The 57354-nt window shown below is 59.8% G+C and carries 52 protein-coding genes (2 of these 52 only partly in view); 23 read left to right on the top strand and 29 right to left on the bottom strand.

What is annotated here, in order from left to right; all coding sequences use genetic code 11:
- The 3 genes from ACP15V_RS12910 to ACP15V_RS12900 form a co-directional block, all read right to left on the bottom strand.
- Positions 1-921, bottom strand: partial view of a dicarboxylate/amino acid:cation symporter gene (locus ACP15V_RS12910; protein WP_424944114.1) — the 5' portion only. Its footprint begins 378 nt before the window's first position; only the first 921 of its 1299 coding nucleotides appear in the window; the start codon lies at positions 919-921; its stop codon lies beyond the left edge, outside the window.
- Positions 922-1058: 137 nt separating this feature from the next.
- Complete coding sequence (locus ACP15V_RS12905; RefSeq protein ID WP_424944113.1) at positions 1059-2513, bottom strand: aspartate/glutamate racemase family protein; 1455 nt, start codon at positions 2511-2513, stop codon at positions 1059-1061.
- Positions 2506-3906 (bottom strand): aspartate ammonia-lyase, encoded by a 1401-nt coding sequence (locus ACP15V_RS12900; protein WP_424944112.1) that lies wholly within the window; start codon positions 3904-3906, stop codon positions 2506-2508. Before ACP15V_RS12900 ends, ACP15V_RS12905 begins: the two co-directional genes overlap by 8 nt.
- Positions 3907-4079: 173 nt before the next feature.
- Between ACP15V_RS12900 and ACP15V_RS12895 the strand changes: the two genes are divergently transcribed.
- A complete protein-coding gene (locus tag ACP15V_RS12895) occupies positions 4080-4976 on the top strand; it encodes a LysR family transcriptional regulator (RefSeq protein WP_424944111.1) in 897 nt (298 codons plus the stop codon).
- An 11-nt stretch (positions 4977-4987) separates the two neighbouring features.
- On the opposite strand, the gene ACP15V_RS12890 is transcribed toward ACP15V_RS12895, so the two are convergent.
- A complete protein-coding gene (locus ACP15V_RS12890) occupies positions 4988-5896 on the bottom strand; it encodes a LysR substrate-binding domain-containing protein (protein WP_424944110.1) in 909 nt (302 codons plus the stop codon).
- A gap of 197 nt (positions 5897-6093) precedes the next feature.
- Between ACP15V_RS12890 and ACP15V_RS12885 the strand changes: the two genes are divergently transcribed.
- The 4 genes from ACP15V_RS12885 (at position 6094) to ACP15V_RS12870 (ending at position 9406) form a co-directional block, all read left to right on the top strand.
- The gene (locus ACP15V_RS12885; RefSeq protein WP_424944109.1) at positions 6094-6927 is read left to right on the top strand and encodes a transporter substrate-binding domain-containing protein; all 834 of its coding nucleotides are present in this window, start codon (positions 6094-6096) and stop codon (positions 6925-6927) included.
- A gap of 71 nt (positions 6928-6998) precedes the next feature.
- Positions 6999-7754, top strand: a complete 756-nt coding sequence (locus ACP15V_RS12880; RefSeq protein ID WP_424944108.1) for an amino acid ABC transporter permease — start codon at positions 6999-7001, stop codon at positions 7752-7754.
- Between the two features lie 10 nt (positions 7755-7764).
- Positions 7765-8637, top strand: a complete 873-nt coding sequence (locus tag ACP15V_RS12875) for an amino acid ABC transporter permease (RefSeq protein ID WP_424944107.1) — start codon at positions 7765-7767, stop codon at positions 8635-8637.
- Between the two features lie 10 nt (positions 8638-8647).
- Positions 8648-9406, top strand: coding sequence for an amino acid ABC transporter ATP-binding protein (locus ACP15V_RS12870; protein ID WP_424944106.1), 759 nt, complete (start codon positions 8648-8650; stop codon positions 9404-9406).
- On the opposite strand, the gene ACP15V_RS12865 is transcribed toward ACP15V_RS12870, so the two are convergent.
- The 3 genes from ACP15V_RS12865 to ACP15V_RS12855 form a co-directional block, all read right to left on the bottom strand.
- Positions 9394-9588 carry a hypothetical protein gene (locus tag ACP15V_RS12865; protein WP_424944105.1) on the bottom strand — a complete coding sequence of 65 codons (195 nt, stop codon included), beginning with the start codon at positions 9586-9588 and terminating at the stop codon, positions 9394-9396. The two genes, ACP15V_RS12870 and ACP15V_RS12865, sit on opposite strands and share 13 nt — an antisense overlap.
- Positions 9585-10196: a hypothetical protein gene (locus ACP15V_RS12860; RefSeq protein WP_424944104.1), complete on the bottom strand. Its 612-nt coding sequence runs from the start codon at positions 10194-10196 to the stop codon at positions 9585-9587. Before ACP15V_RS12860 ends, ACP15V_RS12865 begins: the two co-directional genes overlap by 4 nt.
- 139 nt (positions 10197-10335) lie before the next feature.
- A complete protein-coding gene (locus tag ACP15V_RS12855; protein ID WP_424944103.1) occupies positions 10336-12591 on the bottom strand; it encodes an adenosylcobalamin-dependent ribonucleoside-diphosphate reductase in 2256 nt (751 codons plus the stop codon).
- A gap of 194 nt (positions 12592-12785) precedes the next feature.
- Between ACP15V_RS12855 and ACP15V_RS12850 the strand changes: the two genes are divergently transcribed.
- From ACP15V_RS12850 to ACP15V_RS12790, 13 genes are all read left to right on the top strand, one after another.
- On the top strand, positions 12786-13214 hold the full coding sequence (locus ACP15V_RS12850) for a DUF1489 family protein (protein WP_424944102.1): 429 nt from the start codon (positions 12786-12788) through the stop codon (positions 13212-13214).
- Between the two features lie 464 nt (positions 13215-13678).
- Complete coding sequence (locus ACP15V_RS12845) at positions 13679-14554, top strand: branched-chain amino acid aminotransferase (protein ID WP_424944101.1); 876 nt, start codon at positions 13679-13681, stop codon at positions 14552-14554.
- A 158-nt stretch (positions 14555-14712) separates the two neighbouring features.
- Entirely contained in the window at positions 14713-15168 is a 456-nt protein-coding gene (locus ACP15V_RS12840) for a universal stress protein (RefSeq protein ID WP_424944100.1), read from the top strand.
- A gap of 398 nt (positions 15169-15566) precedes the next feature.
- Positions 15567-16130, top strand: a complete 564-nt coding sequence (locus tag ACP15V_RS12835; protein ID WP_424944099.1) for a NifU family protein — start codon at positions 15567-15569, stop codon at positions 16128-16130.
- A complete protein-coding gene (tsaB, locus tag ACP15V_RS12830; protein ID WP_424944098.1) occupies positions 16120-16722 on the top strand; it encodes a tRNA (adenosine(37)-N6)-threonylcarbamoyltransferase complex dimerization subunit type 1 TsaB in 603 nt (200 codons plus the stop codon). The genes ACP15V_RS12835 and tsaB overlap by 11 nt, the downstream gene beginning before the upstream one ends.
- A 2-nt stretch (positions 16723-16724) precedes the next feature.
- A complete protein-coding gene (locus ACP15V_RS12825; protein WP_424944097.1) occupies positions 16725-17147 on the top strand; it encodes a GNAT family N-acetyltransferase in 423 nt (140 codons plus the stop codon).
- 182 nt (positions 17148-17329) lie between these two features.
- Positions 17330-18337 (top strand): BMP family lipoprotein, encoded by a 1008-nt coding sequence (locus ACP15V_RS12820; RefSeq protein WP_424944096.1) that lies wholly within the window; start codon positions 17330-17332, stop codon positions 18335-18337.
- A gap of 2 nt (positions 18338-18339) precedes the next feature.
- Complete coding sequence (locus ACP15V_RS12815; protein WP_424944095.1) at positions 18340-19968, top strand: ABC transporter ATP-binding protein; 1629 nt, start codon at positions 18340-18342, stop codon at positions 19966-19968.
- Between the two features lie 3 nt (positions 19969-19971).
- Positions 19972-21096: an ABC transporter permease gene (locus ACP15V_RS12810; protein ID WP_424944094.1), complete on the top strand. Its 1125-nt coding sequence runs from the start codon at positions 19972-19974 to the stop codon at positions 21094-21096.
- Between the two features lie 3 nt (positions 21097-21099).
- Positions 21100-22065 (top strand): ABC transporter permease, encoded by a 966-nt coding sequence (locus ACP15V_RS12805; protein WP_424944093.1) that lies wholly within the window; start codon positions 21100-21102, stop codon positions 22063-22065.
- On the top strand, positions 22049-22873 hold the full coding sequence (locus ACP15V_RS12800) for a purine-nucleoside phosphorylase (protein WP_424944092.1): 825 nt from the start codon (positions 22049-22051) through the stop codon (positions 22871-22873). Before ACP15V_RS12805 ends, ACP15V_RS12800 begins: the two co-directional genes overlap by 17 nt.
- Positions 22874-22912: 39 nt before the next feature.
- Complete coding sequence (locus ACP15V_RS12795; protein ID WP_424944091.1) at positions 22913-23830, top strand: sulfite exporter TauE/SafE family protein; 918 nt, start codon at positions 22913-22915, stop codon at positions 23828-23830.
- Positions 23830-24597, top strand: a complete 768-nt coding sequence (locus ACP15V_RS12790; protein ID WP_424944090.1) for a TIGR02186 family protein — start codon at positions 23830-23832, stop codon at positions 24595-24597. The genes ACP15V_RS12795 and ACP15V_RS12790 overlap by 1 nt, the downstream gene beginning before the upstream one ends.
- Positions 24598-24823: 226 nt before the next feature.
- Here ACP15V_RS12790 and ACP15V_RS12785 read toward each other — a convergent pair whose 3' ends face one another.
- The 7 genes from ACP15V_RS12785 to ACP15V_RS12755 form a co-directional block, all read right to left on the bottom strand.
- Complete coding sequence (locus ACP15V_RS12785; RefSeq protein ID WP_424944089.1) at positions 24824-25552, bottom strand: SDR family oxidoreductase; 729 nt, start codon at positions 25550-25552, stop codon at positions 24824-24826.
- Entirely contained in the window at positions 25545-27083 is a 1539-nt protein-coding gene (locus tag ACP15V_RS12780; protein WP_424944088.1) for an ATP-dependent DNA helicase, read from the bottom strand. The genes ACP15V_RS12785 and ACP15V_RS12780 overlap by 8 nt, the downstream gene beginning before the upstream one ends.
- Before the next feature lie 215 nt (positions 27084-27298).
- A complete protein-coding gene (locus ACP15V_RS12775; protein ID WP_424944087.1) occupies positions 27299-27949 on the bottom strand; it encodes an acyl-homoserine-lactone synthase in 651 nt (216 codons plus the stop codon).
- A gap of 98 nt (positions 27950-28047) precedes the next feature.
- Complete coding sequence (locus ACP15V_RS12770; protein WP_424944086.1) at positions 28048-28761, bottom strand: helix-turn-helix transcriptional regulator; 714 nt, start codon at positions 28759-28761, stop codon at positions 28048-28050.
- Positions 28706-28945, bottom strand: a complete 240-nt coding sequence (locus ACP15V_RS12765; RefSeq protein WP_424944085.1) for a hypothetical protein — start codon at positions 28943-28945, stop codon at positions 28706-28708. The genes ACP15V_RS12770 and ACP15V_RS12765 overlap by 56 nt, the downstream gene beginning before the upstream one ends.
- A 261-nt stretch (positions 28946-29206) precedes the next feature.
- The gene (gene ccrA / locus ACP15V_RS12760; RefSeq protein WP_424944084.1) at positions 29207-30493 is read right to left on the bottom strand and encodes a crotonyl-CoA carboxylase/reductase; all 1287 of its coding nucleotides are present in this window, start codon (positions 30491-30493) and stop codon (positions 29207-29209) included.
- A gap of 196 nt (positions 30494-30689) precedes the next feature.
- Positions 30690-32117 carry a 1-acyl-sn-glycerol-3-phosphate acyltransferase gene (locus ACP15V_RS12755; protein ID WP_424944083.1) on the bottom strand — a complete coding sequence of 476 codons (1428 nt, stop codon included), beginning with the start codon at positions 32115-32117 and terminating at the stop codon, positions 30690-30692.
- A 264-nt stretch (positions 32118-32381) separates the two neighbouring features.
- On the opposite strand from ACP15V_RS12755, the gene ACP15V_RS12750 reads away from it, so the two are divergent.
- On the top strand, positions 32382-34355 hold the full coding sequence (locus ACP15V_RS12750) for a protein meaA (RefSeq protein ID WP_424944082.1): 1974 nt from the start codon (positions 32382-32384) through the stop codon (positions 34353-34355).
- A 202-nt stretch (positions 34356-34557) separates the two neighbouring features.
- On the opposite strand, the gene ACP15V_RS12745 is transcribed toward ACP15V_RS12750, so the two are convergent.
- Positions 34558-35112: a DUF4329 domain-containing protein gene (locus ACP15V_RS12745; protein WP_424944081.1), complete on the bottom strand. Its 555-nt coding sequence runs from the start codon at positions 35110-35112 to the stop codon at positions 34558-34560.
- A 192-nt stretch (positions 35113-35304) separates the two neighbouring features.
- Here ACP15V_RS12745 and deoD point away from each other — a divergent pair, with 192 nt between their 5' ends.
- On the top strand, positions 35305-36009 hold the full coding sequence (gene deoD, locus ACP15V_RS12740; protein WP_424944080.1) for a purine-nucleoside phosphorylase: 705 nt from the start codon (positions 35305-35307) through the stop codon (positions 36007-36009).
- A gap of 209 nt (positions 36010-36218) precedes the next feature.
- Here deoD and ACP15V_RS12735 read toward each other — a convergent pair whose 3' ends face one another.
- Complete coding sequence (locus ACP15V_RS12735; RefSeq protein WP_424944079.1) at positions 36219-37085, bottom strand: urea carboxylase-associated family protein; 867 nt, start codon at positions 37083-37085, stop codon at positions 36219-36221.
- Positions 37086-37207: 122 nt separating this feature from the next.
- Between ACP15V_RS12735 and ACP15V_RS12730 the strand changes: the two genes are divergently transcribed.
- Positions 37208-37717, top strand: coding sequence for a DUF2478 domain-containing protein (locus ACP15V_RS12730; protein WP_424944078.1), 510 nt, complete (start codon positions 37208-37210; stop codon positions 37715-37717).
- A 31-nt stretch (positions 37718-37748) separates the two neighbouring features.
- Here ACP15V_RS12730 and ACP15V_RS12725 read toward each other — a convergent pair whose 3' ends face one another.
- The 6 genes from ACP15V_RS12725 to ACP15V_RS12700 all read right to left on the bottom strand — a co-directional run bounded on the left by ACP15V_RS12725 (position 37749) and on the right by ACP15V_RS12700 (position 47035).
- A complete protein-coding gene (locus ACP15V_RS12725; RefSeq protein ID WP_424944077.1) occupies positions 37749-40964 on the bottom strand; it encodes an efflux RND transporter permease subunit in 3216 nt (1071 codons plus the stop codon).
- Positions 40957-41958 (bottom strand): efflux RND transporter periplasmic adaptor subunit, encoded by a 1002-nt coding sequence (locus ACP15V_RS12720; RefSeq protein ID WP_424944076.1) that lies wholly within the window; start codon positions 41956-41958, stop codon positions 40957-40959. The genes ACP15V_RS12725 and ACP15V_RS12720 overlap by 8 nt, the downstream gene beginning before the upstream one ends.
- Before the next feature lie 146 nt (positions 41959-42104).
- Positions 42105-42980, bottom strand: a complete 876-nt coding sequence (locus ACP15V_RS12715; RefSeq protein WP_424944075.1) for a 3-hydroxybutyryl-CoA dehydrogenase — start codon at positions 42978-42980, stop codon at positions 42105-42107.
- Positions 42981-42984: 4 nt separating this feature from the next.
- Positions 42985-44430 (bottom strand): aldehyde dehydrogenase family protein, encoded by a 1446-nt coding sequence (locus tag ACP15V_RS12710; RefSeq protein WP_424944074.1) that lies wholly within the window; start codon positions 44428-44430, stop codon positions 42985-42987.
- 159 nt (positions 44431-44589) lie between these two features.
- The gene (locus ACP15V_RS12705) at positions 44590-45804 is read right to left on the bottom strand and encodes an acyl-CoA dehydrogenase (RefSeq protein WP_424944073.1); all 1215 of its coding nucleotides are present in this window, start codon (positions 45802-45804) and stop codon (positions 44590-44592) included.
- A gap of 25 nt (positions 45805-45829) precedes the next feature.
- The gene (locus ACP15V_RS12700; RefSeq protein ID WP_424944072.1) at positions 45830-47035 is read right to left on the bottom strand and encodes a pyridoxal phosphate-dependent aminotransferase; all 1206 of its coding nucleotides are present in this window, start codon (positions 47033-47035) and stop codon (positions 45830-45832) included.
- A 199-nt stretch (positions 47036-47234) separates the two neighbouring features.
- Here ACP15V_RS12700 and ACP15V_RS12695 point away from each other — a divergent pair, with 199 nt between their 5' ends.
- Positions 47235-48143: a LysR substrate-binding domain-containing protein gene (locus tag ACP15V_RS12695; RefSeq protein WP_424944141.1), complete on the top strand. Its 909-nt coding sequence runs from the start codon at positions 47235-47237 to the stop codon at positions 48141-48143.
- On the opposite strand, the gene ACP15V_RS12690 is transcribed toward ACP15V_RS12695, so the two are convergent.
- The 3 genes from ACP15V_RS12690 to ACP15V_RS12680 all read right to left on the bottom strand — a co-directional run bounded on the left by ACP15V_RS12690 (position 48140) and on the right by ACP15V_RS12680 (position 52038).
- A complete protein-coding gene (locus ACP15V_RS12690) occupies positions 48140-49141 on the bottom strand; it encodes a GlxA family transcriptional regulator (RefSeq protein WP_424944071.1) in 1002 nt (333 codons plus the stop codon). The genes ACP15V_RS12695 and ACP15V_RS12690 overlap by 4 nt on opposite strands.
- Before the next feature lie 127 nt (positions 49142-49268).
- A complete protein-coding gene (locus tag ACP15V_RS12685; RefSeq protein WP_424944070.1) occupies positions 49269-50546 on the bottom strand; it encodes an NAD(P)/FAD-dependent oxidoreductase in 1278 nt (425 codons plus the stop codon).
- On the bottom strand, positions 50536-52038 hold the full coding sequence (locus tag ACP15V_RS12680; protein WP_424944069.1) for an aldehyde dehydrogenase family protein: 1503 nt from the start codon (positions 52036-52038) through the stop codon (positions 50536-50538). Before ACP15V_RS12680 ends, ACP15V_RS12685 begins: the two co-directional genes overlap by 11 nt.
- Before the next feature lie 110 nt (positions 52039-52148).
- On the opposite strand from ACP15V_RS12680, the gene ACP15V_RS12675 reads away from it, so the two are divergent.
- Positions 52149-53048: a LysR family transcriptional regulator gene (locus ACP15V_RS12675; protein ID WP_424944068.1), complete on the top strand. Its 900-nt coding sequence runs from the start codon at positions 52149-52151 to the stop codon at positions 53046-53048.
- Positions 53049-53143: 95 nt separating this feature from the next.
- Here ACP15V_RS12675 and adh read toward each other — a convergent pair whose 3' ends face one another.
- The 4 genes from adh to uvrB form a co-directional block, all read right to left on the bottom strand.
- Entirely contained in the window at positions 53144-54664 is a 1521-nt protein-coding gene (adh, locus tag ACP15V_RS12670) for an aldehyde dehydrogenase (protein ID WP_424944067.1), read from the bottom strand.
- Between the two features lie 136 nt (positions 54665-54800).
- A complete protein-coding gene (locus ACP15V_RS12665; RefSeq protein WP_424944066.1) occupies positions 54801-55760 on the bottom strand; it encodes a GAF domain-containing protein in 960 nt (319 codons plus the stop codon).
- Between the two features lie 121 nt (positions 55761-55881).
- Positions 55882-56721, bottom strand: coding sequence for a fumarylacetoacetate hydrolase family protein (locus tag ACP15V_RS12660; RefSeq protein WP_424944065.1), 840 nt, complete (start codon positions 56719-56721; stop codon positions 55882-55884).
- On the bottom strand, positions 56718-57354 hold the 3' end of the coding sequence (uvrB, locus tag ACP15V_RS12655; RefSeq protein ID WP_424944064.1) for an excinuclease ABC subunit UvrB. The gene runs 1547 nt beyond the window's last position; 637 of the gene's 2184 nt are visible here — the last part of the coding sequence; its start codon lies beyond the right edge, outside the window; the stop codon is at positions 56718-56720. Before uvrB ends, ACP15V_RS12660 begins: the two co-directional genes overlap by 4 nt.

The raw sequence follows: 57354 nt of genomic DNA, 5'->3' as shown, positions 1-57354 counted from the left end.
CGCGCCCAAGGGCAGTGTAAAGCTGGCCACCGAGCGGTTCACACCCAAGTTCTTCTGCACTGCAGTCATTGTGACCGGCAGCGTTCCAGAGCTGGAGGTGCTGGTAAAGGCGACAATCTGAGGCTCAACGATTCCCTGGAAGAAACGCACGGGGTTCAGGCGGCCTAGGAAAGTTACGAGACCACCATAAACGAACAATGCGTGGAAAATACAGCCAATATAGAGTGCCGCGATGATCGTTCCCAAAGGCAACAAAAGGTCAAGACCGTAAGTGCCAGCAACCCAAGCCATCAGGGCAAACACGCCGTATGGTGCAAAGGCGATAACTATCTCAGTCAGCTTCAAGATGACAGAATTCAGAGCTTCGAAAAAGTCCCGGACAGGTTTTCCTGCGTCACCTACAAGGTTGATCGACAAGCCGAACATGATGGCAAAGAAGATGATCTGGAGTACTTTCCCATCAGCGGCTGCCGCAATTGGGTTCTTAGGAACAATTGCGATCAACTGATCGATAAACGGTGGTGCTGATTTTGGCTCCATTGCAGCGGCGGCTCCAAGGTCAATCCCCACGCCTGGCTGGAAGAGAGTCCCAAGTGCCAAGCCAATAGCAATCGCAAAAGCCGTTGTGCAGAGATAAAAAACGACAGATTTTAGGCCGATCCGGCCCATACGCGCCATGTCGCTGACGGAAGTCATCCCACAAACGAGCGATACAAAGATCAGCGGAACGATCAACATCTTAATCAAGGAGAGGAACAGTGTTCCCACATGTTTAATCGAGACCGCTATTGATTCATTGCCGGTTGTGTTCAGGATAGCGCCGACAATAACGCCAAGCACTAGCGCGATAACGATTTGCTGCCACAAGAGCAAATTCCACCATGGGGCGAACAACCCCGTTTTTCGTTGAGCTGAGGCCATAGTCACTCCTTTCCAGTTTGCAAGGGGCAAAACCCATAAAAGTAAGTATTTTTAGCATTCCCGCGCGCAAAACTGTGTTGCGAATGCAGAAACGGCATTGCATAGTTTGCAATGCCGTTGAGTTATTCCTTTGACTTCTAGGTTTTGGGCCGCGAAGCCGCAGCGCGCGCGAGCCTCACACATTTTTCGGCAAGAACCTTAGTCGGATCCACCGGGATTGCGCCCATATCTTGGACATTTCCCGTCACAATCAAAGGCAACTCCGTACAACCAAGAATCACCACCTCTGCCCTTTGATCGACCAAATGCGCAAAAGCTTTGGCAATTTGCTCTTTGCAAATCCCTTCGACAAAGCCTGCCTTCACGCCTTCAGAGCCATAAATGGAGGCCATGACCAGCTCTTGATGGTCTTCGTCAGGAACGATGAAATCAAGCCCGGCTTCGGTTAGAGCCTCTTGATAAAGACCGCTTTGAATCGTGCCATTAGTGGCCAAAATCCCAACTTTGCGTGTCTCTGGGGATGTCGCACGTATAAAATCCGTCGTCGATGACAGGATGCTGACAATAGGAATACCCAGATGACACTGGATGCGATTAACATAGGCATGAGCTGTATTGCAGGGGATCGCAACAATATCCGCGCCACCGCGTTCCAGCTTTTTGCAGGTCGAATAGAGGGCGACAGTCGGGTCAACGCCATCCGCAATAAGGTTTTCAGTCCGATCAGGGATTTGCGGGTTCTGTTCAACCAGCACCTTGATGTGATCTTGATCGCGCACAGCCTCGGTGCCACCCACAAGCTTGGACAGAAAATCAACCGTTGCCGCCGGACCAACACCGCCCACGACACCCACCTTAAAGCGTTTTTGCCGCTCGGCCGCCGTCGCTTTCAGCGCATGTTGAGCATAGACCTCAGCGGTGTTCAGAGCCGTCATATTGGCTGGCATGGTGATTTGATCAAAGAGGATCGGAATCTCTGTTAAACCCGGTACAAAAAGGTCAGCGCCTTGATGCGAGAGGTCTTGAAGCGCAGCGTTGAGGGGTTGGATGATCTGATTGTCATAGTTCCCGGATTTGAAACCATTGGGACCATAGATCGACTGCATCACATCTGTTTCGGCATCAATGCTAGGGTAAACAACATCAACATCCTCTCCAAACAGCGCATCAAACAAACGCGATTTGCGCACATATGGCGTGGTGATCACGCCCACCATTTTCGGAGGAACCGGCATTGCCTGAACAGCATCTTTAATTGCATCGGTCATACTAATCAGTTTGAGCTTCAGCTCATCTTGAAGCTCGCCTAAGAAACTATGCGTCACAAAGCATGGCAATATGGCTGCTTCGCAACCTTCCGCCTCAAGATGCGTGAGCGTGTCGAACACGTATAATTTGCGGTGCGTTGGACTGTAGTCATTGTCCATCGGCGCACTGGGTTCACGCATGGGCTTTTGCTCAAAGACCAGTTCTCGGTGATCGCCTTCGGACCGCACAGGGGTTGACTTGACGATGCGATACAGCAGGTCAGCACCCGCAACGGCGCCTAAACCACCAACAATACCAAGTCGAAGTGAATTACGTTCAGCCATTGGCAGTCCGCTCCGTCAAATGGGTTAAGTGTTCATTCGCGAGTATCGCCTCCTGCTCTGAAAGAGCGGGCGCTGCTGCCGCCGCGAGGCTGAGCCCTTGGGATTGAGCATGTTTTGCCAATTTGGTTGCGGCCTCATACCCAATGACTGGCGCGAGACTGGTGACATGCACGAGGCTGTTTTCGAGCAAGCTCTTGCAGCGGACTTCGTCAGCAACGATCCCATCAACGCAGCGCTCACGCAGAACGGCCATGACATTGGTGAGGCTGCCCATGGTTTCAAGCACCTTGTGAATGATCACAGGTTCCATGGCATTGAGTTGAAACTGGCCAGCTTCGGCGGCCATGGTGACAGTCAGGTCATTGCCAATGGCTTGATAACAGACCTGGTTCACCACTTCGGGGATCACCGGGTTCACCTTACCTGGCATTATCGAAGATCCAGCTTGAACCGGCGGCAACATAATCTCGCCAATGCCAGCGCGAGGGCCAGAGGACATCAGCCGCAAGTCATTACAAATTTTAGAGAGCTTGATCGCGACACGCTTTAATGTGCTGGAGAACATAACAAACGCACCGAGATCCGATGATGCCTCAATCAAATCCGATGCAACCCCAAGCGGCTCGCCAGTGATTTCGCGTAGATGGGAAACAGCCGTTTCACCGAAATTTGCAGGTGCGTTGATCCGCGTACCAATCGCAGTGCCGCCGAGGTTTACTTCAGTCAGCAACTGCGAAAGATCGCGCAGACGCTGAACGTCTTCTCGGATTGTGGTGGCAAATCCGCGGAACTCCGCACCTAAAGACATAGGAACAGCGTCCTGCAGCTGCGTACGCCCCACTTTGGTGATGGAGTCAAATTCCGCCCCCTTTTTATCGAAACTGCGCGTGAGCTCATACATGACTTCAATCAGCGGGCTGATTTTTGAGAGTACAGCGAGACGAATGGCGGTTGGGTAGACGTCATTGGTTGATTGCGCGCGATTGACATCATCATTGGGGTGAAGATGGGCATAGTCCCCGAAACGGTGACCCATCTTCGCAAGGCAAAGATTTGCGACAACTTCATTGGTGTTCATATTGGTCGACGTACCCGCCCCTCCCTGCATGACATCGACCACGAACTGGTCGTGATGCGCCCCACCGATAATTTCATCACAGACCGCGACGATCACGTTGGCCTTTTCATCAGACAGTCCGTTGAGTTCACTGTTGGCCAGGGCGCAGGATTTTTTGACTTGCGCGAGGGCAATGACAAGTTCCGGGTAATGGCTGATCGGAACACCTGTGATTGGGAAGTTGGCGATTGCGCGTTGGGTTTGAGCACCCCAGGCAGCGTTCGCTGGAATGCCGATTGCTCCCAAGCTGTCGGTTTCGGTGCGGATTGCGGTCATAACTCATACCTTTCGGTTGCCCGGATAAGCGATGTATGCAGACGAGGCGTGTTTGAAGAAATGAACACAGGATATTTAGCCTGACGCCTAGCTTCCATGACAACTACCGCAATGGCATTGCGAAATGCGCAACAGTCGTGCAGTCTGAACAAGTAAACGAAAGGAGGCTAGGCATGGAGTTGGACTGGCTGGAAGATTTTTTAGCGCTATCTTCGGCGGGTATCTTTGCTCGCGCAGCGGATGCTCGCAATATCAGTCAGTCTGCGTTCACCCGACGGATCAAAAACCTGGAACATTGGGCTGGCACGCCTCTATTTGACCGAAGTGTTCACCCGGTCGAACTGACCCCTGCTGGGAAAGCTTTTAAGCAAACGGCGGTTGATACCATCAAGGGATTGACCCTTTCGAAAGAAGACATCCGGGATTTAACTTTCAGAGAAGCTGAAACTTTGGACTTCGTCACCCTGCACACCCTAGCAATTTCTTTCTTTCCGTCCTGGCTAACTGGGATGTGTGCTGACACTGAACTGGTAAAAACCCGATTGGTTGCCGAAAACTTTTCAGGGTGCGCAGAGGCGATTCTGAGCGGCAATGCCGATTTCATGTTGTGCTATTATCACCCATCGGTGATTTCGATTTCAGACGAACATCGTTACCCATCGACAACGATCGCCAAAGATACCGTGATCGCGATCAGCGGTGTGAACCACCGAGGAAAGCCAAGGTTCCATTTCGATCAAAAGGACCCGCTGCCATTCCTTGCATATCCGCCGGATACTTTTTTAGGGCGTATTAGTAACGTCTGTATTGAACGGGGTAATTTTTTGGGTCGATTGCATTCGGTCTATGAGAATTCCATGTCAGAAGCCCTGAAGTCCGCGTGTCTGGAAGGTCACGGCGTGGCCTTTCTTCCGGCGAAGGCAGCAGAGCGGGAGATCGAAGCAGGGCTACTCAAAAAAATAAGCAAACCCGAGTTTGAGCTGGCGGTTGATATTAAGCTTTATCGATCCATCGAACGGTCCCGCCCGCAATTGGAGCGCTTTTGGAGGCTTGCGCAAAAGAGCGGGTAGTCAAAAGTTGATTAGACAGGCCGCATGCAACTACTGTCAACCAAGGTCCAAAACCGCTCGACAGGAGCTCGACTTTTTTCAATATTCCGAAAGAGTTTGATCGACATCTTTTGCTCTGAATTTGCATCGCTGATTCGCACTAAGTCACCGTCACGAAGTGATTGCTTGACAGTGGCTTCGGGCAACCAAGCGACGCCCAAGCCTTCAATGCAGGCTGCTTTCTGTGCCTCGGCGACAGAGTTTTCCAACCGAGTTTCCAGCTTTTCAAACACCCCTGCGCGTTTGATTGCAATCTCGCTAAGGCGACCCAGAAAGCTCTCATGCGAGTAGGCGAGAAACGGAATCTTACTCTCCTGCGCGAAGCTAAAGATCGCCGTACCATTGGCATCCGCACCTGACACAGCAACCAGCTGGTCCTGCGCGATTCTGATCCACGGGTAGCGGGCGTCATTGGTCATGGTTGGAACCGATGGATGATCGTAGCACAGCATGAAATCAGTGTTTCCAGCGATCAGCGCTTCAACACAATCGGAGAAATTTTCGACCTGAAAGCGCGAGTTGATGGGGCCCATGGATTCAGAGATTCCTTTGAGCCAAGATGGGACAAAGGAGATTGCAAGCGTATGAAGTGCAACAAAATTAAGGACTTCTCCTTCTCGGCGCGAAAGCTGTAGTAGATCCTGACGCGTATCCCGCAGCACTTTGACGGTCTCATAGGCCGTTCTTTTGAAGGCCTCGCCTGCAGGCGTCAGGCTGACGGGGTGAACGCTCCGGTCAAATAAAGGCGCTCCAACCCAATGTTCCAGATTTTTGATCCGTCGTGTGAACGCGGACTGACTGATATTGCGAGCGTCGGCGGCTTTGGCAAAAACGCCAGTCGCGGACAGCGCTAGAAAATCTTCCAGCCAAGCTATTTCCATTCTCGATCTCCTTTATGCCCATAAAAGTGTAGCGGGTAGGAAAGTCGCTACGCGTTGCAATCTTTGCAATGCGCTTGCAAAGATTGCGCTGGTCAATTTTGCGACAAACACCCCAACCTAAGGCTCATAAAGCGCCATCGGCATCGACCGGTGGACATAAATCGAGACGCCAGTCTTAAGCCAACTAGGAGACCCAAATGAAAAAAACCACAGCAGCACTGACCATTGCTTCTTTGCTCGGCTCAACCGTCGCAGCGGTTGCGGAGCAGTGCACAAACGAGACCTGGAACAAGATCCATGACCGCGGCACTATCGTTGTCGGTGTGAAGGCGGACACCAAGCCTTGGGGTTTCCGTGGTGAAAACGGAGACCTTATCGGCATGGAAGCTGATATGGCACAGGAAGTCGCCGACACACTGGGTGTGGAATTGGAACTTGTCGGCGTTCAATCCTCAAACCGCATGCAGTTTCTGGAAGGCGGTCGCATCGATTTGATGATCGCCACAATGTCTGATCGCGCGGACCGTCGCGAGATCGTAGGTGTTGTTGGCCCGAACTATTATTCCTCTGGCACCAACATCATGGCGCCAAAGGAGTTGGGCATCACTGATTGGGCCGAACTTGAAGGCAAACCAGTTTGCGGCAAGCAAGGTGCCTTCTACAACCAAATCCTCGAAGATCGTTATGGCGCGACCATCGTTGCTTTCACCGGCAACGCGGAAGCCAAGCAAGCACTGCGTGATCGCAAATGTATCGCTTGGGTGTACGATGACAGTGTCATCGCAGCCGATCTGGCCTCAGGCAATTTCGATGATTTTGAAATGCCGCTGGTATCTGAAGATGATAATCCCTGGGCTCTGGCGGTTCCGATTGCAGAGCGTGATTGCGTCTTCGGTCGCTTCATGTCTGGCATGCAGTACAACTGGCACCAATCCGGGCGCCTGATTGAACTGGAGGAGAAATGGGGCATCCAAGCCACCGCCTACTTGCAACGCGAAAACGAACGTCTCGCTGACTGGCTCGCTGAATAATACCTCCCTGTAACTCTGGGCCCGACAGCATCCTAATTCAGTTGGGCCCATTTTTTTGGGAGAAAGACCCCATGCTTGACAACTTCGCTGATTTCTTTCAGCAGTTTGCCCAGTTTAATCCTCGATGGAACTTCATTTTCTTCTACGAAGAAAAACAGGCTGCCAAGATCTGGACCGGCCTGAAATACACTGTTTGGCTTTCGATAACTTGCGTGTTCTTCAGTGTGATCATTGGGATTGTTGGGGCTTGGCTGCAGGGCTCGAACCGGCGCATCGCGCGCTCGATCGTTCAGGGCTACATCCAACTGTTCCGTAACACGCCACCCTTTGTGCAGCTGTTGTTCTTTTATTTTGCACTTGGCGCTTTCACTCCGACCTATAGCCCGGATGGATGGCTTGAAGTACCGATTATCTCCAACGTGGGATGGGCGATCATTTCGCTTTCCTTCTTCGCCGGAGCCTTCAACGTCGAGATCTTTCGCGCCGGGATCGAAGCGGTGCCGCATTCCACGCAAGAAGCCTCTGAATCTCTGGGTCTGACACGACTGCAAACGTACCGCTATATAGTGTTGCCTCTGGCGGTCCGAGTGTCGCTTCCAGCGCTGAGTAACAACTTGGTCAACCTGGTGAAAACCACGACACAGGCCTTTGCGATTGCGGTACCGGAACTGCTCTATCAGTGCGTGACAATCTGGAATGACTACCCCTCCGCACAGTACCCGGCAATGCTGCTGATGTTTGTCGTCTATATCGGCATGGTGGGCATCCTCGTCTTTGCCATGACCCGTTGGGAACGCGCTCTGCGCATCCCCGGATATGGCAACTAGGAGATCTCTGATGAAAACTCTCACAAAAAACTCCAGTTTCGCGGTTCTCAAACCCGTCGATACCGCACGCTCTACAACTTATGATCCGATGACACTGTCCCGCTCAATCGGGTCTTTACCAGCATGGTCACCTTTTGCCGCCTTGGCCCTGGCTGCAATTTGGCCCCAGATCGTCTATGCGCAGACTGCAAATGGGGTGGATCCTCTGGGCGCGCTGTGGCGTTGGGCGCCGTTTCTGATCACGCAGGGCTTCCTGTTCAACATCCTCATCTCTTTCCTTTGCCTTGTATTAGGTACGCTTGGTGGTTTGGCGATTGGCCTTGGGCAGATCTCGCATTTCAAACCACTGCGCTGGCTGTGCTGGGCGATCACGCAGCTCTTTCGAAACTCTCCGTGGTTGGTTTTGCTGTTCATCGTGATGTTGGCATTGCCATTTGAGATCACGATTTTTGGAAACTCTTTCTTCTTCCCGGCCTGGATTAAGGCCGTCATTGGCCTGTCGCTGCCAATTGTCGCAAATATCTCAGAGATTGTGCGCGGTGCAGTGGGTTCTGTGCCAACAACACAATGGGAAGCCGCGGAAAGCCTGGCCATGACACGCCGTCAGGTTATGTGGCGGATTATCCTGCCACAGTGTTTCAAGCGCATGATCCCGCCTTGGATGAACTGGTATGCCATTCTGACTATGGCAACGCCGCTGGTCTCGATCCTGGGTGTGGAAGAAGTGGTGAATCTGACCCGTCAGGCCATTGAAGCCGAAGACAACCTGCCAGAATTGCTCGCGCCGTTTTATGGGTTCGTCCTGATCCTATTCTTCGCCTATTGCTACCCGATTGCCCGTCTGACCCTGCGGCTTGAACGTCGTTTCGCGGTTAAACTATAAGGAGGCACACATGACTGCCAATCCAAATTGGACCCCCGACCAGCCCATCGTTTCAATCACAAACGTTCAAAAGTCCTTTGGCGCTCTTCAGGTTTTAAAGGGCATCAGCATGGATATTCAGAAAGGCGAAGTGATTTGTATCATCGGCCCATCTGGTTCTGGAAAATCCACGCTGATCCGTTGCATCAATGCACTAAATGACATCCAGGGCGGCTCTATCACGGTTGAAGGTCAGGAGGTCCATGACCCAGATCTTGATAAGCTGGAGCTGCGCAAGAAAGTTGGTATGGTCTTCCAACAATACAATCTGTTCCCTCATAAGACCGTTTTGCAGAACATCATGATGGCACCGGTACTGGTGTTGAAAGAAAACAAAACAGAGGTCGAAGAACGTGCGCGAGCATTGGTGAAGAAGGTGCGCCTGGAAGGCAAAGAAGACGCCTATCCAGGTGAACTTTCCGGTGGTCAGCAGCAGAGGGTAGCAATCGCTCGTTCACTGGCAATGCGGCCGGACATCATGTTATTTGACGAGGTGACAGCTGCGCTTGATCCGGAAACAGTCAAAGAGGTTCTTGTCACGATCAAAGACCTCGCCGAAGACGGGATGACCTGTATCTTGGTGACCCATGAAATGGGTTTTGCACGTGAAGTAGCTGACCACATCTACTTTACGGACAAGGGCGTAATCGTGGAGCACGGGTCACCAGATACGTTTTTTGACAACGCTAAAGACGAGCGAACTAAGCTGTTCCTCAGTCAAATCCTATAGTAACCACCGCACCAAAAAACTTGCCAAGGGGCGTTTACCCTGCCAGCAGCTGTATGCGCTTTGCGTCGGTAGAGAATGTCATCAACCTGATCCCGGAGTTCCAGATAAGTGTCATGGGCGATAAAGCGGTGTTCAAGGTCAGCCACGATGTGGCTGACCTCCTCACGGGACATATGTGTCATTGCCCGTCCTCCATGCGCCAGTGCGGACGTGAGATCGGCATGGTCTTCTCCGCGTCATCCTCCGCAGAAGTGATCTCCGGCAGCTGACGTGGTGCCACCTCAGCCCTGGCGATCACACCATCAAGAAGGCCTCGTTTTTTCCTGGAAACCGTAGGGGTGATGCCCGCCACGACCTCCAACCCAAGCCAGAGATGCTCCCGATTGCGTTCAACGTCTGCCTTTGTCGGCGCAAGCGCTGAGAGCCCGAGCCGTTGAGAGGCAGCGCGATCCTCCTCCGAGAAGTCTGCGAATGCCTGATCAATGATATCCTGCGTCAGTTCTGCCTCCGCCTCAAAACGGCGGCGCAGATTGCTGCAGGCCTCGGTCCACAGATCCAGCGACAGACCATCAAACCCTTTTGCCAGGGGTCGGGCGACAACCCAGACGCCATCGAGATTGACCTCAATAAGGCCAAGGTCCTGATGATCCAAGCAATGGGAATGGTCATGCAGGTAGCATTCAGTTCCAGTTCCACGCCTAGCATTTCGGCCACGGCGATTGCAGCTTCCGGGTTTCTGTCTCATCTCCACTTCTTGCTGGCCACGATGTACCAGCAGCGCTATCGCCATTCATCAACTCCGCTAGACAGGAGAAAGGCCCCGGAAGAAATCCGAGGCCGTTTTCTCATATCACGAGCCTAAAATGACCTATTGAAACGTTTAGGCCATCTCGCGTGACACGCCACAGAAACCTGCGCAATTGCGCGGGTCAGCCGCATTTGGAATGGCCGCAGCTGCCGCAGGTCATGCAGCCTTCGACCATGCGCATGTCGAACTGGCCGCAGCTGGGGCAGGCCGGGCCACGCGGGGCGTCGTTGATGGCGATCACCTCGGCATGGGGGTCGGTTTTCGGCGCCATACCCTCAGCTTCCAGGAAGCCGGTGGCGACCATGTGGCGTTCGATCACGCCGCCAATGGCCGCGAGGATCGACGGGATGTATTTCCCTTCCATCCAGGCCCCACCACGCGGGTCGAACACGGCTTTCAGTTCTTCGACCACAAAGCTCACCTCGCCACCGCGACGGAACACGGCGGAGATCATCCGGGTCAGGGCCACGGTCCAGGCGAAATGCTCCATGTTCTTCGAGTTGATGAACACTTCGAACGGGCGGCGATGGCCGTTGATCAGAAGGTCGTTGATGGTGATGTAAATCGCGTGTTCGCTGTCGGGCCATTTCACCTTGTAGGTGTGCCCTTCGAGCGATTGCGGACGATCGAGCGGTTCGGACAGGTACACCACATCCGCGCCAGTTTCGATCTCGGGTGCCTTTTCGCTGTCTTCCGACACCGACAGAACCGACCCGGTCACATCGTTCGGGCGATAGGTGGTGCAGCCTTTGCAGCCCAGTTCCCACGCCTGCATATAGACCGACTGGAAGGCATCAAAGCTGATATCTTCCGGGCAGTTGATGGTTTTCGAAATTGAACTGTCGATCCATTTCTGCGCGGCAGCCTGCATTTTCACGTGGTCCGCCGGGGCCAGCGTCTGGGCGTTCACAAAGTAATCGGGCAGCTCCTTGTCGCCAAATTTGTCACGCCACATCTGAACGGCGTAATCGACCACCTCTTCCTCGGTGCGGGTGCCGTCGGGCTGCAGCACCTTGCGGGTGTAAGCATAGGCAAAGACCGGTTCGATCCCCGAGCTGACATTGCCCGCGTAAAGCGAGATGGTGCCGGTGGGGGCGATCGAGGTCAAAAGCGCATTGCGGATACCGTGTTCGCGGATCGCCTCGCGCACGTCGTCGTCCATCTGCAGCATATTGCCGGAGTTCAGATAGGCGTCTGCGTCAAACAGCGGGAACGGGCCTTTTTCCTTCGCCAGATCCACCGACGCCAGGTAGGACGCGCGGGCGATCAGCTTCATCCAGGCTTCGGTCTGGGCGGCGGCCTCGTCCGAGCCGTACCGCAGACCCAGCATCAGCAGCGCATCGGCCAGACCGGTCACACCAAGCCCCACACGGCGCTTGGCCTGGGCTTCCTGACGCTGTGCTTCCAGCGGAAATTTCGACACGTCGACCACATTGTCCATCATGCGGATCGCAGTGCGCACCAGCTTGTCCAGCGCCTTCGGGTCGAGCTTGGCGTTTTTCTCAAACGGGTTTTTCACCAGACGGGCCAGGTTGACCGAGCCGAGCAGGCAAGCGCCATAGGGCGGCAGCGGTTGTTCGCCGCAGGGGTTGGTTGCCGCGATCTGCTCGCAGTAATTCAGGTTGTTCATCTGGTTGATGCGGTCGATGAAAATCACACCCGGTTCGGCGTAATCATAGGTCGCGCGCATGATCTTGTTCCACAGATCGCGGGCCTCGACCGTGTGATAGACCTTGTCGCCAAATTGCAGATCCCAGCTGCCGTCTTCTTTCACGGCCTTCATGAAATCATCGGTCACCAGCACCGACATGTTGAACATGCGCAGGCGGGCGGCATCGGATTTTGCGGTGATGAAATCTTCGATATCCGGGTGGTCGCACCGCATGGTCGCCATCATCGCCCCCCGGCGCGACCCTGCCGACATGATGGTGCGGCACATCGCGTCCCAGACATCCATGAACGAGAGCGGGCCAGAGGCGTCTGCCGCAACGCCCTTCACATCCGCGCCGCGCGGACGAATGGTCGAGAAATCATAACCGATGCCGCCGCCTTGTTGCATGGTCAGCGCGGCCTCTTTCAACATATCGAAAATGCCCGACATGCTGTCCGGGATCGTGCCCATCACAAAACAATTGAAAAGTGTCACCGACCGGCCGGTGCCGGCCCCCGCGGTGATCCGGCCTGCGGGCAGGTATTTGAAATCTTCCAGCGCTTCGAAAAACTCGCCTTCGCGATCAGGCTCGTTTTCCGCCAGCGACCGGGCAATACGGCGCCAGGTGTCTTCGACCGTCTTGTCCTCAGCCTCCCCATCCGCTTTTTTCAGGCGGTATTTCATATCCCAGATTTGTTCGGCGATGGGGGCGGCAAAACGAGTCATTCAGGCTCTCTCTTGTCTAACTTGTGTCTATCTTGTTGATTTCTTTCGGGGAGCCGATTTTTGGCAGCGACTTGCCCCTTCCTGTCAGGGATGTCATTTATAACAAACGGGTGTGGGCTGTCACCAGCCAAAATCAAAAATCAACAACATTTAGTGTGTCGCAGCAGATCTGCCACATATATATGGTAAACCCTATGAGCTATGTGAATCTGCTAAAACTCTGCGTTGGTGCAGAAAAGGTTGAAGACCTCACCGCCTGGCAGGCGATGCGCCGGGGCGAGACCGGTCGCCCCAACCCGATGCATGTGACCCGCATGTGGCCCAAGCGCGAATCCGATTTGTTGAACGGCGGCTCGCTTTACTGGGTCTTTAAGGGGCAGGTCTTGGCGCGGCAAGAGGTCTTGCGGCTGGAAGAGGTGATCGGACAGGACGGGATCCGCCGCTGCGGCATTGTTCTGTCGAACGAGGTGATCCGCACCGAGGCCCAACCGCGCCGCGCCTTTCAGGGCTGGCGCTACCTGAAACCCGAAGACGCCCCGCGTGACCTGCCTAAGATGCGCGAAGGTGATGACGACCTGCCCGCCGATCTGGCCTCGGCTCTGGCTGAAATTGGCATCCGATAATCCGGGGGCGCGGAGTTTTCAGAAACTCCGGGCAATCTCCTTCAAAGGAAATTGGCGCCGCAGGATCAGCCACCCGGTCCTAAGCCAACCGGTCCTGAGCCAACCGGCCCTAGAGATGCGGTCAACAAAGCCTGTGACACCGCCCCGTCTCAAAGCCCGGTGTCTCAAAGCTCGGTGTCTCAAAGCACGGTGTCACAGAATCGTTTCCTTCCCCGGCTAGCCTGCCCCTGCCCGTCTGCTCCAAACCTCTCCGGTCCACCCGTCCGGACAGGCGTTGTGCGGGCCGCGCGCGTGCCCGTCCTTTCCCCATATGCATGCGCCCCTCTCTCGGGGTTTGTCCTGGCCCCGAGAGAGGACCCGTTTCCTTGCGACTGGACACTGGCCGGACACTGGCTGGACACTGGCCCGAAACGCATTAGGATCGCCGCCAACCCTACCCTTCCACTCGGCACGAGGCCCCTTCCATGGCACTGAGCAGCACGATCCGCACCTATTTCAACGGCACCTGGCACGACGGAGATCTTGCGGTGATGAAGGCCGCCGATCATGGCAGCTGGCTGGGCAGCACCGTGTTTGACGGGGCGCGATATGCCCGGGGCGTGACCCCGGATCTGGTGGCCCATTGTGACCGGGTGAACCGGTCGGCGGCGGCGCTGATGCTGACCCCCACCGTGACCACCGACGAAATGGTCGCGATTGTGCGCGAGGGGCTGTCGGCGTTCTCGTCCGATCAGGCCATTTACATTCGCCCCATGTATTGGGGCGTGGACAGCGGCACGCTGGGGATCTTGCCGAAAGAGAACTCAACCGGGTTTGCGATCAGCCTGGAAGAAGTGCCGCTGGCGCCTGATACGGCCAGCACCACGCTGACCACCACGCGGTTCCGCCGCCCGGTGCTGGAAAGCGCGGTGGTGAACGCGAAGGCGGGCTGCCTTTATCCCAACAACGCCCGGATGATTGCCGAGGCCGTCTCCAAGGGCTATGGCAATGCGCTGGTCGCGGATGCGTTGGGCAATGTGGCGGAAAGTGCCTCATCCAACGTCTTTATGGTGCGCGATGGCGAGGTCTTTACCCCGAGCGCCAATGGCACCTTCCTGGCCGGCATCACCCGCGCGCGCCACATGAAGAACCTGCGCGCCGATGGCGTCACCGTGCATGAATGCACCTTGACCTTCGACGATTTCCGCAAGGCCGACGAGGTGTTCCTGACCGGCAATATGCACAAGATCACCCCGGTGACCGAATTTGACGGCACCCAATACGAGATCGGCCCGATCACGACACGCGCACGGGAACTCTACTGGGATTGGGCCCATTCTGACGATGGCCGGGCCAGCTGATCGGCGACGGTCCCCGGCACCCGCCCCATGCCCCACCGCGGGCCCAGGGGAACCGCGCGGGGATCCGCGCGAAAGCATTGGACAGAACCGCGCCCCTCAGGCAGACTGAGCCCGTTTGAAGGCCCGCCCGCCGAGGGCGCGCCGGGTAAGGGACCAATATGCGCAAGTTTCTCGTGATCCTTGATGACAGCCGCGAATGCCTGAACGCCATGCGCTTTGCCGCCATGCGCGCCGCCAAAACCGGTGGGGGGGTCGAGGTGCTCTCGGTCATTCCGCCGGACGAATTCAACCACTGGATCGGCGTGGGCAATATCATGCGCGAAGAGGCCCGCGAACGGATCACGGTGCATTTCGAGGTTTTCGCCAAATGGATGCGTGACCGGCAGGGCGTGGACCCCGAACTGGTGATCCGCGAAGGCGAAGCAGTGCCCGAGATCATGGCGCAGATCCGCGAAGACCCGGAAATCGGCGTGCTGGTGCTGGGCGCAGGATCGGGCAAATCCGGCCCCGGCCCGATCATCACCCAGATGATGCGCGCATCTGCTGAACTGCCCGTGCCAATGACCATCGTGCCCGGCGAAATGTCCAAGGATCGGTTGGAAGAAATCACCTGATCCGACAGCGCAACTGCCGCTAGGAGTTCCATTGATTACGGGCCCTCCCGCGCCTTTGCGACCTGACGGTCGACAGGCTTGGGGGGCCTCGCGCCGCTCGGCCGGTTTCCAATCCGGGGCTTCGCCCCCGAGCCTCCGGCTCTCCCCCAGGATATTTCCAGACCAAAGATGGTGAGCCTGCTTCATCTTTGGTCTGGAAATATCCTGGGGTGAGGACGCAGTCCGAGGGGCAAAGCCCCTGAAACAGGCTCACGACGTGAGCCACCAGCAGCGCGACGAAGCGAAGCGGAGGACGCCCAAACCTTGACAGTTTGCCCCCTCAGGCGCATATCCATTCCAACTCATACGTTCCAGACCGGCCCCTCGCGGCGGGCCGGAACGCTTCCGAAAGGCGCGCCATGTTTATCCAGACCGAATCCACCCCGAACCCTGCCACGCTGAAATTCCTGCCCGGGCAGGACGTTTTGGGCGCGGGCACCGCTGATTTCCCGTCGAAAGACGCCGCCGACGCATCACCGCTTGCGACCCGCATCTTTGCGGTCAATGGTGTGACCGGCGTCTTTTTCGGCGCGGATTTCGTCACCGTGACCAAGGCGGATGAGGTGGAGTGGGATCATGTGAAACCCGCCATCCTTGGCGCGATCATGGAACATTTCCAATCCGGCGCGCCGGTGATGGCTGCGGATGGGCAAGCCGCGTCGGGCCATGCCGAACATACCGGCGAAGACAGCGAGATTGTTGAGCAGATCAAAGAGCTGCTGGACACCCGCGTGCGTCCCGCCGTGGCCCAGGATGGCGGCGATATCACCTTTCACGGCTTTGATCGCGGCATTGTTTACCTGCACATGCAGGGCGCCTGCGCGGGTTGCCCGTCCTCGACCCTGACCCTGAAAATGGGCATCGAGAACCTGCTGAAACACTACATCCCGGAAGTGGTCGAGGTGCGCCCCGTTGCGGCCTGACCCCACCATTCTGGCATTTGACACATCGGCCGCGCATTGCGTGGCCGCTTTGCTGCGCGGGGGGCAGATTGTTGCCCAGCGCCACGAGGACATGGCGAAGGGGCAGGCGGAACGGCTGTTGCCGCTGCTGGAAGAGGTGCTCGCAGATGGGGATGCCGCATGGTCCGACCTGGACGCGATTGGTGTCGGCGTGGGCCCCGGCAATTTCACCGGCATTCGCATCTCGGTTTCTGCGGCGCGCGGCCTGGCGCTGTCGCTGGGCAAACCCGCCATTGGCATTTCCCGGCTTGAGGCGCAGGCCTATGGGTTGGTCCGCCCAATCTGGTCCTTGGTGGATGCGCGCCGCGATCATGTTTACGCGCAGAAGCTGGGGGTAAGTGACGTCCCCTCCTTATTGTCCAGCGAAGAAGCTGCAACTTTGGCCGGAGATATGATTGGGCCAGATGCAGACCCACAGATTGCCCCGGCCATTGCACAGTTGGCGGCGGTGCGACTGATCAAGGGCAACGACATCCCCCGCCCGGCCCCATTGTACATCCGCGCGGCCGACGCCGCCCCGCCACGGGATCCGGCCCCTGTGATTCTGGATTGACCATGGTCGACCCGGCTGATCTATCCCGCATCCACACCGCCAGTTTCGCGCAGGCGCGCGGTTGGTCAGCGGCGGAGTTTGCTGCTCTTCTCTCCTCGCCCTTCACCTTTGTCGAAGCCTGCGATGACGGTTTCGCATTGGGACGCGAAATTGCCGGGGAAAGCGAGCTGTTGACCATTGCGGTCCTGCCAGGGGCGCGCGGCCGGGGGTTGGGCCGGTCCCTTTTGCAACGCTTTGAACAGGCCAGCGCCGCCCGTGGGGCAGAGCTTTTGTTTCTGGAGGTCGCCGCAGACAACCTGCCGGCGCGCGCGCTCTATCAACGGGCGGAATGGATCGAATCCGGCCAGCGGGTCGGTTATTACACCCGGGCGGATGGGTCCAAACAGGATGCAATCGTGATGCAAAAACAGGTGACCTTGGGTTAACCGCTATGAAAAACGGGCAGAATTGGCCTTTGTTGACAACTTAATATTGACCCTCCCCTTGCCCTCTGAGCAAAATCCCGGATGATCTTTCGCGAGCGATAACATCGCCGCAAATTGGGAATCACACCAGATGGTCAAAATTTCGACCATCCCATCCCAGACAACAAAAACGGGAGAACCACATGACCCTGATGAAGTCCCTTCTTGGCGCTGCTGCCGCAGTTGCCGTGACCGCCGGCGCCGCTTTGGCCGATCCGGCTGTCATCTTCGACCTGGGCGGTAAATTCGACAAATCCTTCAACGAAGCGGCCTTCCGCGGTGCGCAACGCTGGGCGGATGAAACCGGCGGAAAATACCTGGAAATCGAACTGCAGTCCGAAGCCCAGCGCGAACAGGCCCTGCGCCGTTTCGCCGAAGCTGGCGCCAGCCCGATTGTGACCACCGGCTTTGCCATGGCCGATCCGGTCGCCAATGTGGCCGCTGACTATCCGGACACCAAATTCGTCAACATCGATGGGTTCATGCCGGAAATCCCCGCCAATGTGCAGATGATTGCCTTTGAAGAACATCAGGGCGGCTACCTGGTTGGCATCCTGGCCGCCAAAGCCTCGAAATCCGGCACGGTTGGCTTTATCGGCGGCATGGACGTTCCGCTGATCCGCCACTTTGCCTGTGGTTACGCCCAGGGCGCGCTGGCCACCAACCCGGATATCAAGATCGTGGCCAACATGACCGGCAACACCCCCACCGCCTGGAATGACCCGGTGCGTGGTGGCGAGCTGACCAAGGCGCAGATCGCCCAGGGGGCTGACGTGATCTATGCCGCTGCAGGTGGCACCGGCATTGGTGTGCTGCAGGCCGCTGCCGACGCGGATGGCGTTCTGTCAATCGGTGTGGACAGCAACCAGAACCATCTGCATCCGGGCAAGGTTCTGACCTCGATGCTGAAACGTGTGGACGTGGCCGTTTATGAAGCCATGAAAGCAGGTGACGCGCTGGAAACCGGCACGCAGGTGCGTCTGGGTCTGGCCGAGGATGGTGTTGGCTATGCCATGGATGAAAACAATGCCGAGCTGGTTTCGGAAGAGATGAAAATGGCGGCCGAAGAGGCCAAAGCCAAGATCATCGCCGGCGACATCGAGGTGGTGGCCTATTACACCAACGATAGCTGCCCGGTGCTTGATTTCTGATCATGACCGAACAGGCATACGAACCGGGGCAGCAGGCAACTGCTGCTCCCTCAGGTTCCCCGGCCATTGAGCTCCGTGGTATATCCAAGGCGTTCGGACCGGTGCAGGCGAACAAGGACATCTCGATTTCCGTGCAGCCGGGTACGATCCATGGGATCATCGGCGAAAACGGCGCGGGCAAATCGACCCTGATGTCCATCCTTTACGGGTTTTACAAGGCCGACGAAGGGCAGATATTCATCAACGGGGTTGAGACCCAGATCCCCGACAGCCAGGCCGCCATCCGGGCGGGCATTGGCATGGTGTTTCAGCATTTCAAACTGGTCGAGAACTTTTCGGTTCTGGAAAACGTGATCCTTGGGGTCGAGGAAGGCGCGCTGTTGCGCCCGTCCCTGGCCAAGGCGCGCCGCGAGTTGAAGGCGCTGGCCGAGGAATATGAGCTGCGAGTGGATCCCGATGCGCTGATCGAAGATCTGGGCGTGGGCAAACAGCAACGGGTCGAGATCCTGAAAGCGCTGTATCGTCAGGCCGATATCCTGATCCTGGATGAACCGACCGGGGTGCTGACGCCTGCCGAGGCGGATCACCTGTTTCGCATTCTTGACGGGCTGCGCGCGCAGGGCAAGACGATCATCCTGATCACCCACAAGCTGCGCGAAATCATGGAATATACCGACACCGTGTCGGTGATGCGGCGCGGGCAGATGACCGACACGGTCAAGACCAAGGATACCTCGCCCGAGCAATTGGCCGAGATGATGGTGGGCCGCAAGGTCCTGTTATCCGTAGACAAAGTCCCCGCAAGCCCGGGTGAGCCTATCCTTGAAATCGAAAACCTGCGCGTCGTTGACGAGCAGGGGGTCGAGCGGGTGAAGGGCATTGACCTGACGATCCGCGCGGGCGAGATCCTTGGCATTGCGGGCGTGTCCGGCAATGGCCAATCCGAGCTGATGGAAGTGTTGGGGGGCTATGCGCCCGCCACCGGATCGGTGCGCCTGAATGGGCAGGAGTTGGACCTGACCGGCAAGAAATCCGATGCGCGGTCGCGCCGCGCGCGCGGCATTGCCCATGTGCCCGAAGACCGGCAGGCGCGCGGTCTGATCATGGAATTTCCCGCCTGGCAGAACATGGTGTTCGGCTATCACGACGATCCCGAGATCCAGAAAAACGCGCTGTTGATGGACAACGCCAAGATGGTCGAGATCACGCAGGACAAGATGGACCGGTTCGACGTGCGCCCGCCGCACCCAAACCTCGCCGCCAAAAGCTTTTCCGGCGGCAACCAGCAAAAGATCATCGTCGCGCGAGAGATCGAGCGCAATCCCGATCTGCTGATCGTGGGCCAGCCCACGCGCGGCGTGGATATTGGGGCGATCGAGTTCATTCACAAGCAGATCGTCGCACTGCGCGATCAGGGCAAGGCGATCTTGCTGGTGTCGGTGGAGCTTGAGGAAATCCTGTCGCTGTCTGACCGCATTGCCGTGATGTTTGACGGTCATATCATGGGGGAAGGCCCCGCCCAGACCGCGACCGAAACAGGTCTTGGATGTCTAATGGCGGGGTTGGGTGGTAAGGATACCCGTGCAATGACCGGCTGGACCATCACCAAATACGCTGAGGCTGAGGACTAGGACATGGAAAAAATGCCAAAATGGGCAGACGTGGCCCTGATCCCGATCCTTAACCTGACGCTGGCCTTCGCGATCTCGATGGCGGTGATCGCCGCGATCGGGCAGGACCCGTTTGAAGCGGTCAAACTGATGGTCACCGGTGCGCTGGGGTCGAGCTATGGCTGGGGTTATACGCTTTATTACGCGACCAATTTCATCTTCACGGGCCTCGCTGTATCGATTGCCTTCAAAGCCGCGCTGTTCAACATTGGCGGCGAGGGGCAAGCGGCCCTTGGCGGGTTGGGCGTGGCGCTGGTGTGCCTTTACATCCCCTTCCCACATTGGTCGGTCGCGATCCTGTTTGCCATGTTGGGCGGGGCCTTGTTCGGCGCGCTTTGGGCGGCGATCCCGGCCTATCTGCAAGCCAAACGCGGCAGCCATGTGGTGATCACGACGATCATGTTCAACTTCATCGCGGCCTCGCTTTTGAACTATGTTCTGGTGAACATGCTGCGCCCGAAAGGCGCAATGGACCCGGCCTCGGCCCGGTTTCCCGAAAGCACCCACCTGCCCACCTTTCACGACCTTCTGTCACCCTTGGGCATCGCCTTTTCCAAATCCGCCCCGGTGAACGTGTCGTTCATCGTGGCGCTCGTGGCCTGTGTCGTCGTTTATCTTCTGTTGTTCCGCTCGCGGCTGGGGTTTGAAATCCGGTCCTTTGGCGAAAGCGCCAGCGCATCTGTCTACGCGGGCATTTCGCCGGTGAAAATCACCATGATCGCCATGCTTCTGTCCGGTGGTCTGGCCGGTATGATGTCGATCAACAACACGATGGGCGAAAGCGAACGGCTGATCCTGAACTCGGTCGAAGGGGCCGGGTTCATCGGCATTGCCGTGGCCTTGATGGGGCGCAACCACCCGTTTGGGGTGTTCCTTGCCGCCCTGTTGTTTGGGTTCCTTTATCAGGGGGGCGGCGAGCTGGCGCTTTGGATGTCGATCCCGCGCGAGCTGGTTCTGGTCATTCAGGGTCTGGTGATCCTGTTCACCGGGGCGCTTGATAATATGATCCGTATGCCGGTGGAACGCGCCTTTATCCGCGCCGCCAAACGGGCCGAGGCGCGCAGCGCCGCCACGCAGAAGGGGGCATAAGTCATGGATTTTCTGACCATCATCCAAATCCTCGACAGCGCCCTGCGCATGGCAACGCCGCTTTTGCTGGCTTGTCTGGCCGGTCTCATCTCGGAACGCTCTGGTGTGTTCGACATCGGGCTGGAGGGCAAGATCCTGGTCTCGGCCTTCTTCTCGGCGGCGATCGCCTCGATGACCGGGTCGGTCTGGCTGGGGCTGCTGGCCGGGGTGTCCGTGTCGGTGGTGTTCTCGCTGGTCCACGGGCTGGCGTCGATCACCTTTCGCGGCAATCAGTTGATCTCTGGCGTGGCGCTGAACTTCCTTGCCTCGGGGCTGACGGTTCTGATCGGTGAAACCTGGTTTGGCCTGGGCGGGCGCACGCCGACCCTGGAAGGGGGCGAGCGGTTCAGCCCGATCACCCTGCCCTTTGCCGATGCGCTGTCGGACGTGCCCATTCTTGGCCCGATCTATTCCGACCTTCTGTCGGGGCATACATTGCTGGTTTACGTGGCGCTGCTTCTGGTGCCGACGGTCTGGTATGGGCTTTACCGCACCCGTTTTGGCCTGCGCCTGCGCGCGGTGGGGGAAAACCCGGCGGCTGTGGATACAGCAGGGATTTCGGTCATTCGCCTGCGCTATACCGCGATGGTGATTGCGGGCATCCTGTGCGGATTGGCCGGGATCTATCTGGCAACAGGTCTGAGCTCGGGTTTTGGCAAGGAAATGAGCGCCGGGCGCGGCTTTATTGCCCTCGCCGCCCTGATCTTTGCCAAGTGGAAACCGGTGCCCGCGCTGGGGGCGACACTGCTTTTTGGTCTGCTTCAGGCCATCGCGATCCGCTATCCCAAGATCGAGTTGGGGCCGATCACCCTGCCCTCACAATTCATGGAAGCCCTGCCTTACATCCTGACCGTGATCATCCTGGCGGGCTTCATCGGCAAGGCCATTCCGCCCAAAGCCGGGGGCGAGCCGTATGTCAAAGAACGCTGAGGCGATTGCAGAGATGGTTCGGGGCCTTGCGGGCCCTGAACCGGTTGAGGTTGGGCTGGTGCTTGGATCCGGGTTGGGCCATCTGGCGGATGCGGTGGAGGGCGTGGCGATCCCCTATGCTGACCTGCCCGGATTTCCCCATGCAGGTGTCTCGGGCCACAACCCGAACCTTGTGGTGGGCAATCTTGGCGGTACCCGTGTGGCCGTCTTCGGCGGGCGCGCCCATTACTATGAAAGCGGCAAGTCGGATGTGATGCGCCTGCCGCTGGAGGTGCTGAAGGCACTGGGCGCCGACCGTCTGATCGTGACAAATGCCGCCGGGTCCATGCGACAGGACATTCCGCCGGGCGACCTGATGCTGATCGAGGATCACATCAATTTCTCAGGTCTCAACCCGCTGATCGGCGAGCCGTCGGATGCGCGGTTTGTGCCGATGGGCGGGGCGTATGATGCCGATATGCTCGCCGATTTTGCACGGATCGCCGAGGCAGAGGGCATCGCGCTAAAACCCGGTGTCTATGCCTGGTATTCGGGGCCGTCGTTTGAAACCCCGGCCGAGATCCGCGCCATTCGCACCCTTGGGGCCGATGCGGTGGGCATGTCGACGGTGCCCGAAGTGATTCTCGCCCGGTTCCTTGGACTGCGCGCGCTGGGAATATCCACCATAACCAATATGGCGCAGGGCCTGTCGGACGAGGCGATCAGCCACGAACATACCAAGGCCATGGCACCACTTGGCGCAAAAAAGCTGGAAAAACTGGTCCGGCGGTATTTAACCCGTGACGAGGAGCATGAATTTGCGCAATAAACCCAATTAACGCGCTTTTTCAACACTCTCGGTCTGCTGATGCAAATCTATCTTCCGATCGCCGAGGTTTCGGTGAATGCCTTTCTGCTTTTGGGTCTTGGCGGGATCGTCGGGATCCTGTCCGGCATGTTCGGCGTGGGTGGTGGATTTCTGATGACACCGCTTCTGTTTTTCATCGGCATTCCGCCCGCAGTGGCCGTGGCGACCGAGGCAAATCAGATCGTGGCCTCGTCCTTTTCCGGGGTGCTCGCGCATTTCAAACGAAAGACCGTTGATCTGAGGATGGGCCTCGTGCTGCTTGTGGGCGGCCTGATTGGAGCCGCCCTTGGGGTGCAATTGTTCAACGCATTGAAAGCCATCGGGCAGGTCGATCTGCTGGTGAAACTGTCCTACGTGCTGTTTCTGGGCATCATTGGCGGGTTGATGTTTCTGGAAAGCCTGAACGCGATTCTGAAGACACGCGGCGGCAAGGTGGTCACCACGCGGCGCAAGCATTATTGGGTGCACAACCTGCCCTTCAAGATGAAGTTCCGCACCTCGGGGCTGTATATATCGGTCATCCCACCGATCCTTGTGGGGGTCTTGGTGGGCATTCTGGCGGCGATCATGGGTGTTGGCGGCGGGTTCATCATGGTGCCCGCAATGATTTACCTGTTGGGCATGCCGACCAAAGTGGTTGTGGGCACGTCGCTGTTTCAGATTATCTTCGTGACCGCCTTTACCACGCTGCTGCACGCCACCACGAACTATACGGTCGATATGGCGCTGGCGGTTCTTCTGTTGATTGGCGGCGTCATTGGCGCACAGATCGGCGCACGGATTGGCGTAAAGCTGAAGGCCGAACAATTGCGCATCCTGCTCGCGGTGATGGTGCTTGCGGTCTGCGGAAAGCTGGCGCTGGACCTGCTGATCCAACCTGCGGAACTGTTTGAAATCGGGGCGGGGGCGGGCCATTGATGCGTTTCCTGACCGCCCTCTTCGCCCTGATCCTCTGCGTCACACCGGCACTGGCCAAAGAAGAGGTCGTGGCTGGCCTGAGCCAGAACATGGTTTCGATCAACGCAACCTTTGTGGGCTCAGAGATCCTGATTTTCGGCGCGGTGAAACGCGAAAGCCCCGCCCCGACAGATGAACCGCTTGAGGTGGTTGTCGTGGTGGAAGGCCCCAACAAACCGGTCACCGTGCGCAAAAAAGACAAGCGGTTCGGCATCTGGGTCAACACCGAAAAGCTGGATATCGCCTCGGCCCCCAGCTTTTATGCGGTGTCCACCTCCTCCACGCTGGACAAGTCGATCAGCACCCTGGACGACCTGCGCCACCTGGTGTCGGTCAGCCGCGCGATCCAGATCAGCAACAGCCCATTTACGATTGAGGATCCGACCGAGTTCACCCGCGCGCTGATCCGTATCCATGAACGCGATGGCACCTATCGGCTGCTTGAAAACAACGTGACCTTACGCCAGGACACCCTTTTTGACACGCGGATCGCACTGCCGTCAAACCTGACGGAAGGCGATTATCGCACCCGAATCCTGTTGACGCGTGGTGGGTATGTGGCGGCGAGTTACGAGACGGTGATTTCTGTGCAGAAAGTGGGGTTGGAGCGCTGGCTTTATAATCTCGCCCACAATCAACCGCTGATTTACGGCCTGCTGTCGCTGTTCATCGCGATCGCCGCCGGTTGGGGCGCCTCATCGATTTTCCGTTTTATCCAGCGCGGTTAAGACTTGCCGAAATCAAAGGTGCGTTCGGCGCCCCTTCCCCCGCCCCACTGGATCACAAAACCAGAAAACTAGTTTTCTAGTTTTCTAGTTTTCTAGTTTTCTAGTTTTCTAGTTTTCTAGTTTTCTAGTTTTCTAGTTTTCTAGTTTTCTAGTTTTCTAGTTTTCTAGTTTTCTTCGAAATGCGGGCCAAGCCACCGGCTGTCAACAAGGTTTCCGTGGGCTGGGGTCATCCGCGGCCGATATAGGGCATCTTTGTTGCGATCACCGTCATGAAATGAACATTCGCCTCGGGTGGTAAATTGGCCATATGCCAGACCGACGATGCCACGTCTTCCACCGCCATGGTGGGCGGCGGCACGTCCCCTCTCGCCACAGCTTCGTCAACGATCCCCTGCAACAGGTCAGTCCGCGCATTGCCAATGTCGATCTGCCCACAGGCAATATCAAAGGGGCGTCCATCGAGGCTGAGCTGCCGGGTCAACCCCGTGATCCCATGTTTCGTCACCGTATAGGTCACCGCGCCTTCACGCGGCACATGGGCCGAAATCGATCCGTTGTTGATAATGCGCCCGCCTTGCGGATCCTGCCGCCGCATTTGCGCAAAAGCGGCCCGCGCGCAAAGAAACATACCGGTCAGGTTTACACTCACCGCCTGCTGCCACTCCTCCACCGATACCTCATCAATCGGGGCGGCTGGCGTGAATATCCCCGCGTTGTTAAAGAGCACATCCAGCCGCCCGGCCTGATCCGCAAAATGATCAAAGGCTTTCTGCACGCTTGTGGGATCAGACACATCTGCGGGCAGAAGCACGGCAGTGTCATGGCCTTCCGCAATGTCCTGCAGAACCTCTTCACGGCGCGCCAAAAGCCCAACCTGCCAGCCATGGTCCAGAAAATATGTGGCCACCGCCCGGCCAATCCCGGCACTGGCCCCGGTGATCAGAATGCTAGGCATCATCGCCCCCTTCGGACTGCAATTGCAGCGGCGCGACCGGGACGCGCAGGTCATCCACGCGCAACCCATCCGTCGGCCGCGCCATCGCATAGCGCGTGACCCAATGCAGCCGTTGTTCAGCACGCGTAATCGCCACATAGGCCAGCCGCTTCCACAAGGGGATGCCGGCCTCTGACCGGCCCATCTGGGCCGCCGCATAGAGGTCGGGCGCAAAGACCTGCACGTCGGGCCATTGACTGCCCTGGGCCTTGTGGATCGTCACCGCCGCCCCGTGCAAAAACGCCGCCCCCATGCGCGCGGCATAGGGAATGAACGGCTCTTCCTCATCCGGCAATTCGATCTTAACAATCGAGGCCGCCGACACCTGAGGGTCCTCTGCCCCAATCACATGCAGCCGTGAAAAGCCCGGCTTCTTGCCCGGCCCCAGATAGACACATTGCGCACCTTTGATCAGACCGCGCGCCTCTAGGTCGATGCGTTTCTTGCGATGTTTCAGCGGCAGTTCGATCCCGTCACAGATCAAGGGCTCGCCGGGCAAAAGCTCCTCCGCCGGGGCACCAAAAGCCCCGCGAAACGCGGAGATCAATCGCACCCGCGTCTTGTTGCGCCAGACCAACACCGGCGAGCGCGCCATCAGGTCGGCATTCACACGCGGTGCCAGTTGCACCCGCTCATCGCGCGCCGCGGCCTCTTCGATCATCCGCTCAAACGCGTCAAACCCCAGCCCGTCGTCCGACAGCGCATGGGCCAGATCCAGGATCGGGTTGTCCTTGGTCTGCCGATGTACCCGACTGAGTTCCAGCTTCCGTGGCGCGCCCAGCTTGTCAAACACCATCGTGCCCGATTGCCCCACCGGGGCCAGCTGCGCGGGGTCACCAAACAGGATCAGCGTTGGGAAAATCTCGCGCAGATCATCAAACTGCTTGTCATCGAGCATCGAACTTTCGTCGATAAACCCGATATCCAGCGGATCATCGCGCCGCTTCCAGCCGGTGATGAAATCCGACCCGCGCAAGCCCGCCGCCGCCAGCGCCCCCGGAATGGATTTGTTGGTCTGGAAAAACGCATAGGCCCGATCCAGCGCCTCATCCGTCAACCCTTCGATCTCGGGACGTTCACCAGTATCCGCCAGCCATTCCGCGATCTTTTCATATTCCGGGTCATAGACCGGGGTGTACAGAATCCGGTGAATGGTGGTCGCCGGCACCCCGCGCATCCGCAACACAGACGCCGCCTTGTTGGTGGGGGCAAGAATGGCCAACGTGCGCCGATCCTTCTTTTTCTTGCCCTCGTAATCGCCCGAGACAATCTCGACCCCAGCCGCCTCCAACGCTTTATATAGCTCGGCCAGCAGCATCGTTTTGCCGGACCCGGCCTTGCCCATCACCGCAAACACCTGCGCCTTGCCATCCGCCATCGGGGTCAACAGCGCATCATCCAGGTTCACCCCCGCCCCGCGCAGCATATCCGCCACGCGATCATGGGCCTCGGCCTGGTCTTCAGAAAAGGTGATGGGGGGCTGGCTCGTCATGTCGCGACCCTACCCCGCCCGCCGGGCCACTGAAAGCCCGAAACGTCGCCCCGCTGCGAATGAAACCACACCACGATGGCCGCGCTTTTCCGGGACACAAGATGCCTCTGGCAGGGATATTTGGGACCAAAGATGAAAGGGCGCGCAAAGGCCAACTGCCATCTTTGGTCTTGAAATATCCCGGGGTGAGCGCATTGCGCGAGGGGCAGCGCCCCTTACGCGGTTTCGGCCATCGCGCCGCCAAGGTCCGTGGCGGGTTTGCCCGACAGCGAATACCGCAGCCAGCCCCGGCTCATCTCGCGGGTCACGCCAACACGTTTCAGGGTCGGTTCAAACGCGTTTTCATCCATCGACCAGAGCCCCACGCCGATTGCGTCGCGCCCTTCACCATCCATCCCGATCACCTCGGGCTGCAGCCCCATCAGGCGATAAATCCGTTGCATCCGTGGATCAAACACCCCCACGTAATGCTTCAGCTTGAAGGCCAACATCAGCTCGCCCGCGCCCAGCGCCAGCGCGGCTGATGCGCGCTTGTCCGCTTTTGGTGACAGGCAGAACCGGGTGCATTCCCAAATCAGCGGGCTTTCGATGGTCACCCCGCCGGTGAGGTGGCTGAAATGCTCATTCACCATGGTGCGCCCCACGGTGGGCATGAACCGCATCGATCCACCATGGCAGCCATCGGCCATTTCCCAGATCACGTAAAGCGGGTTCAGGTCGTCATATTGGTCGCGCTCTTCCCCGGCCTCGTTGACCGTCACGTCCCACCCAAGACGTTTCGAAAATTGTTCGGCCCGGTCGCGAAACATCGTATCGCGCAGCAGGGGAAAGCGGGAAAGGTCGTTTGCATAGAGATAGCGCAGCATCTTGGGGCTCCTGTGTCCGATCAGCTGAGGACACATTGCCGCCACAAGCGTTAACACCCGCCAGCCCAGCGCGCGCTGGGTTCACATTGCGGTAAGGTTCAGACGATGATGACCCCGGTCGACAGGGCCCGGGCGACCGCGTGGGTTGTGTTGAGCGCGCCCAGTTTATGGCGCGCGCTTTCGATATACACCCGCAGCGTATGTTCCGAGATCTTCATCTCGGCCGCCGCCTGCGCCCGGTTCATGCCCTTGGCCAGACAAGACATGGCGCCCAGTTCGCGGGGGGACAACATCGGAGTGGTGGCAGCGTCCCCCCACTGTTCGAACTCAAGGGCCTTCTTGTTCAACTCATGCGCCACGATCATCAGATCGCGGGCGTTTTCGTCGATGAAATCTGCCCAATCTGTGTCTTCCGCCGAACTGTTCACCGTGAACAGCGCAAACTGCCCGGATGGCCCGCGGATCGGGATCGTATACCCCTGGTTGCCCAACCCGTGATCCAGCGCGTCCTGCAGCATCGCGCGGGCGGGTTTGGACGACCAGTCGAGCTCTTTCCAGATCACCGGAGTAAAGCGCTGAAAACAGCCGAAAATAACCGGGTCCATCCGCAGGTAGTCTTTTTCCAGATAGCGGTCGACCCATTCCGGGGAATAGGTTCCCGCCCCAAAGCGTTCCCCGATTGAATTCACCCAGTGATAGACCACATGCAAGACCTTGTAGTGGTCGCGCAAGGCTTCGGTCGCGGCCTGCAGCCCTTCAAGCGTGGTCGCGTTTTGAATGTTCGTGAGCTGCTGCTCCAGGCTGTCTTTCATAGGACTGCATCATCTCCGCTTTCCGATCAGCGGCGCTCGCAATCTCTGTCAAGGCAACCAGTCGGGCGTCATCCAACGCTTCGGCGGTTACAGTCAGGTCGTTTCTGCGGGCATACGCCATCAGGTCGGTAAGAACATCAATGATCCAATCATTCGACATGTAAAGCCCCGTTTTAAGTTCCATCTGAACACAACCCTAGCATGAGAAACAAAAACCGTTAATTCACTGGTTCTTACTCCCCCAAAATAGCGAGGAAGAAATTTTTAAGCTTTTGTTTTTTCTGATCCCCATTGTGCGGATTGGCACAAATTCGCTGTGGAAGGTGATTCGTTTTGCGCGAACATCCTGCAGTGATTCGCCCTAAAAGAGTGCAAACGACATGAAAAAAACCCCGTGCTTTCACACGGGGGGAGCCAGGATTGGTTTGTGGTCTGGTTGGCGCGATCAGTCGCGAGCTTCCAGAGCGTCTTCCAGCGTCCGCAGGCCGGTTTTCGGTGCCTGAACCAGCACGGCCATGTTGCCCGGCTTGTGTTCGTTGCGGTACATCTTCAGGTGGGCCGCGGGGATTTCATCCCACGGGAACACTTCCGACATATAGGGATCGATCCGGCGTTCGATCATCAGCTGGTTGGCCGCTGCCGCCTGTTTCAGGTGGGCAAAGTGCGACCCTTGCAGGCGCTTCTGATGCATCCAGGTGTAGCGCACGTCGAAGGTACAGTTGAACCCGGTGGTGCCAGCGCAGATCACGACCATGCCGCCTTTTTTGCAGACCAGGTTCGACACCGGGAAGGTGCTTTCGCCCGGGTGTTCAAACACGATGTCCACGTTGTTGCCTTTGCCGGTGATGTCCCAGATCGCCTTGCCGAACCGGCGGGCTTCTTTGAACCATTCATTGTATTCCGGCGTGTTCACGGTGGGCAGTTGCCCCCAGCAGCTGAAATCCTTGCGGTTGATCACGCCCTTGGCGCCCAGACCCATCACAAACTCGCGCTTGTCTTCGTCCGAGATCACACCGATGGCGTTCCCGCCGGCGGCGTTGATCAGCTGGATCGCATAGGACCCCAGACCGCCCGAAGCGCCCCAGACCAGCACGTTCTGGCCGGGCTTAAGCTCATGCGGGTGGTGACCAAACAGCATCCGGTACGCGGTGGCCAGCGTCAGCGTGTAACAGGCGCTTTCTTCCCAGGTCAGGTGCTTGGGACGGCGCAACAGCTGTTGGGCCTGCACGCGGGTGAACTGGGCAAACGACCCATCGGGGGTTTCATAGCCCCAGATCCGCTGGCTGGGCGAGAACATCGGGTCGCCGCCGTTGCATTCCTCGTCATCGCCATCATCCTGGTTACAGTGAATGACAACCTCGTCGCCCACTTTCCAGCTTTTCACCTTGTCACCCACGGCCCAAACGATGCCCGACGCATCAGAACCGGCAACATGGTAATCTTGTTTATGCACGTCAAACATGCTGACCGGCACACCAAGACCCGCCCAGATGCCGTTGTAGTTCACACCGGCGGCCATCACCAGAACCAGCACCTCGTGGCTGTCCAGTACGGGGGTGTCCACCACCTCGACCTGCATCGCCTTATCCGGTTCACCCTGACGTTCGCGGCGGATCGCCCAGGCGTACATCTGTTTCGGCACGTGGCCCATCGGGGGCATTTCACCGATCTCATAGAGATCTTTTTTCGGTGCATCGTATTCCGCGATGCCGGTTTGCGTGTCCAAAGCCATGTCGGCCTCCTGTCAACTACAAGCAGTGATTCCTTTTGCCGCAATGCAGAAAAGCGGCTGCATTTGCAGCATTACGCATCACTCAGCAACATTGCAACCACATTCCGCCATAATTTGTAACTTTATGTCGCGCGTGACGCAAAGGTAAAGTTTTTCCCCGTAGATGGGGAAAAGCCACCATATTCGTAGACCCGCCCTAAAGCTGCGCGGCATCCGCCACGTCCGCAGGCGACAGGTCGGATATATGCACCGGTGTCATCGCGTCAGACAGATGCGCAATCGAGTTTGCATAAAAGGCAAGGATAACACGATCGGGTGCGTTGACACGATAGCGCCCCTGATCCTCGACAATCAGCCCGCGCATCATCAACAGGCGCAGCCCCACCTCTACCGCGTAATCCAGATCATTGCGCGGCATATGAATATGTGCCCCGCGCCGTTCCATATCCACGGCGAGCGTTTGAAACCGGTCGGTGATCTCGTCGCGGGTGTGGCTGTCTTTTTCCAGCATCACCGCAGCCACCAAAGGCACAGGCAGCACCGGAACCACATCCCGGATCCGATCCATCAATTCGCGTGCAATTCGTTCAGGCACCTTCTGGTCATTCTGATGCACGAAATCCTTCAGCGACAGCGGCGCGCCAAATGATACGCTGGCATAGCCAAACCTGTGAAACCGCCCGGTGATCCGCTGCCACAGATGCGTGCCCACGTGACGCGCAACATATTTGAACCGCAACCCGAACTTGCGCGCCCCCTTGATATTGGCGGCCACCAACACCCGGTCCTCCAGAACCCGGTCATAATTCATCGCCACCGGCAAAAACACCACATCCCGGCTGGTCTCGGAATCAAACCCGTCAATGATATAACTGAGCAGACCCATCTTGGGCGGTCCCACCTCGCCGGTCAGGCTCAGCCCGCCCTCGGGAAACATCGCCTGGGTCACGCCGCCATCGGTGGCCATACGCACATAGCGCGACAACACTTTACGATAGAGCGCATTGCGGCTTTTGCGCCGGATGAAATAGGCCCCCATCGACCGGATCAACGCGCGCAACGGCCAGACCCGCGCCCATTCCCCCACCGCATATGACAGGTGCGAGCGTTCCGCCGCCAGCCAGGTCACCAACACGTAATCCATGTTCGACCGATGATTCATCACGAAAACCACGGTGGCATCCGGGCTGACCTCTTTCAGCCGGGCCTCATCAAAGGCGCCAAGGCGGACCCGGTAAAAGGCGCGCGACAGGAGTTTCGCCAACCGGATGCCAAAGCCGAAATAAGCGGTGGCGGAAAACCGCGGCACAATCTCGCGCGCGTACCCGCGCGCCTTCTCAAATGCCACCTGTTCGGGAATGCCTTCCTCTGCCGCATGTTCGGCAATCGCGCGGGCGACCTCCGGATCATAGGACAAGCGCTGCACCATGTCATAGCGGCGCGCCAGTTTGAACGGCTCGATCGGCCGCTCCAACCGTTCATTCAACCGCGCCACCGCGCGTTCCAGCCGCTTGCGGAAAAACCAGCGCACCGAGGGAAACAGGAAATGCGACGCAAAGGTCACCGCGGCAAAGCCGAGGATCAGCACAAGGGCCCAAAGTGGAAGCTCAACCGTCTGCGTCATCCAAAAATCCTTCACAGGATTCTGCGAAAAGGTAAAGACATGGCGCGCCCTCCCCCTTCCTCTTGCCAAAAATACCTTCGCCGAAGGCATGGAAAATTGCCGAGCGCAGCGAGGCCACCCCCAACGGAGAACCAGCCGAAGGCGCAGATCCTCCGGCGGGAGCCCGCCCCCCGCGCGCAACATTCAGAACTCTCAATTTCCCTCTTGCGTAATATTCTTGCGTCTGCGAAAAATGCTGCACTGCAACATAGAGCGAGTCACACCATGACCACTGAAGAGCGCACCAAAGATCGGCCCTGGCTGTTCCGCACCTATGCCGGCCACTCGACCGCCAAGGCGTCGAACGCCCTTTACCGCACCAACCTGGCCAAAGGTCAGACCGGTCTATCCGTGGCTTTCGACCTGCCCACGCAAACGGGATATGACAGCGACCACGTGCTGGCGCGCGGCGAAGTGGGCAAGGTGGGTGTGCCGCTGGCGCATCTGGGCGACATGCGCGCGCTCTTTGATGAGATCCCGCTTGAGCAGATGAACACCTCGATGACCATCAACGCCACCGCGCCGTGGTTGCTGGCCCTTTATATTGCCGCCGCCGAGGAACAGGGCGCGGATGTGTCGAAGCTTCAGGGCACGGTGCAGAACGATATCATCAAGGAGTACCTGTCGCGCGGCACCTATGTCTGCCCGCCGAAGCCCTCCTTGCGGATGATCACCGATGTGGCCGCCTATACGCGCGAACATCTGCCCAAGTGGAACCCGATGAACGTCTGTTCCTACCACTTGCAAGAGGCCGGCGCGACGCCGGAAGAAGAGCTCGCTTTTGCGCTGGCCACCGCCATCGCCGTGCTCGATGACCTCAAGACAAAAGTCCCGGAAGAGGCCTTCCCCGCCATGGTCGGCCGTATCTCCTTCTTCGTGAACGCAGGCATCCGCTTCGTGACCGAGATGTGCAAGATGCGCGCCTTTGTCGAACTGTGGGACGAAATCACCCGCGAACGTTACGGTGTCGAAGACCCGAAGTTCCGCCGCTTCCGCTATGGCGTACAGGTGAACAGCCTGGGCCTGACCGAGCAGCAGCCGGAAAACAATGTCTACCGGATCCTGATCGAAATGCTCGCCGTGACCCTGTCGAAAAACGCCCGCGCCCGTGCGGTGCAGCTTCCGGCCTGGAACGAGGCGCTTGGCCTGCCGCGTCCCTGGGACCAGCAATGGTCGCTCCGGATGCAACAGATCATGGCCTATGAAACCGACCTTCTGGAATACGAAGACCTGTTCGACAACAACCCGGCCGTGGAGCGCAAAGTGGCCGCACTCAAGGAAGGTGCACGCGCAGAACTGGCGCAGATTGATGGCATGGGCGGGGCGATTTCATCGATCGAATATATGAAGTCGCGCCTGGTTGACTCGAACGCCGAACGGATCGGCAAGATCGAGGTGGGCGACACCACTGTGGTGGGCGTGAACAAATGGACCGAAGCCGCCGAAAGCCCGCTGACCGCAGGGGACGGCGCGATCATGGTGGCGGATAAGGAAGCCGAAGCGGATCAGATTGCCCGCCTTGAGGCGTGGCGTGAAACCCGCGACGCGGACGCTGTGGCCAAAGCGCTGGCTGACCTGCGCCAGGCCGCCAAGGATGGCACCAATATCATGCCCTCGTCGATTGCCGCCGCCAAAGCTGGTGTGACCACCGGGGAATGGGGCGAAGTGATGCGCGCGACCTTCGGTCAATATCGTGCGCCCACCGGGGTATCAAAGAACCCGTCGAACCGCACCGAAGGGCTGGATGACATCCGCGAACGCGTGGCCGCCGTGTCGGCGAAGCTGGGCGAGAAGCTCAAATTCCTGGTGGGCAAACCGGGGCTGGACGGCCATTCCAACGGCGCCGAACAGATCGCCGCCCGGGCGCGTGATTGCGGGATGGACATCACCTATGACGGCATCCGCCTGACCCCCGAAGAACTGGTCGCTTCGGCCAAGGAAAGCGGCGCGCATGTGGTCGGCCTGTCGATCCTGTCCGGCAGCCACATCCCGCTTCTGGAAGAGCTGATGGAGCGGATGAAAGCCGAAGGGCTGGGCCATATCCCGGTGGTGGCCGGGGGCATCATCCCCGACGAAGACGCAGATCGCCTGCGTGCTATGGGGGTTGCCAAGGTCTATACGCCCAAGGATTTTGAACTGAACGTGATCATGGAAGACATTGTCACCTTGGTTGCACCGCAGACCGTGGCGGCAGAGTAACCCACCGCACATCTAAAGCGTTTCGGCTTATTGTTGAGACACAATAATGAGGCGAAACGCTCGGTACCTACTGATGTTGCGGGCGTTTCGAAATCAACTTGTGACTCAAGTTTATCTCGAAACGCTTTAACAAGCGAAAAACCCGCGGCCTTGGCTGCGGGTTTCTTCTTTGCAGATGCTTGGCGACGATGTAATGGCGGGATCAGCCGCTCACATCCTCAAGCTTCTGCACCAGTTCCTTGTAGTGATAGCTTGGCAGGATCTTGCCAGTATCCCCTTCGACGAACTCGGGATCCATCGGCAGGCAACCCAGCCCACAGACCTGGCTGGTGACCATGTCTTCCGTGTCGATATACCAAAGCCGCCCACCGGGGGTGGCAACCCAGCCATCGATCCCCTCGGCCTCGTCCCCTTCCATATCTTCTGCAGACGGAAGTTCATTCACGTAATTGGGCGAGTACGCCCCGTGTGTGTGATATGACGCGGTCACCACGGCCAGTTCGTCCGGATCATTGGGGGCACAGGTGCCCTTGCGCCCGCGCTTGGCCTTGGTGAAGGCAAGGTTTCCGTCCGCATCACGCCCAATATAGCCGCAATACTCGCGATTTTTCTGGATCGAGATCGGTTGCAACTGGGCAAAGATCCGTTTGACGAGCGCCAGTTCATTTTTATCCTGCGCAAGTGCCGGGCTTCCATTTGCCAGACCAATGAGCGCCAGTGAAATGGCAAATGTTAGTGAAGCCTGTGTCTGTCGCATGTGCGCTCTGCCCTCTTCGCATCCTCGAAACAACAACAGGGACCGTGGGCCGCGCAAAGTCAACCCCGCAGGGCCACGAAGCCCGTCACATCGGTTTGACCTTTTGGACAAACAGGCGCATGGTGCCCGGCATCTGTCGGGCGCTAACAGCCCGACCTTTCCCAAGACCAGACATGACGTGACGAGGTTGCCATGACAGTTCATATCGGGGCCGAAAACGGCCAGATCGCAGACACCGTGCTGATGCCGGGGGATCCCTATCGGGCCAAATGGGTGGCCGAAACCTTTCTGGATGATGCCGAGCTGGTGAATGAAGTGCGCGGCATGTTCGGCTTTACCGGCACATGGCGCGGCAACCGCGTGACGGTTCAGGGGTCCGGCATGGGGATGCCGTCCATGTCGATCTATGCCAACGAGTTGATCCGCGATTATGGCGCCAAGACGCTGATCCGCATCGGGTCCTGCGGCGGGATGCAGGATCATGTGAAGGTGCGCGACGTGATTATCGCAATGACCTGCACCTCGACCTCCACCCCCAGCTCCACCCTGTTTCGCGAGCTGAACTTCGCCCCTTGTGCCGATTATTCGCTGCTGGCGGCGGCGGTTGAGGCGGCGAAATCGGCGGATGTGGGCGTGCATGTGGGCGGGATTTATTCGTCTGACACCTTCTATGCCGAGCGCAAGGATCTGGACGAACAGATGCAGCGTCACGGTATTCTGGGTGTCGAGATGGAAGCGGCGGAGCTCTATACGCTGGCCAATCGCTATGGCGTGCGGGCGCTGGGGATCATGACCGTGTCGGATCACCTGCTGACCGGCGAGGCGCTGCCGTCTGACCAGCGCGAAAAGAGCTTTGGCGACATGGTCGAGATCGCGCTGAACGCGGCCTTTGCCTGATCCACAGTGATGTGTTTTGGCGCGGGGGGCCTCCCGCGCCTTTACGACCTGACGGTCGACAGGCTTGGGCGTGGCCTCGCTTCGCTCGGCAGGGGCTTTGCCCGCCACGCTTTGTCCCAGGGCTCCGCCCGTTCTTCGGGCGAATTGATCCCCCGGATCAATTCCGGGAAGCCCTCGAACCCCAGGATATTTATGATTAGAAAATAAGCCTATCGGCGCCCGTGGGAGCGGTCGTAGCCATTCGCGGGTGGCGGGGCCCATCCTGCAAGGCTGCCTTCTTCCGGCGTGAACACCTCAACCAAAAGCGGGTAACAGGCAGCGGTGTCGGAGCTGTGTTCCGACGAGCAATCGCCGCCCGGACAGGCGGAAAGCCCGCCGATGAGGTCGATTTCGGCGAAAAATTCGAGGTGATCTCCTGGGCGCACCGGGCTGGCTTTCATGAAATACTGGCCGGTGTCGCGGGTAAATCCGGTGCACATGAAGACGTTCAGCACATCATGCACGTCGGATTCGGCCTCGGCCGGGGATACGCCCAGATGATCGGCCAGCGCGCGGGTCAGGTTGGAGTGGCAGCAGTGGTGATATTGCCCGCCCGACAGAAGGTTGTGGGTGTAAGGGTCGCAGCGCGTGCCGATCACGTCATGCACCGACCCACCGAAATCGTCGAACCCGTACCAATCGAGCGTATCTGCGGTGATGGTCGCCATCGGGCGCATGGCCGGAAAGCTCGACCACATGCGGTCTCCGGTTGACAGGTGGGTGCCATGCAGGGCGCGGGTTTTGCCGGAATAGAAGCGTTCGTGGATGTCGCCCGCGTTCCACAGATTGAGGTCCCCCACCTGCGGGCCGTCAACCGAGGTGATGCGAAAGAAACTGCCCGCGGGCACGGAAAAACAGCGCGCATCGCGGGCAGGCACCAACACCTCGTCCACCTTCTGCGCCGTGGCGCGGGCGGTGCGATAAAGATCCAGCGGCGCGGGTGTCAGTGTGTCCGGCGGGTAACAGATCACCGGCGCAATGGCCTTGCGGGTTTCCGCATCCTGAGGGGGCATTGTTTCGGGGGTGTCCAGCTTCATCGCGCGCTCCTTCACTGTCCCTGCACTGGGGCACGGGTTGGATCCGAAATCAAGCCCTGACGCGCAGGTGAATTGACACGGCCCGCATTGCTTGGCATGCGAGAAGCTGCAGGAGAAATGCAATGAAACTGGCCTATGTGATCGCGCCGGGGCGCGGCAAAACCAATGAACTTTTGGCAGGCGTTGCCGAGGCGCTGGCCGACCGGGGCGTGCGCCTTGCGGGGACCGTGCAGTTGGACACGGAACGTGAGGAAGAGTTTCATTGTGACATGGATGTGCTGGTGCTGCCCGACGGGCCGAAGATCCGCATCAGCCAATATCTGGGCGCAGGCGCCAATGGCTGCAAACTGAACCCCGAGGCGCTGGAAACCGCGGTGGCGGCGACGGAGCGGCAGATTGAAAAGGGCGCGGACCTGTTGATCGTCAACAAGTTTGGCAAACAGGAAGCCGAGGGGCGCGGGTTTCGCCATGCGGTGGGCGAGGCGCTGTCGCAAAATATGCCCGCGATCATCGGTGTGGCAGGCACCACGGTTGCGGCCTTTCTGGACTATGTGGGTGAGGCGGAGGAACTGCCACCTGAGCCCGACGCGCTGTTGGCCTGGGCGCTTGAGGCCACGGGCAGATCGGAATGAAAAGGGCGCCAAGGTGGCGCCCTTTCGTTTTTCAGGTCCGGAACACCTTGTAGATCGCCGGGATCACCAGAACGGTCAGCAGGGTGGAGCTGAGCAACCCGAACAGAAGCGAAATCGCAAGCCCCTGAAAGATCGGGTCCGCCAGGATCACCACCGCGCCGATCATCGCCGCGATCGCCGTCAGCAGGATCGGTTTGAACCGGATCGCGCCCGCTTCGATCAGGATCTCGGTCTTGTCCTGCGCCGGGTCCGCGTGACGGATGAAATCCACCAACAGGATTGAATTGCGCACGATGATCCCGGCCAGCGCAATAAAGCCAATCATCGAGGTGGCCGAGAAAGGGGCGGCAAAGATCCAGTGGCCTGCCATGATGCCAAGGAAAGTCAGCGGGATCGGCGTGAGGATCACCAAGGGCAGTTTGAACGAGCCAAATTGCGCCACCACCAGGATGTATATCCCAAGAAGCGCCACGGCAAAGGCCGCGCCCATATCGCGGAAGGTGACCCAGGTCACTTCCCATTCACCATCCCACAAAAGCGTCACCACGCTTTCATCCTCGGGCTGGCCGTTCATGCGAACGACCGGTTTGGTGCCGGGGGCCCAATCCATCTGATCCAGCGCCTCGGCCACGGCGAGCATCCCGTAAAGTGGCGCTTCGAAGTCACCCGCCAGTTCGGCCTGCACCATCTCGGTGGCGCGGCCATTGTGGCGAAAGATCGGGAAGCTGGCGCGTTCTTCCGTCACGGTGATGACGTCACCCAGTTCCACCACGCCACGCGCACCGGGCAGGGTATTGGCAGGGATCGGCGTGGACAGGAAGCGTTCATCCAGCACCCTGTCGGATTTGTCGCGTTCGATCACGATGGGCAACGGGTTGCGCCCCTCGCCGCGATGAGAATACCCCACGGTGTTGGCCGCATTCAGCATCGCCAATGTCTGGAACACGTCGCCTTCCTGCACGCCGTGAAATTCCAGCGCATCGGTGGAAATCTCGGCGCGGAGCTTTCGCGGTTGCGTGCCGAAACTGTCATCCACGTCAACCACGTAAGGCACGCTTTCAAAGGCCTGACGGATTTTGGTTGCGGCCTCGCGGCGCGCCTCTGGTGTGGGGCCATAGACCTCGGCCAGCAGGGTGGCGATCACCGGGGGGCCGGGGGGCGGTTCAACCGTTTTCATCGCGGTACCGGGGGGCAGATCCAGCGCCTTCATCCGCTCACGGATCTCCAGCGCGATGTCATGGCTGGTGCGGTCGCGGTCATGTTTCGGGGCCAGAAGGATCGCCACCTCACCCATCTGCGGTTCTTCGCGCAGATAGTAATGGCGCACGAGACCGTTGAAGTTGAACGGGCTGGCGGTGCCGGCATGGGTTTCGACCGAAATGACCTCGGGCAAATCCATCACCAGCCGCGCCACATCCTGCGCCACCGCATCGGTCGCTTCCACCGACGCGCCTTCGGGCAGGTCGATCACCACCGAAAGCTCGGATTTATTGTCAAAGGGCAGCAGTTTGACGGTGACGTCCTTGGTGTACAGCAGCCCGAGCGAGCCGAAGCTGAGCACAATGGCTGCGATCAGGAAGGTCAGGCTGCGGGCCTTGGTTTTCAGGACCGGGCGGGCCACGGCGGAGTAGATCGCACCAAGACGCCCGCCATGGGTGCCCTCGCCCGAAGGATCATGCGAGGGATCATGAGCGGGGGCCTTGCCCGCGATCTTGATCATCAACCACGGGGTGATAATCACCGCCACGAAGAACGAGAAGATCATCGCTGCAGAAGCGTTGGCCGGAATGGGCGACATGTATGGCCCCATCAGGCCCGACACAAAGAGCATCGGCAAGAGGGCGGCCACCACGGTCAGCGTCGCCACAATGGTCGGGTTGCCCACCTCGGCCACCGCGCGGATCGCCTTGGTGACCCGATCCGCCTTGTCCTTCATCGCCCAGTGCCGCGCGATGTTTTCAATCACCACAATCGCGTCATCCACCAGGATCCCGATCGAGAAGATCAGCGCAAAAAGCGACACACGGTTGAGCGTATAGCCCATGATCCAGGCGGAAAAGAGCGTGAGCAGGATGGTCACGGGGATCACCACCGCGACCACGATGCTTTCGCGCCACCCGATGGCCAACAGCACCAGCCCGACGATGGAAATGGTGGCGAGGCCCAGATGGAACAGAAGCTCGTTGGCCTTTTCATTGGCGGTCTCGCCATAATCGCGGGTGATGGCCACGTTCAGGCTGTCGGGGATCAGGCTGCCTTTCAGCGCCTCGACCTTATGCAGCACCTCTTCCGCGACGATCACGGCGTTGGCCCCGGCCCGTTTGGCAATCGCCAGCGTGACCGCCGGGGTGCGGTGCAGGCCGTGGTCATCGCGGGTGATCTGGCTGACGATGCTTTGGGACGTGTCGGGCACAAAGCTCACATCCGCAACGTCACGCACGTAAACGGCGCGCCCATCGCGGGCGGTAAGCAGCAGGTTGGCAATTTCAGCCGGCGCGCGCAGGGTTTTGCCGGCGACCAGCGCCACTTGCTCGCCCTTGTCCCGGATCAGCCCGGTGGAAAAGGCGCGGTTGGCGGCCTGAACCTTGCCGGTCAACTGCTGCAGCGTGATGCCATAAAGCGCGAGCCGTTCCGGGTCGGGCGCGATGCGGATCACCTCGGACGCATCGCCCACCAGATAGGTCAGGCCCACATCCTGGATCTTGGACATCTCGACCTGCAATTCGCGCGCCACGCGGGTGATATCACCCGCGGTCACGTCGCCCGCATGGGGGTCCGGCGTCAGGGTCAGCGCGACGATGGCCACATCATCAATGCCACGCCCCACGATCAGCGGTTTGTCGATCCCGACCGGGATCCGGTCAAGATTGGCATTCACCTTGTCATGCACCCGCAACACGGCGGCATCCGACGAGGTGCCCACCAAGAAGCGCGCGGTGACCATCGCGTAATCATCGCGGGTCGAGGAATAGACATGCTCGACCCCACCCAAGCCCTTGACGATGGTTTCCATCGGTTCGGTCACCAGCTTCATCGCGTCTTCGGCGCGCAGCCCGGGGGCCTGCATGTGGATGTCCACCAAGGGGACCGAGATTTGCGGCTCTTCCTCGCGCGGAAGGGCCCCCAGCGCGACCAGCCCCACGGCAAGGGCCGCAAGGATCATCAGGGGCGTCAGCGCCGACTGAATGAAGGCCTTGGTCAGCCCCCCGGCAATGCCCAGCGGCGTTTTGTGCGATTGGTCACTCATGGCTGCCCCCAGTGATTGGGGTGATCGGGTCGATCACAACATCGCCCACGGTCAGACCGGTGAGCACTTCGATCATCCGGGTCCCGTCAACCGTCACCGGTTCGCCCAGAACCACGGCCCGTTCGATCGGGGCCTCTTTCCCGCGGATTGTCACGAAATCGAGCCCCATACGGGTGACCACGGCGTCCAGCGGGACCACCAGTTTCTCGGCGCTGCCCACCGGCAGGCGCACCAGCACGCGGGCATTCACAAAGCTGGCGTCCAGCGCATCCACCTCGACATCGGCAATTACTCGGCCGTTTTCGATCTGCGGGTATAGCTTGGCAAGCCGCCCGGTCTGCGCCTGCCCGTCGGTGCCGATCTGGATCTCGGCCCCTTCGGCCAGATGATGCGCGTGGCGTTCGGGCACGGCGAGGCGCAGAAAGACCCCCCCGCCCCCGATCATCGCCATGGCCTCGCCCGGCATCACCACCGCCCCCTTGGTCACCGGGACGCTCAGAACACGCCCGGCGATGGGCGCCAGCACGGCCCCTTCGGTGGCCTGTTGCTCAATCACTTGCCGTTCGGCCCGGGTCGCGGCGATCTGGCCTTTGACCACATCGACCTGCGTGCGCAGCGCATCCAGCCGCTGGGCGGTGGCGACACCCCGTTCCACCAGGCTTTCACCGCGTGTCAACTCGGCCTCGGCATTGGCCAGTTGCGCGTTCAAAGAGGTCAGCGTTGCGTCCACCGCCGACAGGCGCAGAGCGAGCTTTTCATCGGACACAAGGCCAATTTGCTGCCCTTCGCTGACCTGATCCCCTTCGCTGACCAGCACCTCGATCAACGTGCCGCCCAAACGCGTGCGCGCGGGCACATTATCACGCGGTTCGACCTTGCCGAAAACGGCTTTCCATTCCGGGATCACGACCGGGGTCACGGTGTGAGAAATCTCTGCCTGGGCCAGCGCGGGAAGCGCCAAAAGCGGCAGGGTGGTCAGCAAAAAGCGCAGCATGGGGTGTCCTTTCCGTTCGCGGTCTGGATTTCATATGCATTTTTTTGAATATATTTCAACCCCTGTCCCTGCGCGAGATCAATTTCCCATAAAAAAACCCACCCCGGGCGAACCGGGATGGGTTTGAATTCGGGTCTGGTCCAGGATCAGCGGGTCGGCACCGGGGTCTCGCCGCGATAGTCGTAAAACCCACGACCGGCCTTGCGCCCGACCCAGCCCGCTTCGACATATTTCACCAACAGCGGACAGGGGCGATATTTCGTATCGGCCAACCCGTCATGCAGCACGTTCATGATCGCCAGACAGGTGTCCAGACCGATAAAATCCCCGAGTTCGAGCGGACCCATCGGATGGTTCGCGCCCAGTTTCATTGACGCATCAATCGACGCCACCGATCCCACGCCTTCGTAAAGCGCATAACAGGCTTCGTTGATCATCGGGATCAGGATCCGGTTCACGATGAAGGCCGGGTAATCCTCGGCACTGGCGGCGGTTTTGCCCAGGCGGTCAACGACCCCCAACAGGGTCTGATAGGTTTCTTCCGAGGTGGCAATGCCCCGGATCAGTTCGACCAGTTTCATCACCGGCACCGGGTTCATGAAATGAAACCCCATGAACCGTTCGGGCCGGTCGGTCTTGGCGGCAAGCCGCGTGATCGACAGGGACGAGGTGTTGGTGGTCAGGATCGTGTTTTCACCCAGCGACGGCGCGAGACCGGCAAAGATCTGGTCCTTGATCTCTTCGCGTTCCGTGGCCGCCTCGATCACCAGATCGGTGCCGCCCAATTCGCCCAGCTCAGACGTGGTGCGGATATTGGCCAGCGCCGCGTCCCGCGTTGCCTCGCTCAGCGCGCCTTTTGACACCTGCCGTGCGGTGTTCTTTTCGATCCGCGCCATGGCCGCGGCCAGTGCATCTTCGGAAATATCGTTCAGCAGAACCTTGTAGCCGGACGTGGCAAAGACATGGGCAATCCCGTTGCCCATCTGCCCTGCCCCGATCACCCCAACGGTTTGAATGTCCATCCTCTTACCCCGCAAAGCTATAGGCGGTTTTCACGGTGGTGTAGAATTCCGCCGCATAGCGCCCCTGTTCGCGCGAGCCATAGCTGGACCCTTTGCGCCCCCCGAAGGGCACGTGGTAATCGACCCCTGCGGTGGGCAGGTTCACCATCACCATCCCGGCTTGCGACTTGCGCTTAAACTCACGCGCATATTTCAGGTTTGAGGTGCAAATGCCAGAGGAAAGGCCAAATTCGGTGTCATTGGACACGGAAAGCGCCTCGTCGAAATCGGCAACCTTGATGATCGAGGCGCAGGGGCCAAAGATCTCTTCGCGGCTTGATCGCATCTGGTTGGTGGCACCCACAAACATCGCAGGGGCCTGGAAGAACCCTTCGGTGTCGCGGTTCAGACGGTCGCCGCCGATCACCTCGGCCCCCTCTTCGCGGGCCAGATCCACGTAACCGAGGTTGCCGTTCAGCTGACCTTCCGACACCACCGGCCCGATCTGCGTGGCCACGTCCAGCGGATTGCCCACGGTCAGCGCCTGCATTTCCGCCGACAGGCGGTCGACAAATGCGTCATGGATGCCCGCCTGCACGATGATGCGCGAGGACGCGGTGCAGCGTTGCCCGGTCGAGAAGAACGCCCCGTTCAGCACGGTCGAAACAGCAATGTCCATCTCGGCGTCATCCATGATGACCATTGGGTTCTTGCCGCCCATCTCCATCTGCAGCTTTTTCATGCCGCGCGCGGCGTCCACCGCCATGTTGCGGCCCACGGGAACGGACCCGGTGAAGGTGATCGCATTCACGCCGGGGTGGTCGACAATCGCCTGCCCCACAACCGATCCACGGCCCATCACAAGGTTGAACACGCCCGCGGGCACGCCGGCCTTGTGCAGGATTTCGGCCAGAAGATGGGCCGAGCCTGGCGTCAGGTCGGCAGGCTTAAAGACCACCGTGTTGCCATAGGCCAGCGCCGGCGCAATCTTCCACGCGGGGATCGCGATGGGGAAGTTCCAGGGGGTGATCATGCCGACCACACCCACCGGTTCCCGCACCACATCCACGTCCACATCCGGACGGACCGAGGCAATCGCATCGCCCGCAACCCGGATCGCTTCACCCGCAAAAAACCGGAAAATCTGCGCCGCACGGGCGGTCTCGCCGATTGCTTCGGCCAGGGTCTTGCCCTCTTCGCGGGCCAGAATGGTGCCGATTTCATCCTTGCGGGCAAAGATCTCGGCCGCGACCGTTTCCAACAGATCCGCGCGCACCTGCGGCGAGGCATTGGCCCAGGCTGGCAGCGCCGCATTGGCCGCCGCCACCGCGTCATCCACCTGTTCCTGGGACGCATGGGCGTAGTCGCCAATCACATCCGACAGGTCCGCGGGGTTGAGGTTCGGGGCGGCATCCACGCCGTCCAGCCATTCACCGGCAATCAGGTTCTGCTTCATGGTCGCTCTCGTCATATCTGATGGTGGGGGAACCACGGCGAGCTTTGAACTCGGCGGGGTCGGAAAGGGGGTGAGGAAAGCCCTTGTGACATCATGGGGAGATCAAGTTCGGCTTTCCTCTAGAACCGGCCGCCAAGAGGAATAAGCAGCCGGTTATTCTTTTAAGGCGCGGAATTAATAAAACGCCTGCAGCCCGGTTTGTGCGCGGCCCAGGATCAGGGCATGCACGTCGTGGGTGCCTTCATAGGTGTTCACGGTTTCCAGGTTCACCATGTGACGAATCACGTGGAAGTCCTGCGAAATGCCGTTGCCGCCATGCATGTCGCGGGCCAGACGCGCGATATCGAGCGCCTTGCCGCAATTGTTGCGCTTGATCAGCGACACCATCTCCGGCGCGGCTTTTGCCTCGTCCATCAGGCGGCCCACCCGCAGCGCGGCTTGCAGGCCCAGGGTGATCTCGGTTTGCATATTCGCCAGTTTCAACTGGAAAAGTTGCATTTGCGCCAAGGGTTTACCGAATTGCTTGCGGTCCAACCCATATTGACGCGCGCCGTGCCAGCAGGCCTCAGCCGCGCCCATCGCGCCCCAGGCAATGCCGTAACGCGCGCGGTTCAGACAGCCAAACGGGCCTTTCAGACCGGAGACATCCGGCAGCAAAGCGTCTTCGCCGACCTCAACATTGTCCATGACAATTTCGCCGGTGATCGACGCGCGCAGGCTCTGTTTGCCCTCGATTTTCGGCGCGGACAGGCCTTTGGTGCCCTTATCCAGCACAAACCCCTTAATTTTCCCTTCATGGGCGTCGGATTTGGCCCAGACCACAAAGACGTCCGCAATCGGCGCGTTGGAAATCCACATTTTGCTGCCGTTCAGAACGTAGCCACCATCGGTCTTTTTCGCGGTGGTTTTCATGCTGCCGGGGTCCGAGCCAGCGTCGGGTTCGGTCAGACCAAAACAGCCAATCCACTCGCCCGAGGCCAGTTTCGGCAGGTATTTTTCCCGTTGTTCTTCAGTGCCATAGGCGTAAATCGGGTACATCACCAACGAGGATTGCACCGACATCATCGAGCGATACCCGCTGTCGACGCGTTCCACTTCGCGCGCGACCAGACCATAGGTCACATAGCCCGCGCCGATGCCGCCGAACTTTTCCGGGACGGTGGTGCCGAGAAGACCCATTTCGCCCATTTCACGGAAAATTTCCGGATCGGTTTCTTCCTTGGCAAAGGCTTCGGTCACGCGCGGCATGAGCTTGTCCTCGGCATAAGCACGCGCCGCATCGCGCACCATGCGCTCGTCTTCCTGCAGCTGGTCTTCCAGCAAAAACGCATCGTCCCAGTTGAACGACCCCAGCGCAGGCTGGGATTGGGGGGCTAAATTCTTGGCCATTTGTGGGATCCTTTGATCAGTCAAATCAGGGGGCGAGGGCGTCGAGCGCGCGGGCAATGCGGGCGAGCCCTTCGGTGAGGTTTTCGGTGGAATAGGCGTAAGACAGGCGGACATGGCCCGGCAGACCAAAGGCGCGGCCTGGCACCAGCGCCACCAGCGCCTCGTTCAGAAGGTAGTCGCAAAGGTCCGCGTCGCTTTTGATCTCGCGTCCATCGGGGCGTTTGCGGCCGATCGTGCCCGCGCAGGAGGGGAAGACATAAAACGCCCCTTCTGGTGTGGGGCAGGTGATCCCAGGCATGGCGTTCAGCGCGTCAACCACCAGATCGCGGCGGGCCTGAAATTCGGCACACCGGCTGGCCAGATGATCTTGGGGCCCGGTCAGGGCGGCCAGCGCGGCGGCCTGTGAAATCGACGACGCGCCCGAGGTGGATTGGCCTTGTACCGCGACCATCGCCTTGATTAGACCCGCCGGGCCGATGCCCCAGCCCAGCCGCCAGCCGGTCATTGCGTGGGCCTTGGAGACGCCGTTCACGATCAGGGTGCGATCCGCCAGATCCGGCGCGGCCGAGACAAAACTGGTGAAGGGGCGATAGGCGATGTGCTGGTAAATCTCATCCGCGATGATCCAGACATTCGGATGGCGGCGCAGCACCTGGGCCAGCGCGGCCAGTTGCGCGCGGGAATACATCGCCCCGGACGGGTTGCCCGGTGTGTTGAGCAACAGCCAGCGGGTCTTGTCGGTGATCGCCGCCTCAAGTGCGGCGGGGGTGAGCAGAAATCCGGTCTCAGCCGAGGTTTCCACCACCACCTGTTTGGCGCCGCATAGGGTGAACATATCGCCATAGCTGGTCCAGAACGGCGCGGGCAGGATCACCTCGTCGCCCGGATCCAGCGTGGCCATAAAGGCGTTGGACAGCACCTGTTTTGCCCCGGTTGAAACAATCACCTGTGCGGGATCGCACTCAAACCCGGCTTGATCCGCTATCGCCTGGCGCAGAGCAGGGGTGCCTTGCGTGGGCGTATAGGTGGTTTGCCCCGCCAGGGCCGCCTGATGCGCGGCCTCAATCACATGAGGCGGAGTGGGGAAATCAGGCTCACCCGTGCCGAAGGTCAAAACCGGCTTGCCCTCGGCCTGCAGCGCACGCGCCGCTTCCGAGATGCGGACAATTTCTGACAGGGACAGGGCGGCGGCACGTTGCGCGCGGCGAAAGGGGGCGGGTTTGGAGGGCATGCTCAGCTCCTGATCTTGCGCATTTTTCATAGGATACACCATGGCGAGGCTGGAAAAAAAACGATATAACGGCATAAGAACATTCCAAAAGGGAATGCTTTGGCGCATCCATTTGCCGAGGGGGGGCGCCTTTGCGGCCATTCACGCCGCCCCATTTCGAAACGCGCCTCAGGATGATCTGGAAAACTGGAAACACCATATGTCACGTCGCTTTGCCCCGCCGATTTCCTGTCTGACCGCTTTCGAAGCGGTGGCGCGGCTGGGGGCCGTCACCGAAGCCGCGCGAGAGCTGGATCTGACGCAAAGTGCGGTCAGCCGGCAGGTTCAGAAGCTGGAGGCGCTGGTGGGGACTGCGCTTTTTGAACGGGATCGCAAGCGGTTGACGCTCACCGATCCGGGGCGGCGATATGCAGACGAAGTGCGGGCGGCGCTGGCGCAGATTTCCAATGCCACAATCGCTTTGCAGGCCAACCCGGATGGGGGCGCGCTGAACCTAGCGATCCTACCAAGTTTCGGCACCCATTGGCTGGCCCCGCGGCTGCCGGGGTTCATGCGGGCCCATTCCGGCATCACCCTGAACCTGTCGACCCGCACCGTGCCGTTTGATTTCGCGGGCGAGGGGTTTCACGGCGCGATCCATTTTGGGCGCGACGATTGGGCCGGGGCGCAGGCGGTGAAGCTGTGGGATGAAACCATGCTGGCGGTGGCGGCCCCGGCTTTGTTGGACAGCGACGAGGATCTGCCACGCCTGCAACTGGAAACCCGGCCGGACGCCTGGGCGCAATGGGCGGCGGCACAGGGCCGGGCGGATCGCGGCAAACCGGCCATGGTGGTGGATCAGTTCGCCACCATGTTGCGCGCCGCCCAAGCGGGGCTTGGGGTGGCCCTGATGCCCGATTATCTGGTGGAAAGCGCCCTGTCACAGGGCAGCCTGGTGGCCCTGCCTGACAGCCGACCGGTCAGCACGGGGGCCTATTATCTGGTCTGGCCAGAGGGGGCCGGGGCCTATCCCGCGCTGGCGGCGTTTCGCGACTGGCTGCTGGCGCAATGTGCGGGGCAGGTGGCGGCGGCCACGGACGGGGTGGGCAAGGATCAGGGGGCGGGTTAATCGCGGGCCTTGCCGCGGACAGACGCCCGGATCTGGTTCGGCGTCTTGGTATATTCCAACCGATAGGCCCGCGACAGGGATGAGCTGTCGGAAAACCCGCAGGCCAGCGCCACGTCAATCAACGGCATCCGCGTGTCCGTGACCAGCGCATGTGCCCGTTTCAGGCGGATCTTCTTGTAAAACTTCGCCGGGGTTTCATCCAGATGGATCAGGAAAAGCCGCTCCAACTGCCGTGTGGACACCCCAACCTGCCGCGCCAATGCACTGACTTTCAGCGGGTGTTCAATCGTGTCCTCCATCAAGCGGATCGCAGATTTCAGGCGCTTTTCCAGGAAGTTGGACGAATGGCTCATCCCCTTCGGCTGGTCGCGTTGCGGCCCGCGGATATCTTCCAACAGCAAGGTGGCCGACAGCTCTGCGGCCATTTGCGGGCTCAGCTCTTTCGACAAGATCCCAACCATCAGTTCCAGCGTATGACCGCCGCCCGCGCAGGTCATCACCCCCGCAGCTTCCTCGGCCAGATGGGTGGTCAGCGTGGGAAAATCTCCGCTTTCTGACAGAACATTCACATCCCCCCAATGGGTGGTGGCAGGGGATGTTTTGGGCGCGGTCGCCTTGATATATTCCGTCGCCGCCCCCGACAGCAGCAGCACCCGGCGCTGCAACTTCTGCATCGCGCGCAGCCGCGCCATCCAGCCCGTGCCACGGCAATCCGTGCCCCCCACCACAATCAGCACCTGCTTCAGGTACTGTTCGGCGATCGAAGGTTCCGCGCGCACCAACATATCGCCATTGCTGTCCACAATGCCGGGATGATCAGAGGTGATCTGCCAGTCGAACCGTTCCTGCCCGCAGACGTCATTGGCCGTGTTGAGCGCCGACAGGATCGACGCAAGCTCCACCTGCCAGAACCCGGGCTGCACGAAAATCTCGACCGAGATGACGGGTGTTGTCCCCTCAATTGTGCTGTTGGTGTCTTGATGCGGGGTGTCCTGCATAAGCGCGCGTGCCTTCCGGTCCTCTGGTCTCAGGCTACCCGTAAAGGGTTCCCATGTCTGCGACATTTCTAACCGTCGGGCAAGGGGGGCAGGGGAAGGGGGAGCGTCAGTTTTCCCGTCAAAACCGTCAGAACCGATCTTTCACCAGATGGGTCAGCGTCGCGCCCGCCTCGTAATAGGCCTGTTTGGCGCCTGCCATCGGGATGGCGTGGTGATCCACCGGCGCGCGGGGCAGGGCGGTCATCTCGCCGCGGATCAGTGCCTTGGCCATCGCCTTGCCAAACACCGTGCCCGGTCCGATCCCGCGCCCGGAATAGCCAAAGGTCATCAAGGCGTCAGGGCCGGGGATCATCACCTTCGGCAGGTAGTCCTCGGTCATCGCAATGCGCCCGTGCCAGGCCTGCGACAGGGGAAGGTCCGCCAGCGCCGGAAACATTCGCGCCAGTTTGCGTTTGACCCAACCCGTGTGAATGCCGCTTGCCGGGTGGTTCAACGCGCCCATCCCCCCGATGATCAGCCGCCCTGCCTGATCCAGCCGGTAAGACGACATCACCATCGCCGTGTCCCAGCACCCCTCACGGCCCGGCAAAATTCGGGCCAGCTGATCATGCGACAAGGGCGCGGTGGCGGCCTGAAAATAATGCACCGGCACCGTGGTTGGGGCGGGCAGGCCTTGGATCGGCAGGGCATAGGCATTGGTGGCGATAATCATCCGCTTCGCTGTTATCTGACCCTCCGGGGTGGTCACCCGCCATTGATCGCTGTTTCGGGTGATCATGGTGGCCGGACTGTATTCATGCAGATGCGCGCCGCATTCCATCGCCGCGCGCGCCAACCCACGGGCAAACCCCAGCGGCTGAATGGTCCCCGCGCGCGGATCAAAAAGCGCGCCATGCACCTGATCCGATCCCACCCGCGCCATGGCGTCCTTGCGCGATAACAGCGTGACGGGGGCGCCGATGGTGGTCAATTGACGGTGACGGTTTTCCAGATCCCGCATCCCCGATGGCGCATGGGCACAGTGCAATGTCCCCGCCCGCGTGGCCTCGCATTGGATCGAAAACTCCCCGATCAGATCAAAGACAAGATCCGGCGCGCCCGCCAGAGCAGACGAGAGCTTTGCCCCGGCCGCCTCCCCCATCCGCGCCGCGATCTCTTCGGGCGGCAACCAAAGCCCCGCATTGACCAGCCCCACATTGCGGCCCGATCCGCCGCCGCCAAGGCTCCCCGCCTCGACCAGCCGCACCGACAGCCCAGCTTTGGCCGCGTGCAGCGCCGCCGACAGCCCGGTATATCCCCCGCCCACCACCACCAGATCGGCGGTCACCGCGCCCGACAGGGCCGGGGCGGTCACGTCCTCGGCGCAGCTTTGGTGCCAATGGCTTTGCGTGATGTCAGATGTCAAATTTGATCCCTTGCGCCAGCGGCAAGTCCCGCGAGTAATTCACCGTGTTGGTCTGGCGCCGCATATAGCCCTTCCACGCGTCCGACCCGCTTTCGCGCCCGCCGCCCGTGTCTTTCTCACCGCCAAACGCCCCACCGATTTCCGCCCCGGACGGGCCGATATTCACATTGGCGATACCACAGTCCGATCCCCCCGCCGAGAGGAAATACTCGGTCTCGCGCAGATCGGTCGAGAAGATGCAAGACGACAAGCCCTGCGGCACTTCGTTTTGCATTTCAATGGCTTGGTCCAGATCCCGGTATTTCACCACATAGAGGATCGGCGCAAAGGTCTCAAAGTGCATCACCGAGCTCTGCGCAGGCATTTCGACGATGGCGGGGTGCACATAGGCCGCATCGGGGTGGGTTTTCATGTTTACCTGCATCCCCCCATGCACACGGCCCCCTTCGCTGACCGCCTGATCCAGCGCACGGCCCATCGCGACCATCGCATCCTGGTCAATCAGCGGCCCCACCAACGTGCCCTCTGCCAGCGGATCGCCGATCGGCAGCCCTTCATAGGCCTTCACCAGACGCGGGATCAGCGCGTCGTAGATATCTTCATGCACAATCAGCCGCCGCAGCGTGGTGCAGCGCTGCCCGGCTGTGCCGACCGCCGAAAATACAATCGCCCGCAGCGCCATTTCCAGATCCGCCGAGGGGGCGACGATCATCGCGTTGTTGCCGCCCAGTTCCAGGATCGTGCGGCCCAGCCGTTGCGACATGTCCGCCGCCACCGCCTTGCCCATCGGCACCGATCCGGTGGCCGAGATGATGGCCACGTCCTTTGATGCGGTCAGGGCCGCGCCCAGATCGCGCCCGCCGATCAGGGTCTGGATCAACCCGTCCGGCGCATCCGCGCCAAACTTCGCCATGACCCGGTCGCAGATTTTCTGCACCGCCAGCGCGGTCAGCGGCGTTTTCTCCGACGGTTTCCAGATCACCGGATCGCCACAGACCAGCGCCAGCGCCGCGTTCCAGCACCACGGCGCGACCGGGAAATTGAACGCGGTGATCACGCCGCAGGTGCCCATCGGGTGCCATGTTTCGCGCATCGCATGGCCGGGGCGTTCGCTGGCAATCGTCAGACCATAAAGCTGGCGCGACAGGCCCACGGCGAAGTCGCAGATGTCGATCATCTCCTGCACTTCGCCCAGACCTTCCTGATAGATCTTGCCGCATTCCAGTGTGACCAGCCGCCCCAGGCTTTCCTTTTCCGCCCGCAACTCATTGCCCAGCAGACGCACCAACTCGCCCCGGCGTGGCGCGGGCACCATGCGCCAGGTTTTGAATGCGGCTTTGGCGGCGGCGATCTGCGCGGTCGCGTCTTCGACCGTGTGTTCGCGCAGCTGCGCAATCTGTGACCCGTCCACCGGGGTGGTGACGGCCAGCGTGCCGCCGGTCAGCTCGGTTTGGTCAAACCCGTTTGCGGCAAGAATGTTGGAAAAGGTCATGATGCGGCGCGCCCTTCTGTCATGAGGAAATGTCAATTCACCACCAGCTTCCCATGGGAAATGGCAAAAATCTATTGAAAGAAAATCGCAAAGCTATGAGTATACCTTATATGATTATCTCACGCCGCTTCCTGCCCTCGATCCCCTCCCTGCTTGCGCTGGAGGCCGTGGATCGGCTTGGCTCGGCGCAGGCGGCCGCCAAGGATCTGGCGCTCACGCAAAGTGCAATTTCGCGGCAGTTAAAGCAGCTTGAGGCGCAGATGGGCGTGGATCTGATCCTGCGCGATCAGCTGCGCCTTGGTCTGACGCCCGCCGGGCAGGAATTTGCCCGCGAGGCGCGGCAGGTGCTGACCCGACTGGGGCACGCGTCAATCAAACTGCGCGCCAACCCGTCGGGCGGGGCGCTGGATCTGTCGATCCTGCCCGCTTTTGGGCTGAACTGGCTGGCGCCGCGTCTGAAGGATTTCGTCGCGCGCCATCCGGATGTGTCGGTGAACCTGCACACGCACAGCCTGCCGTTTGGCTTCGACACCAGCCCCGCACAGGCGGCCATTCATTATGGCGAAGGGGGCGGGGCGCAGGATTGGCCGGGGGTCGAGGCGATGGCGCTGATGCCAAAACATGTGTTGCCTGTCTGCGCGCCTTCGCTTCTGGATGCGCCGTTGTCCCATCCCGCCGCGCTGTTGACCCAGCCGCTCTTGCATCTGGAAACCCACCCGGACAGCTGGGAGCGTTGGTTGGCCCGGCACGGGGTGGCGGCGGCGGGGTTGGAAGGGATGTTGTTTGACCAATCGTCGACCATGACACAGGCCGCGGTGCATGGGTTGGGCGTGGCGTTGTTGCCGGATTTTCTGGCCGAAGAAGAGATCCGCCTGGGCCGGTTGCGCCTGGCGGTTGAGGGCGACCCGGTGTCTTTGGGCGCGTATTTCCTGGTCTGGCCCGATGCACAGACGAGCTTCGCCCCGCTGGTGGCCTTTCGCGACTGGCTGCGTGCGCAGGTGTCTGCCTGAAAATCTGCCTGAAAATCTACCTGACACCCTGTCTGAAAAAGAGGCGACCAACAGGCCGCCTCTCTCGTGTCTTTCGGATCTGATCCCGGCAAATCCTAGAAAAATCCCAGCTTGTTCGGGTTATAGCTCATCAGGATGTTCTTGGTCTGCTGGTAGTGATCGAGCATCATCTTGTGCGTCTCGCGCCCGATGCCCGATTGTTTATAGCCGCCAAAGGCCGCATGTGCCGGGTAGGCGTGATAGTTGTTGACCCAGACACGCCCGGCTTCGATCGCACGCCCAAAGCGGTAGCAGCGGTTGGCGTCGCGGGTCCAGACCCCGGCCCCCAGCCCGTACATCGTGTCATTTGCGATGGCGAGCGCCTCGGCCTCGTCCTTGAAGGTGGTCACCGACACAACCGGGCCAAAGATTTCCTCCTGGAAGACGCGCATCTTGTTGTGGCCCTTCAGGATGGTTGGCTGGATATAGTTGCCGTTTGCCAATTCGCCATTGAACCGTGCGGCGTCCCCGCCCACCAGCACCTCGGCCCCTTCTTCGCGACCGATGGTGAAATAGGACAGGATCTTGTCTTGCTGTTCCTGGCTGGCCTGCGCGCCGACCATCGTGTCCATGTCGCGCGGATCGCCCTGTTTGATCGCCTTCACACGCTCGATGCAGCGGGCGATGAATTCGTCATAAATGTCTTCCTGGATCAGGGCACGTGACGGGCAGGTGCACACCTCGCCCTGATTAAACGCAAAAAGAACAAAGCCTTCCACCGCCTTGTCAAGAAACGCGTCATCTTCGGCCATCACGTCGGAAAAGAAGATGTTGGGGGATTTGCCGCCCAGCTCCAGCGTGACCGGGATCAGGTTTTCGGTCGCCGCCTTCATGATGATCCGGCCGGTCTCAGTCGATCCGGTGAAGGCGATCTTGGCGATCCGGTTCGACGTGGCCAGCGGCCCGCCCACATCCGGGCCAAAGCCGTTCACCACATTCAGAACGCCGGCGGGCAGCAGATCGGCGATCAGTTCGGCCAGCACCATGATCGCGGCGGGGGTCTGTTCCGCCGGTTTCAAGACGATGCAATTGCCTGCCGCCAGTGCGGGTGCCAATTTCCACGCCGCCATCAGGATCGAGAAATTCCACGGGATGATCTGGCCGACAACGCCCAGCGGTTCATGGAAATGATAGGCCACCGTGTCCGCGTCAATCTCGGACATATTGCCTTCCTGGCTGCGCAGAACCCCCGCGAAATAGCGGAAATGATCGACCGACAGTGGAATGTCGGCGGCGGTGGTTTCGCGGATCGGCTTGCCATTGTCCCAGGTTTCCGCCGTGGCCAGCAGGTCAAGATTTTCTTCCAACCGGTCGGCGATTTTCAACAGGATGTTGGAGCGTTCCGCGGCCGAGGTCTTGCCCCAGGCGTCTTTTGCCGCATGGGCCGCATCCAGCGCCAGCTCCACATCCGCCGCGTCCGATTGCGCCACTTCGCAAACCACCGCGCCGGTGATCGGGGTGATGTTCTGGAAATACTTGCCGTTCACCGGGGCAACAAATTTGCCGCCGATGAAATTGTCATAGCGTTGCTTGAAAGGCGAGGCATAGTGGCCCGCCGCTTGGGTCATCTCGTTCATGGTGTTCTCCCTAAAGCCCCGGATCCTCCACCGGGTGAGATCACCCTGCCGCGGGACGATGCGCCGGTCAGCCCGGGCAAAACAGGAGAGGGGGAAGAAGTGTCTCAGGGATGAGACAGGTGCGATCCGATTTGTGTCAACCGTCGTCCAGACCCAGCCGTTTCATACGCCGGTAAAGCGTCGCACGGCCAATTCCAAGGGCCCGGGCCGCCTGACTGACATTGCCATCAGCACGCGCCAGCGCCCGGATCACGGCGGCGCGTTCGGCTTTCTCAAACCCGGTCGGTCCATCCTCGCGGCCCAAAATATCCACCGCCGGGCGCGGCGTCAGCGCGCCGGTCTGATCCAGTCCAAACACCCGGCGCGCCTCGCGGGTCGCGCCCACCACCAGATCGTGATCGTCAATCGCCAGCAGGGTCGAGGCCTCGGCATCATCGCTGTCCGCGACCACAATCCGGGCATTTGCAAAGGCGGCGCGAAAATGCGCTTCTTCGATGGCGCGGGCGGTCTGGGCCACTTGCGCCGATATCAGCCGGTTGAACCCTTCGGTCTGATCCACGCGTGCCGATGACACATCGAGCGCCCCGAGGATCTGCCCGTCGGGGCCGTGAATGGGCGCGTCAATACAGCTCATCGCCGTGTTGCGGGCATAGAAATGTTCGTCGCGATGGATGATCACCCGGCGCCCTTCGGTCAGGCAGGTGCCAATGCCGTTGGTGCCTTCGCGCGCCTCGCTCCAATCCGCGCCGGTGGCCAGTCCCCAGCTGGCAAAGGTGGGCGCGTCGGCCTCGGAAATGCGCTGGTCCAGCACCACGCCTTCGGCATCGGTCAGCAGCACCGCGCAGCCCGAACTGCCGACCAGCGAAAAAAGCTGATCGAGCCGGGGCGCGGCCACGGTCATGAACCGATCCAGCGCGTCGATGCGCAGGCGCAGATCGGTTTCCTCAACCCGGCCCGGCGCACGTTCTTCCCCCGGATCCAGCCCGTGTTTTTCCACCGACCGGCGCCAGCTGGCCGCCAGCCGTGACCGCGCCGCCGCCGAGGGCGAGTTGGTGATCTCCATCACCTTTTCGATATGGGCTGTGGTGCGGGGCATGGGGATGCGCGCCTTTCAGGGAAATGCGCGTGGAGTATGGCAAGACTTCCGCCTATTGCGCAACATTCTTGCGCAGTCATCTTGTTTTTGGTGGGATTTCAATCGGTTGCGGCGTGGTGGGTCAGGCCTGAACCGCCGTCAGGCGTTGTTCGCCCAGTCCCTCGACCCCCAAAACCATCTGATCCCCCGGCGTCAAAAACACCTGCGGATCCTGTCCCATGCCCACGCCCGGCGGCGTGCCAGTGGAAATAATATCCCCCGGCTCCAACGTCATGAATTGCGACAGGTACGACACCAGATGGGCCACGCCATAGACCATGGTCGCGGTGCTGCCCGATTGCATCCGCGTGCCGTTCAGATCGAGATACATCGACAGGGCCTGCGGGTCCGGCACCTCGTCGCGGGTGACCAACCACGGGCCAATCGGAGCAAAACTGTCATGGGATTTGCCCTTCACCCACTGACCCGCGCGCTGGGTCTGGAAATCGCGTTCCGACACATCATTGACCACGAGGTATCCCGCCACATGGTCAAGGGCCGTCGCCTCGTCCACATATTTCGCACGCGTGCCAATGACCACGCCCAGCTCCACCTCCCAATCGGTTTTGCTGGCCCCGCGCGGGATTTCCACCGCATCATTTGGCCCGCAAATTGCCGATGTGGCCTTGGCGAAAATCACCGGCTCGGGCGGCACCTCCATCCCCGCTTCCGCCGCGTGGTCAGAGTAATTCAACCCGATGCAGATGATCTTGCCCACATGGCCCACCGGCGGGCCGATCCGATCGGGTGTGACCACGGGCAGGGTGGTGGGATCTATATCAGCAAGGATCGCCAGCCCGGCATCCGAAAGCGCGGCCCCGGTGATGTCTTTCACATGTCCCGACAGGTCACGCACCTGTCCGTCGGCATCCAAAATCCCTGGCTTTTCAGCGCCTTGCGCCCCGTGTCGCAAAAGTTTCATCGTGCGTTCTTTCCTCGTGCGGCGCGTTGACCCGGCTTGCCTGCGGTCGAGCGCCCCTTGGCTTCGGACGCGGCTTCGATCGCTGATTGCCGCGCCAGCGGATCATCGGCCACCGCAAGCTCCACCGCTTCCAGACGATGGATTTCATCGCGCAGGCGTGCGGCCTCTTCAAATTCCAGGTTCTCGGCGGCCTTGCGCATATCCGCGCGAAGCGCGTCCAGATGTGCCGCCAGATTGTCGCCCACCAGCGGCTTGTCGACCGTGGCGGTGACGCGGGACATATCCGTGTCGCCCTCGTACAGCCCGGCCAGCACATCGTCGACGTTTTTCTTGACCGTCTCCGGCGTGATCCCGTGCAACTCGTTATAAGCCATCTGCTTTTCACGCCGCCGTTCGGTTTCCTTCAATGCGCGGTCCATCGACCCGGTGATCTTGTCGGCATACATGATCACCCGCCCGTCGGCATTGCGCGCGGCCCGCCCGATGGTCTGAATGAGCGAGGTTTCAGAGCGCAGGAACCCTTCTTTATCGGCGTCCAGAATGGCCACCAACCCACATTCCGGAATGTCCAACCCTTCGCGCAACAGGTTGATCCCGACCAGCACGTCAAACGCGCCCAGCCGCAAATCGCGA

Source organism: Aliiroseovarius crassostreae (assembly GCF_049803815.1).
Lineage (GTDB): Bacteria > Pseudomonadota > Alphaproteobacteria > Rhodobacterales > Rhodobacteraceae > Aliiroseovarius > Aliiroseovarius crassostreae_A.
The sequence above is the reverse complement of the archived record's forward strand: the minus strand, read 5'-3'. Positions and strand labels throughout refer to the sequence as shown.

Bases quoted from the DNA above. Each gene is read 5' to 3' on its own strand.
- ACP15V_RS12805 (WP_424944093.1), top strand. From the start codon at position 21,100: ATGGATTTTCTGACCATCATCCAAATCCTCGACAGCGCCCTGCGCATG.
- ACP15V_RS12845 (WP_424944101.1), top strand. From the start codon at position 13,679: ATGGCACTGAGCAGCACGATCCGCACCTATTTCAACGGCACCTGGCAC.
- ACP15V_RS12860 (WP_424944104.1), bottom strand. From the start codon at position 10,196: ATGGCGATAGCGCTGCTGGTACATCGTGGCCAGCAAGAAGTGGAGATG.
- ACP15V_RS12680 (WP_424944069.1), bottom strand. From the start codon at position 52,038: ATGACCTTTTCCAACATTCTTGCCGCAAACGGGTTTGACCAAACCGAG.
- ACP15V_RS12745 (WP_424944081.1), bottom strand. From the start codon at position 35,112: ATGCGACAGACACAGGCTTCACTAACATTTGCCATTTCACTGGCGCTC.
- ACP15V_RS12785 (WP_424944089.1), bottom strand. From the start codon at position 25,552: ATGCCTAGCATTCTGATCACCGGGGCCAGTGCCGGGATTGGCCGGGCG.
- deoD (WP_424944080.1), top strand. From the start codon at position 35,305: ATGACAGTTCATATCGGGGCCGAAAACGGCCAGATCGCAGACACCGTG.
- ACP15V_RS12815 (WP_424944095.1), top strand. From the start codon at position 18,340: ATGACCGAACAGGCATACGAACCGGGGCAGCAGGCAACTGCTGCTCCC.
- ACP15V_RS12675 (WP_424944068.1), top strand. From the start codon at position 52,149: ATGATTATCTCACGCCGCTTCCTGCCCTCGATCCCCTCCCTGCTTGCG.
- ACP15V_RS12865 (WP_424944105.1), bottom strand. From the start codon at position 9,588: ATGACACATATGTCCCGTGAGGAGGTCAGCCACATCGTGGCTGACCTT.
- adh (WP_424944067.1), bottom strand. From the start codon at position 54,664: ATGAACGAGATGACCCAAGCGGCGGGCCACTATGCCTCGCCTTTCAAG.
- ccrA (WP_424944084.1), bottom strand. From the start codon at position 30,493: ATGGCTTTGGACACGCAAACCGGCATCGCGGAATACGATGCACCGAAA.
- ACP15V_RS12695 (WP_424944141.1), top strand. From the start codon at position 47,235: ATGTCACGTCGCTTTGCCCCGCCGATTTCCTGTCTGACCGCTTTCGAA.
- ACP15V_RS12885 (WP_424944109.1), top strand. From the start codon at position 6,094: ATGAAAAAAACCACAGCAGCACTGACCATTGCTTCTTTGCTCGGCTCA.
- ACP15V_RS12775 (WP_424944087.1), bottom strand. From the start codon at position 27,949: ATGCTGCGCTATCTCTATGCAAACGACCTTTCCCGCTTTCCCCTGCTG.
- ACP15V_RS12850 (WP_424944102.1), top strand. From the start codon at position 12,786: ATGAGCTATGTGAATCTGCTAAAACTCTGCGTTGGTGCAGAAAAGGTT.
- ACP15V_RS12810 (WP_424944094.1), top strand. From the start codon at position 19,972: ATGGAAAAAATGCCAAAATGGGCAGACGTGGCCCTGATCCCGATCCTT.
- ACP15V_RS12765 (WP_424944085.1), bottom strand. From the start codon at position 28,945: ATGGAACTTAAAACGGGGCTTTACATGTCGAATGATTGGATCATTGAT.
- ACP15V_RS12840 (WP_424944100.1), top strand. From the start codon at position 14,713: ATGCGCAAGTTTCTCGTGATCCTTGATGACAGCCGCGAATGCCTGAAC.
- ACP15V_RS12875 (WP_424944107.1), top strand. From the start codon at position 7,765: ATGAAAACTCTCACAAAAAACTCCAGTTTCGCGGTTCTCAAACCCGTC.
- ACP15V_RS12895 (WP_424944111.1), top strand. From the start codon at position 4,080: ATGGAGTTGGACTGGCTGGAAGATTTTTTAGCGCTATCTTCGGCGGGT.
- ACP15V_RS12690 (WP_424944071.1), bottom strand. From the start codon at position 49,141: ATGCAGGACACCCCGCATCAAGACACCAACAGCACAATTGAGGGGACA.
- ACP15V_RS12890 (WP_424944110.1), bottom strand. From the start codon at position 5,896: ATGGAAATAGCTTGGCTGGAAGATTTTCTAGCGCTGTCCGCGACTGGC.
- ACP15V_RS12660 (WP_424944065.1), bottom strand. From the start codon at position 56,721: ATGAAACTTTTGCGACACGGGGCGCAAGGCGCTGAAAAGCCAGGGATT.
- ACP15V_RS12870 (WP_424944106.1), top strand. From the start codon at position 8,648: ATGACTGCCAATCCAAATTGGACCCCCGACCAGCCCATCGTTTCAATC.
- ACP15V_RS12730 (WP_424944078.1), top strand. From the start codon at position 37,208: ATGAAACTGGCCTATGTGATCGCGCCGGGGCGCGGCAAAACCAATGAA.
- ACP15V_RS12800 (WP_424944092.1), top strand. From the start codon at position 22,049: ATGTCAAAGAACGCTGAGGCGATTGCAGAGATGGTTCGGGGCCTTGCG.
- ACP15V_RS12700 (WP_424944072.1), bottom strand. From the start codon at position 47,035: ATGCCCTCCAAACCCGCCCCCTTTCGCCGCGCGCAACGTGCCGCCGCC.
- ACP15V_RS12755 (WP_424944083.1), bottom strand. From the start codon at position 32,117: ATGACGCAGACGGTTGAGCTTCCACTTTGGGCCCTTGTGCTGATCCTC.
- ACP15V_RS12725 (WP_424944077.1), bottom strand. From the start codon at position 40,964: ATGAGTGACCAATCGCACAAAACGCCGCTGGGCATTGCCGGGGGGCTG.
- ACP15V_RS12855 (WP_424944103.1), bottom strand. From the start codon at position 12,591: ATGACTCGTTTTGCCGCCCCCATCGCCGAACAAATCTGGGATATGAAA.
- ACP15V_RS12880 (WP_424944108.1), top strand. From the start codon at position 6,999: ATGCTTGACAACTTCGCTGATTTCTTTCAGCAGTTTGCCCAGTTTAAT.
- ACP15V_RS12705 (WP_424944073.1), bottom strand. From the start codon at position 45,804: ATGGCCAAGAATTTAGCCCCCCAATCCCAGCCTGCGCTGGGGTCGTTC.
- ACP15V_RS12665 (WP_424944066.1), bottom strand. From the start codon at position 55,760: ATGCCCCGCACCACAGCCCATATCGAAAAGGTGATGGAGATCACCAAC.
- ACP15V_RS12735 (WP_424944079.1), bottom strand. From the start codon at position 37,085: ATGAAGCTGGACACCCCCGAAACAATGCCCCCTCAGGATGCGGAAACC.
- ACP15V_RS12825 (WP_424944097.1), top strand. From the start codon at position 16,725: ATGGTCGACCCGGCTGATCTATCCCGCATCCACACCGCCAGTTTCGCG.
- ACP15V_RS12715 (WP_424944075.1), bottom strand. From the start codon at position 42,980: ATGGACATTCAAACCGTTGGGGTGATCGGGGCAGGGCAGATGGGCAAC.
- ACP15V_RS12770 (WP_424944086.1), bottom strand. From the start codon at position 28,761: ATGAAAGACAGCCTGGAGCAGCAGCTCACGAACATTCAAAACGCGACC.
- ACP15V_RS12835 (WP_424944099.1), top strand. From the start codon at position 15,567: ATGTTTATCCAGACCGAATCCACCCCGAACCCTGCCACGCTGAAATTC.
- ACP15V_RS12820 (WP_424944096.1), top strand. From the start codon at position 17,330: ATGACCCTGATGAAGTCCCTTCTTGGCGCTGCTGCCGCAGTTGCCGTG.
- ACP15V_RS12795 (WP_424944091.1), top strand. From the start codon at position 22,913: ATGCAAATCTATCTTCCGATCGCCGAGGTTTCGGTGAATGCCTTTCTG.
- ACP15V_RS12900 (WP_424944112.1), bottom strand. From the start codon at position 3,906: ATGACCGCAATCCGCACCGAAACCGACAGCTTGGGAGCAATCGGCATT.
- ACP15V_RS12790 (WP_424944090.1), top strand. From the start codon at position 23,830: ATGCGTTTCCTGACCGCCCTCTTCGCCCTGATCCTCTGCGTCACACCG.
- ACP15V_RS12710 (WP_424944074.1), bottom strand. From the start codon at position 44,430: ATGACGAGAGCGACCATGAAGCAGAACCTGATTGCCGGTGAATGGCTG.
- ACP15V_RS12720 (WP_424944076.1), bottom strand. From the start codon at position 41,958: ATGCTGCGCTTTTTGCTGACCACCCTGCCGCTTTTGGCGCTTCCCGCG.
- ACP15V_RS12905 (WP_424944113.1), bottom strand. From the start codon at position 2,513: ATGGCTGAACGTAATTCACTTCGACTTGGTATTGTTGGTGGTTTAGGC.
- ACP15V_RS12750 (WP_424944082.1), top strand. From the start codon at position 32,382: ATGACCACTGAAGAGCGCACCAAAGATCGGCCCTGGCTGTTCCGCACC.
- ACP15V_RS12780 (WP_424944088.1), bottom strand. From the start codon at position 27,083: ATGACGAGCCAGCCCCCCATCACCTTTTCTGAAGACCAGGCCGAGGCC.